At 39.6% G+C, this 50,376-nt stretch carries 44 protein-coding genes, 1 other RNA gene and 1 riboswitch (1 of these 46 only partly in view); of the genes, 26 read left to right on the top strand and 19 right to left on the bottom strand.

Annotated elements, in window-relative coordinates; genetic code table 11:
- The first annotated feature begins 258 nt into the window (after nt 1–258).
- Nucleotides 259–1,767 (top strand): glycerol kinase GlpK, encoded by a 1,509-nt coding sequence (gene glpK / locus FC85_RS11405; RefSeq protein WP_057865660.1) that lies wholly within the window; start codon nt 259–261, stop codon nt 1,765–1,767.
- 60 nt (nt 1,768–1,827) lie between these two features.
- Nucleotides 1,828–2,181, top strand: coding sequence for a VOC family protein (locus FC85_RS11400; RefSeq protein ID WP_057865659.1), 354 nt, complete (start codon nt 1,828–1,830; stop codon nt 2,179–2,181).
- A 171-nt stretch (nt 2,182–2,352) separates the two neighbouring features.
- Here the strand turns inward: FC85_RS11400 and FC85_RS11395 are convergent, their stop codons facing one another.
- The gene (locus tag FC85_RS11395) at nt 2,353–3,180 is read right to left on the bottom strand and encodes a Cof-type HAD-IIB family hydrolase (RefSeq protein ID WP_057865658.1); all 828 of its coding nucleotides are present in this window, start codon (nt 3,178–3,180) and stop codon (nt 2,353–2,355) included.
- 78 nt (nt 3,181–3,258) lie between these two features.
- On the opposite strand from FC85_RS11395, the gene FC85_RS11390 reads away from it, so the two are divergent.
- The gene (locus FC85_RS11390; protein WP_057865657.1) at nt 3,259–4,635 is read left to right on the top strand and encodes an RsmB/NOP family class I SAM-dependent RNA methyltransferase; all 1,377 of its coding nucleotides are present in this window, start codon (nt 3,259–3,261) and stop codon (nt 4,633–4,635) included.
- Between the two features lie 108 nt (nt 4,636–4,743).
- Here the strand turns inward: FC85_RS11390 and fni are convergent, their stop codons facing one another.
- Genes fni through mvk form a run of 4 tightly spaced genes read right to left on the bottom strand, consistent with a single transcriptional unit; the run spans nt 4,744 to nt 8,832 of the window.
- Nucleotides 4,744–5,775 carry a type 2 isopentenyl-diphosphate Delta-isomerase gene (gene fni / locus FC85_RS11385; RefSeq protein ID WP_057865656.1) on the bottom strand — a complete coding sequence of 344 codons (1,032 nt, stop codon included), beginning with the start codon at nt 5,773–5,775 and terminating at the stop codon, nt 4,744–4,746.
- Nucleotides 5,776–5,778: 3 nt separating this feature from the next.
- Entirely contained in the window at nt 5,779–6,864 is a 1,086-nt protein-coding gene (locus FC85_RS11380; protein WP_057865655.1) for a phosphomevalonate kinase, read from the bottom strand.
- A gap of 20 nt (nt 6,865–6,884) precedes the next feature.
- Nucleotides 6,885–7,874, bottom strand: a complete 990-nt coding sequence (mvaD, locus tag FC85_RS11375) for a diphosphomevalonate decarboxylase (RefSeq protein ID WP_057865654.1) — start codon at nt 7,872–7,874, stop codon at nt 6,885–6,887.
- Entirely contained in the window at nt 7,855–8,832 is a 978-nt protein-coding gene (mvk, locus tag FC85_RS11370) for a mevalonate kinase (RefSeq protein WP_057865669.1), read from the bottom strand. Before mvk ends, mvaD begins: the two co-directional genes overlap by 20 nt.
- Before the next feature lie 196 nt (nt 8,833–9,028).
- Between mvk and FC85_RS11365 the strand changes: the two genes are divergently transcribed.
- The 5 genes from FC85_RS11365 to FC85_RS11345 all read left to right on the top strand — a co-directional run bounded on the left by FC85_RS11365 (nt 9,029) and on the right by FC85_RS11345 (nt 15,739).
- Nucleotides 9,029–11,878 carry a helicase C-terminal domain-containing protein gene (locus FC85_RS11365; RefSeq protein ID WP_057865653.1) on the top strand — a complete coding sequence of 950 codons (2,850 nt, stop codon included), beginning with the start codon at nt 9,029–9,031 and terminating at the stop codon, nt 11,876–11,878.
- A gap of 93 nt (nt 11,879–11,971) precedes the next feature.
- Nucleotides 11,972–12,478 (top strand): cell wall elongation regulator TseB-like domain-containing protein, encoded by a 507-nt coding sequence (locus tag FC85_RS11360; RefSeq protein WP_057865652.1) that lies wholly within the window; start codon nt 11,972–11,974, stop codon nt 12,476–12,478.
- Between the two features lie 19 nt (nt 12,479–12,497).
- Nucleotides 12,498–13,718: a pyridoxal phosphate-dependent aminotransferase gene (locus FC85_RS11355; protein WP_057865651.1), complete on the top strand. Its 1,221-nt coding sequence runs from the start codon at nt 12,498–12,500 to the stop codon at nt 13,716–13,718.
- 1 nt (nt 13,719) lies between these two features.
- Complete coding sequence (gene asnS, locus FC85_RS11350) at nt 13,720–15,000, top strand: asparagine--tRNA ligase (protein WP_371862935.1); 1,281 nt, start codon at nt 13,720–13,722, stop codon at nt 14,998–15,000.
- 25 nt (nt 15,001–15,025) lie between these two features.
- Nucleotides 15,026–15,739 (top strand): DnaD domain-containing protein, encoded by a 714-nt coding sequence (locus FC85_RS11345; protein WP_057865649.1) that lies wholly within the window; start codon nt 15,026–15,028, stop codon nt 15,737–15,739.
- Between the two features lie 126 nt (nt 15,740–15,865).
- Here the strand turns inward: FC85_RS11345 and FC85_RS11340 are convergent, their stop codons facing one another.
- Complete coding sequence (locus FC85_RS11340; protein ID WP_057865648.1) at nt 15,866–18,211, bottom strand: PBP1A family penicillin-binding protein; 2,346 nt, start codon at nt 18,209–18,211, stop codon at nt 15,866–15,868.
- 18 nt (nt 18,212–18,229) lie between these two features.
- Entirely contained in the window at nt 18,230–18,829 is a 600-nt protein-coding gene (gene recU / locus FC85_RS11335) for a Holliday junction resolvase RecU (protein ID WP_057865647.1), read from the bottom strand.
- A gap of 130 nt (nt 18,830–18,959) precedes the next feature.
- Between recU and FC85_RS11330 the strand changes: the two genes are divergently transcribed.
- The 5 genes from FC85_RS11330 (at nt 18,960) to FC85_RS11310 (ending at nt 22,779) form a co-directional block, all read left to right on the top strand.
- Nucleotides 18,960–19,532, top strand: a complete 573-nt coding sequence (locus FC85_RS11330; protein WP_057865646.1) for an SLOG family protein — start codon at nt 18,960–18,962, stop codon at nt 19,530–19,532.
- A gap of 56 nt (nt 19,533–19,588) precedes the next feature.
- Nucleotides 19,589–19,960: a cell division regulator GpsB gene (gene gpsB / locus FC85_RS11325; RefSeq protein ID WP_057865645.1), complete on the top strand. Its 372-nt coding sequence runs from the start codon at nt 19,589–19,591 to the stop codon at nt 19,958–19,960.
- 33 nt (nt 19,961–19,993) lie between these two features.
- Nucleotides 19,994–20,370: RNase P RNA component class B (gene rnpB / locus FC85_RS15560), an RNA gene on the top strand.
- Between the two features lie 76 nt (nt 20,371–20,446).
- Nucleotides 20,447–21,607 (top strand): THUMP domain-containing class I SAM-dependent RNA methyltransferase, encoded by a 1,161-nt coding sequence (locus tag FC85_RS11315; protein ID WP_057865643.1) that lies wholly within the window; start codon nt 20,447–20,449, stop codon nt 21,605–21,607.
- A 59-nt stretch (nt 21,608–21,666) separates the two neighbouring features.
- The gene (locus FC85_RS11310) at nt 21,667–22,779 is read left to right on the top strand and encodes an NAD(P)/FAD-dependent oxidoreductase (protein ID WP_057865642.1); all 1,113 of its coding nucleotides are present in this window, start codon (nt 21,667–21,669) and stop codon (nt 22,777–22,779) included.
- 2 nt (nt 22,780–22,781) lie between these two features.
- Here the strand turns inward: FC85_RS11310 and FC85_RS11305 are convergent, their stop codons facing one another.
- Complete coding sequence (locus FC85_RS11305) at nt 22,782–23,171, bottom strand: ribonuclease HI family protein (RefSeq protein WP_057865641.1); 390 nt, start codon at nt 23,169–23,171, stop codon at nt 22,782–22,784.
- 34 nt (nt 23,172–23,205) lie between these two features.
- On the opposite strand from FC85_RS11305, the gene FC85_RS11300 reads away from it, so the two are divergent.
- From FC85_RS11300 to FC85_RS11270, 7 genes are all read left to right on the top strand, one after another.
- A complete protein-coding gene (locus tag FC85_RS11300; RefSeq protein WP_057865640.1) occupies nt 23,206–23,592 on the top strand; it encodes an EbsA family protein in 387 nt (128 codons plus the stop codon).
- 48 nt (nt 23,593–23,640) lie between these two features.
- Entirely contained in the window at nt 23,641–25,302 is a 1,662-nt protein-coding gene (locus tag FC85_RS11295; RefSeq protein WP_057865639.1) for a formate--tetrahydrofolate ligase, read from the top strand.
- 15 nt (nt 25,303–25,317) lie between these two features.
- A complete protein-coding gene (gene lspA, locus FC85_RS11290; RefSeq protein ID WP_057865638.1) occupies nt 25,318–25,758 on the top strand; it encodes a signal peptidase II in 441 nt (146 codons plus the stop codon).
- Between the two features lie 24 nt (nt 25,759–25,782).
- Nucleotides 25,783–26,691 (top strand): RluA family pseudouridine synthase, encoded by a 909-nt coding sequence (locus tag FC85_RS11285; RefSeq protein WP_057865637.1) that lies wholly within the window; start codon nt 25,783–25,785, stop codon nt 26,689–26,691.
- An 83-nt stretch (nt 26,692–26,774) separates the two neighbouring features.
- Nucleotides 26,775–27,308: a bifunctional pyr operon transcriptional regulator/uracil phosphoribosyltransferase PyrR gene (gene pyrR, locus FC85_RS11280; RefSeq protein WP_057865636.1), complete on the top strand. Its 534-nt coding sequence runs from the start codon at nt 26,775–26,777 to the stop codon at nt 27,306–27,308.
- A 24-nt stretch (nt 27,309–27,332) separates the two neighbouring features.
- A complete protein-coding gene (locus FC85_RS11275) occupies nt 27,333–28,424 on the top strand; it encodes a carbamoyl phosphate synthase small subunit (protein ID WP_057865635.1) in 1,092 nt (363 codons plus the stop codon).
- Complete coding sequence (locus FC85_RS11270) at nt 28,408–30,909, top strand: carbamoyl phosphate synthase preATP-grasp domain-containing protein (RefSeq protein WP_057865634.1); 2,502 nt, start codon at nt 28,408–28,410, stop codon at nt 30,907–30,909. The genes FC85_RS11275 and FC85_RS11270 overlap by 17 nt, the downstream gene beginning before the upstream one ends.
- Nucleotides 30,910–31,035: 126 nt before the next feature.
- On the opposite strand, the gene FC85_RS11265 is transcribed toward FC85_RS11270, so the two are convergent.
- Complete coding sequence (locus FC85_RS11265) at nt 31,036–32,745, bottom strand: NFACT RNA binding domain-containing protein (RefSeq protein ID WP_057865633.1); 1,710 nt, start codon at nt 32,743–32,745, stop codon at nt 31,036–31,038.
- A 132-nt stretch (nt 32,746–32,877) separates the two neighbouring features.
- Here FC85_RS11265 and FC85_RS11260 point away from each other — a divergent pair, with 132 nt between their 5' ends.
- The 4 genes from FC85_RS11260 (at nt 32,878) to FC85_RS11245 (ending at nt 36,319) form a co-directional block, all read left to right on the top strand.
- Nucleotides 32,878–33,291, top strand: a complete 414-nt coding sequence (locus FC85_RS11260) for a MarR family winged helix-turn-helix transcriptional regulator (RefSeq protein ID WP_057865632.1) — start codon at nt 32,878–32,880, stop codon at nt 33,289–33,291.
- A 20-nt stretch (nt 33,292–33,311) separates the two neighbouring features.
- Nucleotides 33,312–34,184, top strand: a complete 873-nt coding sequence (locus FC85_RS11255; RefSeq protein WP_057865631.1) for a DegV family protein — start codon at nt 33,312–33,314, stop codon at nt 34,182–34,184.
- Between the two features lie 107 nt (nt 34,185–34,291).
- Nucleotides 34,292–34,404, top strand: a riboswitch (THF riboswitch).
- Between the two features lie 53 nt (nt 34,405–34,457).
- The gene (locus FC85_RS11250) at nt 34,458–34,988 is read left to right on the top strand and encodes a folate family ECF transporter S component (RefSeq protein WP_057865630.1); all 531 of its coding nucleotides are present in this window, start codon (nt 34,458–34,460) and stop codon (nt 34,986–34,988) included.
- Between the two features lie 887 nt (nt 34,989–35,875).
- Nucleotides 35,876–36,319, top strand: a complete 444-nt coding sequence (locus FC85_RS11245; protein ID WP_057865629.1) for a GNAT family N-acetyltransferase — start codon at nt 35,876–35,878, stop codon at nt 36,317–36,319.
- Nucleotides 36,320–36,594: 275 nt separating this feature from the next.
- Here the strand turns inward: FC85_RS11245 and FC85_RS11240 are convergent, their stop codons facing one another.
- The gene (locus FC85_RS11240) at nt 36,595–37,461 is read right to left on the bottom strand and encodes a LicD family protein (RefSeq protein ID WP_057865628.1); all 867 of its coding nucleotides are present in this window, start codon (nt 37,459–37,461) and stop codon (nt 36,595–36,597) included.
- A gap of 264 nt (nt 37,462–37,725) precedes the next feature.
- Between FC85_RS11240 and xerS the strand changes: the two genes are divergently transcribed.
- On the top strand, nt 37,726–38,820 hold the full coding sequence (gene xerS / locus FC85_RS11235; protein ID WP_057865627.1) for a tyrosine recombinase XerS: 1,095 nt from the start codon (nt 37,726–37,728) through the stop codon (nt 38,818–38,820).
- A 10-nt stretch (nt 38,821–38,830) separates the two neighbouring features.
- Here xerS and mutY read toward each other — a convergent pair whose 3' ends face one another.
- The 7 genes from mutY to parE form a co-directional block, all read right to left on the bottom strand.
- The gene (gene mutY, locus FC85_RS11230; protein ID WP_057865626.1) at nt 38,831–39,964 is read right to left on the bottom strand and encodes an A/G-specific adenine glycosylase; all 1,134 of its coding nucleotides are present in this window, start codon (nt 39,962–39,964) and stop codon (nt 38,831–38,833) included.
- A gap of 67 nt (nt 39,965–40,031) precedes the next feature.
- Nucleotides 40,032–40,562 carry a peptide-methionine (S)-S-oxide reductase MsrA gene (msrA, locus tag FC85_RS11225; RefSeq protein WP_057865625.1) on the bottom strand — a complete coding sequence of 177 codons (531 nt, stop codon included), beginning with the start codon at nt 40,560–40,562 and terminating at the stop codon, nt 40,032–40,034.
- A 13-nt stretch (nt 40,563–40,575) separates the two neighbouring features.
- Nucleotides 40,576–41,004, bottom strand: coding sequence for a peptide-methionine (R)-S-oxide reductase MsrB (msrB, locus tag FC85_RS11220; RefSeq protein ID WP_057865624.1), 429 nt, complete (start codon nt 41,002–41,004; stop codon nt 40,576–40,578).
- A 304-nt stretch (nt 41,005–41,308) separates the two neighbouring features.
- Nucleotides 41,309–42,238 (bottom strand): manganese-dependent inorganic pyrophosphatase, encoded by a 930-nt coding sequence (locus tag FC85_RS11215; RefSeq protein WP_057865623.1) that lies wholly within the window; start codon nt 42,236–42,238, stop codon nt 41,309–41,311.
- A gap of 29 nt (nt 42,239–42,267) precedes the next feature.
- Nucleotides 42,268–43,227 carry a LysR family transcriptional regulator gene (locus FC85_RS11210; protein WP_057865622.1) on the bottom strand — a complete coding sequence of 320 codons (960 nt, stop codon included), beginning with the start codon at nt 43,225–43,227 and terminating at the stop codon, nt 42,268–42,270.
- Between the two features lie 135 nt (nt 43,228–43,362).
- Nucleotides 43,363–45,801: a DNA topoisomerase IV subunit A gene (gene parC / locus FC85_RS11205; RefSeq protein ID WP_057865621.1), complete on the bottom strand. Its 2,439-nt coding sequence runs from the start codon at nt 45,799–45,801 to the stop codon at nt 43,363–43,365.
- Nucleotides 45,802–45,822: 21 nt separating this feature from the next.
- On the bottom strand, nt 45,823–47,778 hold the full coding sequence (gene parE, locus FC85_RS11200) for a DNA topoisomerase IV subunit B (RefSeq protein WP_057865620.1): 1,956 nt from the start codon (nt 47,776–47,778) through the stop codon (nt 45,823–45,825).
- 150 nt (nt 47,779–47,928) lie between these two features.
- Between parE and plsY the strand changes: the two genes are divergently transcribed.
- A complete protein-coding gene (gene plsY, locus FC85_RS11195) occupies nt 47,929–48,570 on the top strand; it encodes a glycerol-3-phosphate 1-O-acyltransferase PlsY (RefSeq protein ID WP_057865619.1) in 642 nt (213 codons plus the stop codon).
- Between the two features lie 86 nt (nt 48,571–48,656).
- Here the strand turns inward: plsY and FC85_RS11190 are convergent, their stop codons facing one another.
- A complete protein-coding gene (locus tag FC85_RS11190) occupies nt 48,657–49,532 on the bottom strand; it encodes an aldose 1-epimerase family protein (RefSeq protein ID WP_057865618.1) in 876 nt (291 codons plus the stop codon).
- A 24-nt stretch (nt 49,533–49,556) separates the two neighbouring features.
- On the bottom strand, nt 49,557–50,376 hold the 3' portion of the coding sequence (gene hslU, locus FC85_RS11185) for an ATP-dependent protease ATPase subunit HslU (protein WP_057865617.1). 596 nt of this gene lie beyond the right edge of the window; only the last 820 of its 1,416 coding nucleotides appear in the window; its start codon lies off the right edge, out of view; its stop codon occupies nt 49,557–49,559.

Here is a 50,376-nt window from a genome sequence, read left to right as displayed (position 1 = left end):
AGTTAGAAGCTGATTTTTATCGGCTTCTAACTGGATCTAATCTTAGATTGTTTTTTAGCCTCGGTTAATCTAACAACCTATCCAAAAACAATCAAGTTGCGGTTGGAATGTAACCTGCATACTTTGTGAATCGCTTTTGATTTCTTGTTCTTTCTTTAAATTTCTTTTTTGATTGGTGTGGTCAATGAGAATATTGTATACTTAAAAAGGTATTAACTACGAAACAAATGCATGAATAACAGGAATGGAGACGTTTACATGAATGATCAGCAATACATAATGGCCATTGATGAAGGTACCACAAGCACCAGGGCAATCTTGTTTAATAATGATGGAGAAATTGTCGGTAAAGCCCAACGTGAATTCCATCAGTATTTTCCGAAATCCGGCTGGGTCGAACATGATGCCAATGAAATTTGGAATGCTGTTCAGTCGGTCATTTCCGAAGCTTTGATTAATGCAGATGTTCAACCATATAAAGTTCGGGGAATTGGCGTAACCAATCAACGGGAGACAACCGTGATTTGGGACAAAAATACAGGTCAACCGATTTATCACGCAGTTGTTTGGCAATCAAAACAAACTGCTGATTTGGCTGATGACCTCAAAAACAAAGGTTATTCTGAAATGATTCACGAAAAGACCGGATTGATTATCGATTCATATTTTTCGGCAACTAAAATTCGCTGGATTTTAGATCACGTAGCCGGTGCACAGCAAAAGGCGGAAAACGGCGATTTATTATTTGGCACTATCGATACATGGGTCCTATGGAAACTAACCGGCGGTAAAGTCCATGCAACCGATTATACTAACGCCAGCCGAACAATGCTGTTCAATATTCATGATCTCAAATGGGATCATGATATTTTGAAATTACTAAACATTCCCGAAAGTATGCTGCCTGAAGTTCATTCTTCTTCAGAAATTTACGGTTATACGGCAGGTTATTCTTTCTCCGGTGTCCAAGTACCAATCGCCGGAATTGCCGGTGACCAACAGGCCGCTTTGTTTGGTCAAATGGCATTACAACGTGGGATGATCAAAAATACGTATGGCACTGGTGCTTTTATCGTGATGAATACCGGTGAAAAACCAACGTTATCCAAACGTGGCTTATTAACAACAATTGCCTATGGCATTGACGGGAAGGTTAATTATGCGCTTGAGGGGAGCATCTTTGTGGCTGGTTCAGCGATTCAGTGGCTTCGTGATGGCATGGAAATGGTGAAAACCTCTCCCGAATCTGAAAAAATGGCGATTGCTGCTAAAAGTACTGATGGGGTTTACGTGGTGCCGGCTTTCACCGGCTTAGGGGCTCCTTACTGGGACCAAGAAGCGCGAGGTGCAGTCTTTGGCTTAACTCGTGGCACGACCAAGAATCAATTTGTTCGGGCAACCTTGGAATCACTAGCTTACCAAACTCGGGACGTCGTTGATACAATGGTTGCGGAAACTGGCATTGATCTTAAAGAGCTGGCAGTTGATGGTGGTGCAGCCAATAACAATTATTTGATGCAATTCCAAGCAGACATTTTAGGAACACCGATTGAAAGAGCTTCAATTTCAGAAACAACTGCGCTAGGTGCGGCCTATCTTGCGGGACTAGCCGTTGGTTACTGGTCGTCCATTGATGAAATTAAAAAAACGGTTAAAGCCCGTGATAATTTCAAGCCGGATATGCAGTTAGCCGAACGGGAGAAACTTTATTCAGGTTGGCAAAAAGCGGTTAAAGCAACTATCCAATATCACCCTGATGAGGATTAGTCACAACATCACTTTTACAAAGTACCACTTAGTTTCAGCCTTTTTAGAAAGTGATATCTAATGAAAATATTGAAGAGCTATACCCGTGTTTACGTTCATCATTTAAATGCAACACTTAATCGATACCAACAATTATTGTCAACAACCGTTGAATCAAGATTTAAATATCCACAGAAGGGGTTGGAATTAGCATCGATTGGTAATCTATTATTAATTAGTGGTAATGAAGACAGTCTGCGACCCTTTCGCACGACCCAAATCACTTTTCTGGTTGATGACCTCGATGAATTTGTTGTCTTTTTTAAACAACATCATTTTCAGATAATTCATCCTTACCAACATGTTCCGACCGGAAAAAACATCACTGTCAAAGATCCCGAGGGATTTATTGCAGAATATGTTCAACATGTCTAACGAGATGCTAATAATTTAAAGCAAAAAGCCCGCAGGAATTTTCATCCCCGCGGGCTTTTACATATCAATAACTCATCAAAATACGGCTCTGTTTTTTAACATACCAAACAACTTCGTAAAAATGATTTTCACTTGAAAATAGTGAAAATTGAATTATTAAACAATCTCATTTTATTGACCTACTGCCAAGTCCAAATGTTCTTGCAGATACCGGGCAACGCCATCCTGTTGGTTATCAAACGTTGTGACATCGTCAGCTGAGTTTTTAATCTGGTCGATGGCATTTTTCATAGCGACACCAGTACCAGCGTATTTCATCATGGTTAAATCATTAGCCTCATCGCCAAACGCAATGATATCTTTTTGCAGAATCCCATAGTAATCAGCTAAAAATTTTAATCCAGTTGACTTGTGAATGCCTTTGGTGGCAATCTCAACAATTGGATGAGGACCACCCCAGGGAGAAACTTCAACTTGATCGCCAAACTGATTTTGAACATAGTCAATCAATCCAGCCTTTAGCTCAGGTCTTACTTCCACTGTGATGCTAATTGGATTGTCCTTGAGGCTTTGCTGGTTTAAAATCTGATTTGTTTGTAAGGTACTTGGGAAAAAACCAAATCCAGATTTAAGTCCCCGATTAGCTAGAAACAGGTTACGGCCTTCAACAGCAATCAGAGAGAGCCCTAACAGCTTACTTTTTTCCAACAATTCCATCACAATTTCGCGATCAATCGTATACTGATATTCACGAGCCCATGCCTGATGTGGTAAAATGCCTAGGTTGCCATTAAAGTTAATCATTGGTGTTTTTAAGTTTAATTCATCATAAAAATTTTCGGAAAGTCGATTAGGGCGTCCGGTAACAATACTTACCAGGTAGCCTTCTTTAACAGCTTGGCTAATGGTCGCCTTGGTTTGGTTACTTAATTCGGCATCATTATTCAATGCAGTCCCATCCAAATCAAGTGCTATTAATTTTTTTGTAATTGTGATCACTCCTTAACCAGCGTATCTATTTATACTATCCGATAAATAAAATTTCGTCAATCATCGACTTCTAAAGAGGAGAAAGTTATGGCTTTACCAACAGATTTCATTAATAAATATCAACACCTACTTGGTCAAAAAGAGGCAAATGCCTTTATTCAAAGCTTTTCCAAGCCTGCTCGTCACGGGTTTCGGATCAACCCGTTAAAGGAAAATCGACCACGCGGGGTTAATTTAACCAATGCTACCGAACACTGTCAATTTGGCTATTACGGCGAAGTAACCGGTAAAACGGTTGATCATCAAAGTGGTGCCGTATACAGCCAGGAACCAAGTGCAATGTACGTGGGGGAGGTTGCTCATCCCAAGCAACACGAGCGCGTTCTCGATTTATGCGCAGCTCCAGGGGGTAAAACAACACACTTGGGAAGTTATTTACAGAATACTGGCTTATTAATCGCTAATGAAATTAATTCAAAACGTTCGAAAATATTGGTTGAAAACACTGAACGGTTCGGTTTAACCAACACAATTGTTACCAACACCACTCCTGAAGTACTTGCCGCCCGCCTTCCAAATTACTTTGATCGGGTATTGGTCGACGCACCGTGCTCAGGTGAAGGGATGTTTCGAAAAGATCCCGACGCGATGCAGTATTGGAATTTAGACTATCCCGCCGAATGTGCAAAACGCCAACGAACGATTCTAAAAGAAGCTGTTAAGACCCTTAAACCCGGGGGTATCTTAGTTTATTCAACTTGTACATTTTCACCGGAGGAAGACGAACAAATCATTGCTTGGCTCGTCAAAACATATGGATTTAATCTGTTACCAGTCAAGAAATTTCCAGGAATGGATAGTGGGGTGCCTGAATGGGCAGATGGTAACTCTGATTTACAAAACTGTGTTCGAATTTTCCCTCAACATTTTAGTGGTGAAGGTCATTTTATTGCCAAACTGCAAAAGCCGACTTCTGAACCGGTACATCAGCAATCCAGTAAACATCACCGTGATGTTGCAATCAATCAAAATACCCAACCAATGAATGCCGAAGAACAAAATCTTTGGGCTGATTTTGAAAGACAAATGCTAAAGAAGCCGATTTTCGGTCGATTAGTCACATTTAAACATGATTTATACTCAGTCCCAGAAATAACACCTAACTTGGCAGGCATCAAAATTGTTCGATTAGGGCTTCAAATTGGCACTTTCAAGAAAAGTCGGTTTGAACCGAGTTACGCATTGGGAATTGCCTTGCATCCTCAAGACGTGATTCATCCGCTTGCCATTAGTTATGCAAGCTGGCAAAAATATGTTCATGGTGATACTTTTTCAGTCGATAAGAGCCTGAAAAAGGGGTGGTATCAATTGATATGTGAAGGCCAACCAGTTGGATTCAGCAAAGTTGTCAATGGCATTGCAAAAAATTTCTTTCCTAAGGGGCTTCGATTTCAAGCTGATTAGGTGGCTAAATCGCTCATTAAATAAAAAAGTAGGCAATCAAGAGACTGAAATGAAATGTTTCTCTTGATTGCCTGCTTTTTATTTAATGATTCAACTCAAAAGGATAAACTAATATGTTAAACCGCGTTGATTTAAATAGGAGATTATCTCTGGGCTTAAAATAAGCTTCTGTGATTGCAATTCTGAAATGGTTGAAGCATGGACCATTAGCATAATGGCCTTCAAGCCGTAAATCCAGTCAAAAACTTTATCTATAAGGGTCTGAGGGCCTTCATGAATCACTTCGTGCAAAAACTGTCCGGCTATGCCAACGGCTGTACTTCCCAAAGCTAAACATTTAGCAACATCCAGCGGTGACTTAACACCACCTGAAGCAAGAATCGTTAAGCGGTCTTGAAATTGGCGACTCTCCAATAATGATTCTCCAGTTGTCAATCCCCAATTCTTTAAATAAGCCATATTCTTCTGTGGACGTCGAAAATTTTCAATTGTTGCAAAATTCGTTCCACCGTGACCACTAACATTAATATAATGGACGCCCAAATCAATGAGTTGAGCAATCGTTTCCCGACTCATCCCAAAGCCAACCTCTTTAACAATCACTGGAACAGAAAGATGGTGAACCATTTGCTCAATATTTGTGATAAAAGAGAATTCACGATCACCTTCGGGCATAATCAATTCTTGGGCCACATTAATATGAAGCTCAAGTGCATTTGCATCAATCATTTCAACGGCAGCCTGCGCATCTTGATAATTTCGGTTGGCACCAATATTTGCAAAAACAATTCCCGTTGGATTAACTTTTCTGACAACTTCAAAAGTTGCCCGTAAAGTTGGATCACTCAAAGCAACACTTTGTGAACCAACAGCCATTGCTAAACCAGTCGCTTTAGCAACCGTGGCAAGCTGCCGATTGATTTCCTGAGTTCTTAGACTACCACCGGAAATCGCTTCAATATAAAAAGGGACATTTAAACTAAGTGGTCCAATTCTGGTCGAAAGATCAATATCAGCTAAGGACGTTTCTGGCAGACTTTGGTGAATAAAGCGAAAGTCAGCAAATGCCGATTGATCTTGATAAAACTTTTCTGCTAGTGACATGTGTTCATCTTTACGGTGAGAATGCTTTGAAATCATGAGCTACTCCTTATCAAGGTCAATAACTGGATGAACCCGCAGCGACAATCTGGTAATGCCATTCTGCCTCCAACGATTAATCATAGAATCAATATCTTGATTTTTATCGATCAACACAATGCCGCAATCACCACCACCGGCACCAGAAGATTTAGCTGCTGCTGAATGTTCAACGGCAATGTCGCACATTTTCTTTAACGTGGGCGTTTCAATTTGGACTTTAGTAAAATCGGCGAGATGTTGAAGAATTTCACGATTTTTTTGAATCCCAGCTTGAATTGCAGCCAAACTACCTTGTTTAAAGCCATCAATCAAGTCCTCAAGGCATTTTTTACTCTCATGCAGAAATTGATTGTAAGTCACATGCTGCTGGCTCTTCTGAATAGCAACTTTGTCAACTAAATGAGAAGTAGATGCCGGAGATCCCGTCCATCCGATAATTAAGCGTAAGTTATCAGGTGGGGTCAACTGGGTAATCTTTAAATGTGGCCATGGTTGATCAACCAGATCCGTTAAAGATTGTTGCATTCTGGCAGCAGCCAACCAAGCGCGATCAAAAGACCGGTAGGCGATCCAACCACCGTAAACGCTCGCAGCAATATCACCTAACGAACCATTTCCTTGAACATCCAGGTGAGCAATCGCTGACAGCTTAAACAATTTACTCTTGGTTAGCGGAATCTTATAAAACAAGCATAGTGCTTTGACTGTCGCAACAGTGACTGCCGCTGAAGACCCCAGACCGTATTTTTTACCATTCGGGCTATCCAAATCGCTGTTAATCCGTAAATCATATAAAGCCATTGAACGGCCAAGCGATTGTGCATAGGCCTCTGTCAAATGGATAGCTGAAATAATATAGTTAAACGTATTATCTCGATTATCAAGGATCATTTCATCACCTTGACGACGCCAGTAAACAGAATCTTCGCGGTACTGCTTAGAAACAATGCTGCCATATGATTTGCTCTGAGAAATTTCGACGGTCACAAATTGATCCAATGCGACAATAATTGACGGGTAGCCAGTTTCAACAACTGCATATTCCCCTGCAATATATAGTTTTCCTGGCGCTTTGACCGTAATCAAGCAATCATTTCCTTTCCAAATTATAAATAGTGGACACCCGGACCTGATTTGGCGAGGGTGACTTTATCAGCACCAAGCATTTCAGTAAACGTCTCAACAACGTCATTAACATGACGCCGCTGACAAAGAACTTTGACGTTTGGTCCGGCATCGATCGTGTAATAACATTCGATACCATTATGCCGAAGTTGTTTCACCATATTCATTGACTCTAGCGTTTCGCTATTAAAATACATAAAGTCGGGATTAGCACTCAGTGTGAGGGCATGCATCCGCATGGCATTAAGCTCACTGATTTCACCAAATTTAGTGAAATCATCATTGCTAATTGCTGATTTAATGGCTGCCAGATCCGTTTGAGCAATTTTTACCCAAGTTGGATAATAAGGCGAAGTGGTTACCGATAAGCGCATGGCTTGGCGGCTCGAAATCGGCTTACGATGACGTTCAACGGTCAGTGCAATGACCTGAACATCGCTTAACCCGTTATCAGCAGTTACCGGCACAGCATAAGAAGAATGGTCATCAGTGCCACGCCGCCACTCAACAAAACCACCGTAAATTGAGCGACAAGCTGATCCCGAACCGCGTCGAGCTAATCTGGACAAATCCTGATGAGACAAATCCAGACCAGCCGCCTTACTACCAGCTGCCGCCAACGCCGCAAATGCTGAGGCTGATGATGCCAGGCCTGCTGCAGTTGGAACGTGATTGGTTGAAACGACTTGAGCATTGGTCGTTATTTCCGCACGTTTTCGAATGATTGACAAAAAGTCATGGACCCGTTGCCACCCTTGACCATTCACTTCCTGTTCATCAATCATAACGACATCGGCAGTCAATGATTCGTCAAAAGTAACATGAGTTTCGGTATAAAATTGATCAAGAGTTAATGACAAGCTACTGGTATACGGAATGATCAATGATTCGTCCTTTTTACCCCAGTACTTGATGAGGGCAATATTTGTATGTGCAATGGCACCAATCGATTTATTTGACCAGGTTGTCATTTTTTTCTCCTGTGGAAATGTCGTAGTTTCGAAAAGATTGAATCCAAGTTTGGGTAGCACCAGCCTGTCTTAATGCAGTTGAAATCTTTTGAGCATCGGCATGATTAGCCGCTAATGCAATCATGCAGCCACCCAAACCACTACCGGTTAATTTAGCACCAAGCGCATGATGTGCTCGGGCAATCCGACAAAAAAGATCCAAAGTTGACGTACTGACACCCAGTTCAGCTAAATGATCCTGCGACTGGTTCATCAATGTCCCCAATAATGACTCGTTTGATGTTGCAAGGGCATGGCGCGCCAAAGTGGCAATTTCTCCTAATTGATTAATCAAGGGAATGGCTAAATCAGGTTCATCAACCACGTTATCGTGAACCAGTGAAACGGCCTGACCAGTTTTGCCTTTAATACCACTGTCAGCAATCACCAAACAGGGCCTTGATAAATGAAATGAGATTTGTTCATTAATCTCGTTTTTAATCAGCCAAATCGGCATGTCGGAGCTGGCAGTTGCCGCATCTAAGCCACTTGGGTTGCCATGGGTGATCTTTTCTTCAACATTTGCCAATTCTAACAACCGACCACGACTAAGAGGTACTTCAAATAAATGGTAAAAAGCCCGAATAAGGGCAACGGATGTAGCGGCTGATGATCCCATACCTCTTTCAGAAGGAATTTTACTTGTAATTCGAAGCATAAATGGCAAATCCCGGTTTCCAAGAACATCCAACAACGTCCCGATAAGAACCCGGACCCCCTTCAAATTGTCGGTCATTTCATTAATTGGGCCATCAAAATACCGACACTTGATTTGTTGTCCAGCGGCAGTCCGCTCAATTTCAGCAGTAACATCAACTGAATATAAAGGCATGGCAATTGAAGGCTTTCCATAGACAACACTATGTTCGCCAAACCAAATGATTTTAGCATTACTTTTTCCTAAAGCATTTTCTTTCAATCTTATCCGCTCACTTTCAAACATTCCAATTTTATCATAATTCAACGATTTCAGAACTTTTTACTATTATTTTTAAAGTTTCATAAAAAATTGCCAACAGACGCCGGTAGATAATCACAACGCGCTTGTAGTATTATTAAATATAATGATTCATAAAAAGAAAAAATTGATTTAATAAATAGATTGGTGAACAAACATGAATTTAAAAACAACCTTTGCTGTTGTTGACATTGAAACTACCGGTACCGATACGACTTCTGAAGATAACCGGATCATTCAGTTCAGCTGTTGCTTGGTTACAAACAACAAAATAATAAAAACGTACGTAACCGATATTAATCCACAACGGGATGTTCCTAACCGGATTACCCAGCTAACTGGGATTTCTGATTCCCGGCTCAAAAAAGCTCCAACGTTTGACCAAGTTGCTGCCAAACTGTATCAGTTGCTAAACAACACTGTCTTCGTTGCCCATAACGTCAATTTTGACTTTCCGTTTCTTAATGGCGAATTTCAACGGGTAGGGTATCCTGAATTACAAATTCCGGCGATTGATACCGTGACATTAAGTCAGATTTTACTGCCAACATTATCAAGTTATCGGCTTCAAGATTTAAGTTCCTATTTTAATATCACCCACAAACATCCGCACACTGCTGATAGTGATGCCTTGGCAACCGCAAAATTACTGACAATTTTACTAAACCAAATCCAAGAATTACCACAAATGACATTGGAACAGATTATTGCCGTTAATCCACCGTTACCTCAAGATACCATGCAGATATTTTTGGATGCTGACGACGTCAATCGACATCGCGTACACACGATGCCGCTTCCAGAACATCTCAAAATTTCTTCGGGATTAATCATTCGCAAACGTAAGCCAATTACGATTGAAGATATATCCGGTCGTCAAAAGGCCAAGTTTCCAAAAACCAAAAAAGCGAAAGCTGCAGTTTTACCCGACCACCTCGAATCACGAACCGAACAAAATAAGATGATGAATCTTATTTACAACAATTATGCCGACCAACAGGATCATCAAGCCAAACCGCTCTTAATTGAAGCCCCAACCGGCATTGGTAAAAGTTTAGGCTATTGCTTGCCATTTAGTTATTTAGCAACTCCACAAAAACCGGTTGTCATTAGTACCTCAACAACTTACTTACAGTTTCAGCTACAAAACCAAACCATCCCCATGATCAATGACGAATTACCTTTTAAAATTAATAGCGTCATTTTAAAAGGGGCAAGACATTACATTGACCTCAACAAGTTTCGCAACCTGCTGTTTGTTCCTGACAGTTCCAGTCAAACAGCTTTCGTGAAAGCTCAGATTTTGGTTTGGCTGACAATGACTACCACTGGAGACTTGGACGAGCTTCACCTAAACGTTGAGCAGACACCCTTTGTTTGGAAAATTCAACATACAGGTGTTAAATGGCTTGACCCAAGCGAACCATTTTATGAGGACGATTTTTTACGGTATAACCTTCGCAAAGCCAAATCCGCCGAGTTTATTATTGTTAATCACAGTTACTTAATCAAAAACTGGCAGTTCTTTAAGTCAATGCCGGTTAAACCTTACTTGTTAATTGACGAAACCCAGCAGTTTGCTGAAACAGCCATCAAAAATAATCAGGCAACCATTAAACCATTAACAATCATGACCTCAGTTAACCGAATTTTGGCTAGTATGAACCAAGAACACGACGGCTCGATTCATGAAGTCTTGGTTGGCAATATCACTTTGGATAGTCTGGCAGATCAATTAAGCGGTCAATTGGGTCAGGTTAAGCAGATTATTACCGGCTTGATCCAAACCATGTTTGAAAAAGCCGTGCGAAACAAACAGCTCCATAAAAACATCAGTTTTTTTGAGCGTCTCATTCCCATTAACGAGATGAAGTCGATCATTAAGGGTAACCATCCCACAATTGATCGCTTGCGCCGCACACAAGAAGCCATTGACGGACTAATCACGCAATTAAACACCGAAATCAACAGAAATGTAGATGCCTTTACTGATCAAGATTTTTCTGGCATCTATACATTTTTCGAGAATTACAATCAACTGTCTGAGCAGCTAAACCAAATGCTGGAGATTCTTGATATGGATGATCAATCCATTGACCAACATGTCACCTGGATCACCATTAATCACGTTAAAGATGTCAATAGCTTGTCACTCAACCAGGGAATCTTAAAAACCGAAACGTATTTAAACGAAAACATTTATGATGCTTTTGAACCAGTTACGTTCACTGGTGCTACTATTTTTCCGTCACGACGATCAAGATTCATTTATGACCTTCTCGGGATTGATCGTAAGCATGCCGTGGTCAAACGACTAAAAAGTGATTTTGATCCTCAAAATCAAGCTCGAATTTACTTGGTAAGTGATGACGATCACATTTTTACAACCAATGCAGATCGTTATCTAAAGAAGGTTGCCGAAAACATTGCGACAATTTTTGAAAACGAACCACGCCAGACACTCGTCTTGTTCAATTCACTGCAAGCAATTGAAAAAACATATCGCTGGTTGCAAGAAACCGGCTTTACTGCAACCCACTTCGTATTAGCTCAAGGGGTTCACGGAACAGCAGCTAAAATAAGCAAGCAGTTCATTCATCATGAGCCCGCAATTTTGCTTGGTGCTAATACCTTTTGGCAGGGCGTTGACTTTCCGAAAAATCTGTTGGAAAATTTGATTGTTGCCCAGTTACCGTTTGATACGCCAGCCGATCCCTATAATCATGCGCTTTATTCAATCGAGCGCGGCAGGGGGAAAAATCCATTTTATAGCATTACTTTGCCTAAAGCAACGCTCCGCTTGCGCCAGGGGATTGGCCGCTTGCTTCGAACCAAGGACGATTACGGCACCATCTTTATTTTAGATCCACGGTTGTTAACCAAACGCTATGGTGAAACAATTTTAGCAAACCTTCGGAATGAAATTCCACTCGTGACGGGATCAATTGATGATTGCATTTTTGATATGGTAAATTTTTTCCACACTCACGTTGACTTTAAAAAATGAAATAACCCAGACACTTAAATGAGACTTAACTTTTTGTGAATGACTTATTTGCTATAATTGAAAGTAACTTTGAAATGAAAGGACAGCAACACTATGCAAAGGCAACGTCGAATAAAAAAGCAATCGAAAGTAAAAGTTTCCTGGATAATCACCCTAGTGATTCTAATCTTATTATTTGCAGGATTTGTCGTCCTTCATGAGGCTCAAAAACCAATGGTGACCGCTAGAAATCAGACAGTAACATTGGCCAAAAAATATGCTGATCTTAAAACCGTCCAGGCATTTTATGCTTCCAACCTTGGCAAGACTTACTATTCTGTGGCCGGTACCACAAACAAGCGAAAGCCCATCTATGTCATCGTTGCCAAAAGGGGAGGTAACGTAACAGTTGTCGACCAGAGTAGTGGACTGAGCGAACAACGAATTCGAAGCTTGATTGTGCAAACCAAGCAACCAAAGAAGATCAATAGTATCAGTTTGACTTTGATTAAGAACAAACCGTATTGGGTTGTCAGCTATTTAAATTCAAAGAGCAACCTGTGCTATGCCACTTTATCTTTTAAGACTGGAACCGTAAAAAAATTAATTGAAAATATTTAGTAAATGAAAGGATTGAACCATGAAATTTTCCAAAAGAGCCATGCAGGTGACACCTTCAGCAACTATCCAAGTTTCAAGTCAAGCCAAAAAAATGATTCGAAATGGGATTGACGTGATTAATTTGGGGATTGGTGAACCAGATTTCACAACACCAACGACAATTGATAATGAGGCCATTACTGCGATTAAAAATGGTAAAACCAGTTTCTATACCCCAGCTAGCGGTTTGCCGGAATTGAAGCAGGCCATTGCCGATCGAATTCAAACTGATTATGATATTCACTATGATACGGCCCAAATTAGTGTGACAACTGGTGCAAAAATGGCGCTCTATGTTTTAATGCAGGTTTTAGTCGAACAAGGTGATGAAGTGTTGCTACCGAAGCCTAGCTGGGTTAGCTATCATGAACAAGTCAAACTGGCCGGAGCAACTCCGGTCATGGTTGATACAGACCGAAACTTTAAAATAACCACAGTTTCCCTTGATCAAGCCGTCACAGCCACAACGAAATTATTAATCATCAATACACCACAAAACCCAACCGGAACTGTTTACTCCGAAGCCGATTTAAAAACAATCGGCGATTGGGCCGTTAATCATCAAATCATCATGATCACTGATGATATTTACGGTAAACTGGTTTATAATCAAAATCGGTTCTATTCACCAGTTCAGTTAGGCGGTGACATTGCGGCTAACACAATTTTAGTGAGCGGCGTTTCGAAAACTTATTCAATGACCGGCTGGCGAATTGGTTATATTGCAGGTAACTCCGAATTAATTCAGCGAGTTAATTCAGTGCTATCACATTCAACCGGCAACCCGGCAACGGTAAGTCAGTATGCGGCAATCGCTGCATTAAGATCTGATCAATCAGATGCCGAAAGAATGCGTCAAGCATTTGAAAATCGGCTAAACACAATCTATCCACTCGTTCAAAAGATCCCGGGGTTTGATGTTGCTGTCAAACCAGAGGGTGCCTTTTATTTATTTCCAAGAATTACTGAAGCAATGAAATTAGCTGGGGTTAGTTCTTCTGCTGAATTTGTTAAGTTACTGTTAAACGAAGCTCATGTTGCCGTTGTTGATGGTGATGCATTTGGTCTGCCTGGCTATTTACGTTTAAGCTACGCAGCAAGTTTAGCAGATTTGAAAACTGCTGTTGCCAGAATTGATAAGTTTATGAATCAATTTTTAGAAAAACAAGTTTCTGGAGGGATTGGGATTGAAACAAATTAATATGGTTGACGCACCAAAATACGTTAACGAAAAAGTTAAAATTGGCGTTTGGTTAACCAATAAACGTTCAAGTGGTAAAATTGCATTTTTACAGCTACGTGACGGAACCGCCTTTTTCCAAGGTGTTGTAGTTAAAAATAACGTGGCTGCCGAAACATTTGAAATTGCTAAAGAGGTCAAGCAAGAAACAAGTATGTGGGTTACTGGCATTATTCATGAAGATAGCCGTTCAAAATTCGGCTATGAAATTGAGGTTGAAACCATTGATGTGATTTCTGAATCACATGATTATCCCATTACACCCAAAGAACATGGTATTGATTTTTTGATGGATCATCGCCATCTTTGGCTGCGTTCAAGTCGTCCCCATGCAGTTATGCGGATTCGAAACGAAGTCATTAAAGCAACCTTTGATTTCTTTTACAGTGAAGGATTCGTTAAATTTGATGCTCCTATTTTAACTGGTAGTGCGCCTGAAGGAACAACGGATTTATTCCATACAGAATACTTTGATCGGGATGCTTACTTATCTCAAAGTGGGCAACTATATGAAGAAGCAGGGGCCGAAGCTTTTGGAAAAGTCTTCTCATTCGGGCCAACTTTTCGGGCTGAAAAGTCTAAAACGCGACGCCACTTAATTGAATTTTGGATGATTGAACCCGAAATGGCCTTTATGCACCAAGAAGAAAGTTTGGACATTCAGGAACGCTATATCGCTTATTTAGTTTCAAGAGTCATCCAAAATTGTAAAATGGAATTAAAGACACTGGATCGAGACATTGATGTTCTCAAGAAATATACCATTCTACCTTATCCGCGAATCAGTTACGACGAAGCAATTGATCTACTTAAGAAGAACGATTTTGATATTTCTTGGGGCGCCGACTTTGGTTCACCCGAAGAAACTTTTCTCGCCGATCACTTTAATCAGCCAGTCTTCGTTTTGAATTACCCTAAAGCGATCAAACCATTTTACATGAAACCACATCCAACTCGCGATGATGTTGTCATTTGTGCAGATTTACTAGCACCGGAAGGGTACGGTGAAATTATTGGTGGTTCTGAACGGGCAGTGGACTATGACTATCTATATGATCAAGTTGTTAAAGCTGGTTTAGACCCCAAGGAATATTCTTGGTATCTTGATTTACGCAAATTTGGTAGTGTCCCTCATGCTGGCTTTGGTTTGGGTCTTGAACGGGCTTTAACTTGGATTACGCATGAAGATCACGTCCGTGAAACAATTCCATTTCCACGTTTGCTAAATCGAATTTATCCTTAATGATCCATTAGGAAGGGGGATTTCTTTGGACGATTATACACACGAAATTCTCAGTGATGGTCAGACAACAATCACGAACTACCTGCTCGCCAATTACCATCGAATTGGTGTCAGCAGTGAAGAATTATTTATTTACATTCTGATTAAGGGCCAACACACGATGACAGTCCCAATGCCTGAAATTGATCATCTCCAAGTTCAAACAGGTTATCCCAAACAACGGTTGTTTGACATATTTCATAAGATGATTGAAAAGAAGTTAACCAAAATTACGCAAGTTTCAAATGATGGGCACCAAGTTGATGCTTACGATTTCACGCCAATGTATGAGAAATTGTCACTTTTAAAACCAGCTATGACGCGTAAAAAAGCAACCACTGCGGAATCCGCTAATCCAGTTAGTGAAAGTGATCGCCAGACAGTTTTTGAAACTATTGAAAAGGAATTTGGCAGGACGTTATCACCTTTTGAGATGGAAATGATTAGCCAGTGGTTAGATATTGATCACTTTGAACCAACTGTTATCAGACTAGCTTTGAAAGAAGCCGTGCTCAGTCAAGTTTATAATTTGAAATATATGGATCGAATTCTTGGCAATTGGCAACATAACAAGCTAAGGTCTCCTCAACAAATCCAAACTTATCTTCAAAAACGAAGCCAATCAAATCGAAAAACCGACAGTCCTGACGACCATTATGATGGGCCAGAGATTCCATTCATTGATTTGACAAAACAGTAAACTGCCTTATGATTTTGTTGGCAATTACTAATTATCTAAAAGATAGTTATAAAAAGGGTTCGAAACAATTGTGAGTATATCCCACAATTGTTTCGAACCCTTTTTACAACTAACCAGCGCAATTAGTTAAGGCTGGTTATTACCGCCATTATTGTCTGTTTGATTGGAGTTGCCACTATCGTTACTTGATGACGAACTAGCCGTATTACTAGATGAACTGGAAGAACTAGTATCACTTTGGCTACTTGAACTCGACGTCGTTGAGCTGGAATCTCGATCATTGTTGGAGCCACCGTCACCACCTGGCTGTTGTGTGGTTGGTGTTGACTCGGATGACTCTGTTGAACTTTCACTCCTACGAGTGTTGTCACTTCTAGGTTGCGTCACAACGGTATTATCGGAACTTGAGCTGCCTTCAACTGAGTAGCTGCCAGCTGCCTGAGCCGTATTATCAGTACCAACACCAGGATAACCGGCAACATAATATTCCGTTGTGCCACCACGATTGGTAGCAACAACGTCACTTGGCTTCGTCCAATCAGTGTTGGGCTTGTTTTGAGAAATATATCCCATAACCGATTTATATATTTGTTGAGCAATATCTGTTTGAGCAGGGGTGATGTACGAATCTGCTTTAAACTGATGATCATATCCTGTCCAAATGGCTAGTGAATAGTTTCGCGTGTATCCAGAGAACCACGAGTCCATTGATGAGTCAGCCGGTACCTTATTAATATAGTCATCTGGATACTGCGTCGTTCCGGTTTTACCAGCCTCATACAAGCCGGAAACTTTGGCAGCTGTTCCTGATCCATTAGCATCTGTCATAACGCCCTTTAACATATTGGTAATCATAAACGCAGTGGCAGGAGACATTGCTCGCTTACCTTGTTTATGATACGTTCGTGAAACACCATTTGCTTGGACAATCTTATTAATCAAATAGGGTTTGTAATACGTTCCGCCATTTGAAAATGCTGCGTAAGCAGCGGCTAATTGTTGAGACGAAACATATAAACCAATGCCATTTTGTAGTTCCAACGGTTTTTTGAAGGTCATTCCCAGATTTTTCAGGAAGCCAGTTGCCTTTGAAACCCCAACGTTTTCCAAAGTGCGAATTGCCGGGATATTCCGCGACTCAACCAACGCTTTACGCATTGTCATTGTCCCTTGATATTTGTTATCAAAATCCATGACAGATTTGTCAGTTCCGGGGTAAACATACGGGGTATCTTTAACCGGCTGATAGGTCGGGTACTTCAGATATTGAACGGCTGGTCCATAATCCATTACCGGTTTGGCCGTTGAACCAGTTGACCGGCCGGTTTGAACTGCCCGATTTAACCCAAAAGCAACCTTGGCTTTACGACCACCCTGCATAGCAACCACCTTACCGTTATTAACGTTTACAATCGTTGCGCCCACTTGGAACCTCTTACTTGGATAAAGAATACTTGGATCATTATTGGAAACTTGGTAAAGCTTCTTTTGTGCGCTTAAATCAAGGTTTGTATAAACTTTCAACCCACTATTGGGCTTATATCCTTTTCCACGTAATTCTTCAATTGTCTGTTTTAAATAAGCGTCAATATATTTTGAAGTTTTGGCCGAAGTTTGCGTCCGTGAATGTGTTTTGGTTAAACCAGATTTGACACTGGTATTCTTAGCTTGTTGCGCTTGAGCCTGCGTAATAGCCTTGGTTTTGACCATGGCATCCAATACTTCATCACGTCGTTTTGTGGCATACGTCGGGTACTTATATGGGTTATAAGCAACTGGTGATTGAGGCATTCCTGCAAGTTGTGCCAATTCCGGTAACGTGAGTTTTTCAAGTGTTTTATTATAATAATACTCGGCGGCAGTTTGCATCCCGTAAACACCATTACCCATGTAAACCTTGTTAATATAAAATTCCAAAATCTGCGCTTTCGAATAATGATTTTCAACTTGAATTGCCAACCAGGCTTCCTGAGCTTTCCGCTTCAATGTCCGGTCACTAGCTGCAGTAGAAAAAACAGACAACTTCACTAATTGCTGGGTTAAGGTGCTACCACCCTGCATCCCAAGGGAAGAACCGGAAACGTTTGAAATCGCCGCTCCAATAATTCGAATGGGGTCAACACCATGATGTTTATAAAAACGACGATCTTCAATCGAAACCACCGCTTGTTTTAGTGTTTTAGGAATTTTATTTGATTTAACGTAATCACGATTCTGACTACCAAGCCTGGAGATAACTTTTCCGCTGGCATCGTAAAACTTAGTAGAGTTATCACTAGAAAGTGCTGAGCGAGTAATACGTGGGGAACTCGAAGCGTAGTAGGTAAATAAACCAGCGCCAAAAAGAAATGCGAGAACGAATAAACTTAAAATAATCTTGATGATTCTTCGAAACGGTCCCTTTTTCTTTTTGGTGAACTGACGCCCACGTCTCATATCAGCACGGGTTTGTTGAGGACTATTCTTTGACATTGATTTCTCCTTCGTAATTTAGTCAATCATTAAATCAACCGCACTTAAATAAGGGAGTAGCGGATTGATTCGGTAGTGGATGGGAAATCCTCGTTTTTCAATCACTGATCTGGGAATTGATTTACGGCCGCCAGTCGCTTGTCTGTCCCAGTATGTGATTAACGTTGAGGCTCTCAAGACAAATACCGATTGATCATTGACAAATTTGATAATAGCAAAACAAATTCCTTGTTGCTTTAGACATTGTCTCATATGTTCGACCTGATGTTTATGAAAGTTTTTTAAAGGAAAAGATGTTTTGTTCTTGGTTTCTTTTGCGTCAAAGTCGATATAATAACCATGATACACACCATTATAGTCAGTCGTGGACGCTTTTCGAAAATAAGCTTCCTTAATTCGGGCAGCACTCCGTTTGGGGTAGTCAACTGACACAATCTGAATTGGGGTTGGCTTTTTGTGAATGACAGCAATCTCATTTCTAAGATAATATGAATTGCTTTTATTGATCTCATCTTCCAAAGTCATCCCTCGATTGGAAAAGTTGATGGTGTCATTATGATCATTCGAAGAGGCTGGTTGTTCGTAAAATTGATTGCCGTTTGGGTATCTAATAGTCATTGAACTGATAGCTTCCTTTTTTAATAAGAATACTTACATTGTACTGCAATTTCGTATAGAATATTCATTAATAATGTCATTATATCAACTAGCATCGTGAATGAAAATAATTGATTGTCAAGGTGATTGCGTGAGTCGTTTATGGATAAGTGGATACCGAAGTTACGAATTGAATATTTTTAAAGATGATGACCCTAAACGTAAAGTGATTGATTCTGTATTGAAAAGCGAACTTTCTCAAGCAATCATTGATGGAACTGACTGGATCATTTCCGGTGGTCAGCTTGGCATTGAACAATGGTCACTCGTTGCGGCAAATCATTTAAAAAAAGATTATCCTGGTGAATTTAAAACTGCCATGATGTTACCATTTGCTGAATTTGGTAGCAACTGGAATGAAAATAACCGGGGTAAGCTTCAAAAATTAACTAATCAAGTTGATTTTTCTGCCAGCGTCAGTCAAAAGCCTTACCATTCCCCAGAACAATTAAGAAATTACCAAGAATTTATGCTAACACACACAGATCAGGCAATCTTGATATATGATTTAGATAATCCAGGCAAATCACAATATGATTTTGATAAAATAAAACAATTTGCACAGACACATCCGTATCCATATCGGCTGATTACATTCGACGATTTGCAGGTAGCGGCTGATGAATATCAAGAAAACTTAAATAATAGTTCCCAATCGAGCTAATGTATGATATTATTTTAATGGTTTGTTGCAAATTAACGACGAGGTGTAACCAATAAATGGAAAACATTAACTATACTCCAAAAGATATCCTCCAAAAAGAATTTCGACAAAAAATGCGAGGATATGATCCAAATGACGTGGATAGTTTTTTGGATAATATTATTAAAGACTATGAAACCTATGGTAAGCAATTGCAGGATCTCAGTGACGAAAATGAACGATTAAAAGTTCAAGTCGATGAGTTAAATAAGCAATTAGCCGTCTCTGGGACTCAACCAATGCCAAGTGCTGGTTCTAGTCGACCAACCGCCAGCCAACCTATGTCCAGCGCAACAAACATGGACATCTTAAAACGTTTGTCTAATTTAGAGAGAAGAGTGTTTGGTTCACAACTCGATGGTAATTCAAACGATTCCCATCGGCTCTAATTTCTGTTAACTAGTGTATAATGAATTGGTGTAAATTCTGAGTAATTGCGGTCGTCTTTTATGGCGGCTGAGGAAAGTCCATTCTCGCACAGGCTGAGACGCCTGTAGTGTTCGTGCTCGGTGAAAAAATAAGCCGGGGGACTCTTCGGAGTTACGGCGGATAATCCGGCTAAGGCTTTGCTATGCTGGAAAATCCTTAAGGTGCCACAGTGACGAGCAGTGTTGGAAACAATGCTGGTGGAACGCGGTAAACCCCTCGAGCGGGAAACCCAAACTTTATGGTAGGGGAGCTTCACACACGGTAAATGAACCAAGTGTGGGGGAGAAAGAGATTTCTCTTTCTCAGATAGATGATTACTACTTGCTTTATCGTCCTGGGATGACGCAAGCACAAAACATGGCTTACAGGAATTTACACCAAACAGGTTGGTGGGAGCTTGCTCCCACTTTTTTAATACCCAAAAATCGGATTCAAAAAGAAATGAGATGGATTTAATGAAATTTAACTTAGTTGCAACTTGTGCTGCTGGAATTGAGGCTCTTGTAGGTAAAGAACTCCGAGATTTAGGCTACGAAGTTCAAGTTGAAAACGGTCGGGTTAGGTTTACCGGTACCGAAGCAGATATTATTAAAGCGAGTCTGTGGTTAAGAACTGCAGACCGAATTAAAATTGTAGTTGATGAATTTGATGCCACAACTTTCGACGAGCTATTCGAAAAAACGACTGCAATCCCGTGGGATCATTTTTTACCAATGGATGCAGCCTTCCCAGTTGAAGGACGATCACGAAACTCAAAGTTGCACAGTGTTCCAGATTCCCAAGCAATCGTTAAAAAGGCAATTGTAAATGAGTTAAGCGCTGCTTACCATCGTCATACACGTTTACCAGAGACTGGGGCTAAGTTTCCACTCGAGGTTGCCATTAACAAGGATCACGTGATGCTGACATTGGATACGACTGGCTCAAGTTTATTTAAACGGGGTTATCGGGTTGAAAAAGGTGCGGCACCACTGAAGGAAAATATGGCAGCTGCCTTAGTAATGTTAACCAGTTGGTATCCTGATATGCCTTTTATTGACCCGTTCTGTGGTTCTGGAACAATTCCAATTGAAGCAGCAATGATTGGTCGGAATATCGCACCAGGCTTTAATCGTGATTTTATTTGTGAAAAATGGCCATGGGTTGACGAAGAAATGGTTCAACAAGTTCGTGATGAGGCGGACTCAAAAGCCGACTATGATCGTGAATTGGATATCTTCGCCAGTGATATTGATGGCAATATGATTGAAATATCGAAGCGAAACGCTGAAGAGGTTGGCCTTCTAGACGACATTCATTTTAAACAACTGGCTGTTGCCGACTTTAAAACTGATAAAGTTAACGGCGTCATCATTGGAAACCCCCCTTATGGTGAACGAATGAGCGATAAAGAACAAGTCCATGAGTTATACCGCCAAATGGGAAAAGTTTTTAAACCACTTACAAGCTGGTCCAAGTATTTTCTGACTTCTGATTTAGAGTTTGAAAAGTATTATGGTCAACAGGCAACAAAACGGCGAAAGCTTTATAACGGCGCAATAAGAACGGACTATTTTCAATTTTGGGGAAAAAAAGTTCGTAATATGAGCTCTTTATCTAATTATTAAGCATTAATCATCCTGATCTTATGTTAAAATATGAACTATTGGTAGAAAGAAGTGAGTTGATGGTTAAGCAAATTGCCATTATTGGTGGTGGCATTGTTGGTGCAACGGCTGCCTTTTATCTCAGCCATTTACCTGGTTCAGAGCAAACCCAAGTAACACTGTTTGATGATGGTACGGGTCAAGCGACCAAAGCGGCCTCTGGAATCATTTCTCCATGGTTGTCAAAGCGACGTAATAAGCGGTGGTACGCATTGGCTAAAGCCGGTGCCGAATTGTATCCTAAATTGGTCACGGAAGCCCAGCTGGGACCTGATGCCTATCAGCAAACCGGCACCATTGTAACGCGCAAATCAGCCAAGGACTTAGAAAAACTATATCAAGAAGCATTAACCAAAGCTGACCATACGCCGGCAATGGGGCATGTGACACTTTTGTCATCAGAAGCCGTCCAACAACGGTTACCATTATTGTCAAATCCACCTGCCGGCGTTTTCGTTAGTGGTGGTGCTAAAATCGATGGCGCGAATTTTGTTTGGAACTTGCTTGAACGCGCACAGCAAACAAACTTGAAAATTATTAGCCAAACCGTTTCTTTAACCGCGGATGGTGATATCATTACAGAAGACGGTTTGCAACAATTCGATCAAACCATCATCGCAACGGGTGCCTGGATGAAAAAGACATTGACCCCCATGGGAATTACGATGAAAATCCGACCGCAAAAAGGGCAACTCATTGATTTGAAACTCAGTCAACAACTTGCCCCACAGTCAATGCCGGTTTTAATGCCCGAAGGTTCAAGTGACATCATTCCATTTAATAACGGAAAGTTGGTCATTGGCGCCACTCATGAAAATGAAGGTGGATTTGATCTTAAGGCAACCCAAGTAGCAGCACAACAGCTATTGAATAACGCGAAGGCTTTCATGGCTCATCTCAACAGTCACCAAATTACTGGTGTCCGCGTTGGAACAAGAGCCTATACGGATGACTTCGCCCCATTTTTCGGCAGATTACCAAACAGGTCGAACATTTTAGTTGGTGGCGGTTTAGGATCATCTGGGTTAACAACTGGACCAATCATCGGCTACTTATTGGCACATTCTATTTTTGGCCAATCAACGACTGATTGGCAACAGTATACCAAGCCGGTCAGTCAATATATCGAATAATGTTATTGCGCATGTAATGCTTGAATAGCTAAATGGTGGGCTCCGAGATTTTGAGTGTCGGGGATCCAAGTATTAACGACCGTCGCATAATGAGACTGAAGTTGAAGTAATTCATCCACTTCATTTTGAAAATGCTTTGCGTACCGCTTGTTTAAACTATCAATTACGATTTTGCTATCGGTGTAGAAAAAAACAATCTCGTTGACCTTGGGAATGGCCTTAGTCAGATATCTAAAGCCTTGAATAGCGGCGATAAATTCCGCCTCATGATTGTTGGTTGGTCCAATTGGTTCTTTCAACTGAGTTTGTTGACCGTTATGAACGATCAGGACCCCAATTGCTGAATGTTGATCATCCGGATTGACAGCTGCATCGGTATAAATTTTAATCATTTAATCAACCACGCTTCCTTAAGGAGTTTTTTTAATGATAACGCAAAAACGACACTTCTTTTACCAACCTAGTCCACTTAACAGCATTATTTGTTGGAGTTGGACGTTGCTAATCTTTTTTATTGGTGTCATCATTTGGCTGGAAATTACTCATTTCCAGTGGATTACCTTATTTTTCTTTGTTCTATTTGCTCTAATTACCTGGGCTGAGATTCACTTCCGAAACATCAAGGTTTTCCAAAACCAGCTTATCGTGAGCCGAATTACGAACCCACGTTGGCTTGTGATTAATCTCGATCAAATATCTCATGTTCAGGTTTCCAAATATCAACTTGGATTTGTTGCCAACACTAGAATTTATAGTTTTATTTTACCAGCCAATTCAGTTATTGAAATCAAAGAATTAATTGATCATCAATAACAACTAGTCAAAATTTATTGAGACAAAATTAGGAGGGTCATTATTATTATGAAGAGCGATGTTGAAATTTCACAAGCAGCAAGAATGGAACCGATTGTTAAAATTGCTGACAAGTTAGGGATTAATGAAGACCAAATCGAACAATACGGTCATTATAAAGCCAAAATTAATTTTAAGCCGACTGATCAGGGAAAAGATGGTAAGTTAATTTTAGTTACTTCGATTAACCCAACCGCAGCCGGTGAGGGAAAGACAACGGTTACGATCGGATTGGGAGACGCATTTACCGAACTTGGCAAAAAGGTTGCCCTAGCACTAAGAGAACCATCATTGGGGCCGGTTATGGGGATGAAAGGCGGTGCCACAGGTGGTGGTTATGCGCAGGTTATTCCCATGGATGATATTAATTTACATTTTACCGGTGACTTTGACGCTTTAACAGAAGCCCACAATACCTTAGCTGCTTTAATCGATAATCATATTCAACATGGTAATCAACTTAATATTGATCCTCGCCAAATCACGTGGAAACGAGTGCTTGACGTTAATGACCGTGAACTTCGTCAGGTTGTCATTGGCCTGGGAGGTCGAACATCAGGTGTACCACGTCAGGACGGCTTTGACATTACGGTTGCCAGTGAGTTAATGGCTATTTTGTGTCTTTCGACTAGTTTATCTGATTTGAAAGAACGCATCGGCAAAATGTTGATCGGTTATACATATGACCGGCAGCCTGTTTTAGTTTCCAACCTTAAAGTTCAGGGTGCTTTAACGCTGTTGCTTAAAGATGCCATTAAGCCGAATTTGGTTCAAACAATTGAACACACACCAGCATTTATTCATGGTGGCCCGTTTGCCAACATTGCCCATGGCTGTAACAGTATTCTGGCAACTAAAGCTGCCTTGCATTTTGGTGATTATGCCATCACAGAAGCTGGATTTGGCTCTGATTTGGGGGCTGAAAAATTTATGGATATTGTCAGTCCCAGATTAAAAAAGACGCCTGATTGTGTCGTTGTCGTTGCAACGGTTCGCGCATTAAAACTAAACGGTGGTGCTGATAAGAAGCATCTAAATGAAGAGAACCTTGACGCTTTAAAAAGGGGTATCGTGAACCTTAAACGACATGTTGAAGGAATGCAGCAATATGGCAAACCGGTTGTTGTTGCAATCAACAAATTTGTCAGTGACTCTGATAATGAAATTAAGTATCTGGCTGATTACGTCGCCAACAATTTAGAGGTCCCTGGTGAAGTAATCACTAGTTGGGCCGATGGTGGAAAAGGTGCTGTTAATTTAGCAAAGCAAGTCATTACCGCTTGTGATAAACCAGCCCAATTTCAAGAATTGTTCGCGCCTGATGCCCCTTTAACTGATAAAATGCAGGCAATCGTTTCCAAGATTTATGGCGGGAACGATATCGAATTATCCAGAAAAGCCCAAAATGCATTGAAACGAATCGAAAAAATGGGTTATGATAAATTACCGATATGTATGGCAAAAACCCAATATTCATTTACTGATGATGCAAAATCACTCGGGGCACCAGAAAACTTTTCGATCCACGTGTCAGATCTTCAATTAAAGCTGGGGGCCGGTTTCATTGTTGCCCTCACTGGTAAAATATTAACGATGCCTGGTTTGCCAAGTCATCCTGCTGCCCTAGATATGGACATCGATGAAAATGGTCGAATCACCGGGCTATTCTAAAGGAGCTTAATCAAGGTGCCTGTACTTTATTTTTTAGCCGTTATCCTACTTATCGGAATAGATCAGTTTGTCAAATATTGGGTAGTCGCCCATTTGGCTCTAGGTCAATCCTTGTCGGTTGTGGGTGGCCTATTGTCTATTACACGAATTAATAATACTGGAGCAGCGTGGAGCATTTTTTCCGGCCATCAGTTTATTTTTGTTATCATTGCTTTAGTGGCAACGGTCTTAATTATTTACTTTTTAAATCAATACTGGCAAAATATTCCTTACCGAATCGGATTAGGTCTACTACTGGCCGGAACACTTGGTAACGTGATTGATCGCATTTTTTACAGTCATGTGGTCGACATGTTTCAACTTGATTTTATTAATTTTCCGATTTTCAATTGTGCCGATATGTATTTAACTTTTGGCATCATCATTTTGGCAATTGCGATTATTCGTGAAAAATAGTAACTGGGGGATTAACAATTAGTTGTGAAGAAATTTATCATTAAAGATCAGCAAGGTCGTTTGGACAAAGTTGTCTCAGAATTAGATTCGTCAATTAGTCGGTCAAGAGCTAAAAACTTAATTGACGATGGTAAAATTACCGTCAACGGCCAAGTTAAGAAGCCAAAATATCAGACACAGGAAAGCGATGAAATTATTGTTACTGATGTTGCACCTGCAGTCATTAGTCTGGAACCTGAAAACATCCCTTTAGACATTGTTTATGAAGATGATGACGTTTTAGTGGTTAATAAACCTCAGGGAATGGTTGTTCATCCTTCGGCGGGTCATCCCAACCATACATTGGTCAATGCACTACTTTATCATAGTCCATTGTCAACCATTAACGGCGAATATCGGCCTGGAATTGTTCATCGAATTGACAAAGATACTTCCGGTCTACTAATGGTCGCCAAAAACGATGCAGCACACCAAGCTTTATCTGAACAGCTGAAAGCTAAGAAAAATCTTCGCAAGTACGTTGCCTTGGTCCATGGGCGAATTAATGAGGATTCTGGAATTGTAAATGCACCACTTGGCAGATCCCCCAAAGATCGAAAGAAGCAAGCAGTTATCTCAGATGGTCGACCAGCAGTGACTCACTTCGAAGTGCTTGAACGATTTCAAGACTACACATTCATTGCTTGTCGTCTTGAAACCGGCCGAACACACCAGATTAGAGTTCACATGAAGTATATTGGTCATCCACTGGTTGGTGACCCACTATATGGCCCTCGAAAGACAATCGCCGGTAATGGTCAATTCTTACATGCCCAAGAGTTGGGCTTTGAACATCCCAAGACCCATGAACTTATGATATTTTCGGCACCTTTGCCAAAAATATTCGAACAAACACTTAATCATCTTAGAATTAATAATCATCCGAGGCCTTGACAAGTTCGCCAAGCTTTTCTATTCTGAAATGGACATTAATTACCGTTCAATTAATTTAAAACAACAATTAAGGAGTATTAATGATGGGCAAGATAATTCTAGACAAAATGGCAATGCAGCGTGCCTTGACGAGAATCACTTATGAAATCGTCGAAAAAAATAAGGGGGTCGAAGATTTAGTTCTCATTGGAATTAAAACCCGCGGTATTTTTCTTGCAAATCGGATTGCTGATCGGCTTCAGCAATTGGAAAACGTTTCAATCCCTGTTGGGGAGCTTGATATTACTAATTATCGTGACGATATCGAGCATGATTCAATGAGCGCCGATGTCAAAATGTCTAACAATAAAATCGACTTCTCAATTGAAGGCAAACGAGTTGTTTTGGTAGACGACGTTCTCTACACCGGGAGAACAGTTAGAGCGGCTTTATCTGCTGTGATGGATTTAGGCCGTCCCAAATCTATTAATTTAGCAGTTCTCGTTGATCGGGGTCATCGTGAATTACCAATTCGCGCGGACTTTGTTGGCAAAAACATTCCAAGTTCACAAAAAGAAAAGATTAAAGTTTATGTATCAGAAATTGATGATAAGGACGCTGTTGAGCTCATCAAATGATACGGAGCGTAGTGAGGAGTCAACATGACGCAAAGATATTTGATATTAGAAGATGGGTCTGCCTATGCTGGCAAAGCATTTGGATCACTTGCAACCACAACTGGTGAAATTGTCGCTAATTCAACTATGAATGGGTATCAAGAGATCATTTCAAATCAGATCTATCACAACCAAATAATTGTCTTCACCCAGCCATCAATTGGCAATACCGGACTCGACCAAAATGCGTACGAGTCCATTTTGCCGTCTGCAAAAGGTGTGATTGTCCGCGAATACGAGAACTTGGCAACGGATCACTTTAAACGGATTTCGTTAGACCGTTACCTTAAACAACATAAAATTCCGGGAATCTATGACGTTGATACCCGCCAAATTCGGCATCATTTGCAGCAGTTTGGCAACATGAAGGCTAGCATCGTCGACGTTGCTGATGATCACGCTTTTGATCAATTACACGCAACCGTTCTTACCAATCAGCAAGTGGCTCAAGTTGCCACACCGAAACCATATCCTAACCCTGACGATGGCGATAATGTTGTCGTTGTTGATTTTGGACTTAAGAGTGGCATTTTGCGAGAACTGTCCAAACGAAATTGTAATATAACGGTTGTCCCATGGGACTCAAGCAGTGAAACGATCCTTGATTTAGATCCAGATGGGATTGTTTTATCAACCGGGCCCGGAGCACCGTTTAACCTCCCAGATTCCATTCTACAAATGATTCGAGATGTTCAGTCACAGGTCCCGTTGTTCGGTATGGGGCTAGGGCATGAACTGTTTGCGTTGGCTAATGGGGCAAAAGTTGTAAAAATGAGAGTCGAGCATCACGGCAGCAATCATCCCATTCGCGAAATCATTACAAATGAAATCTTTTTCTCTGCTCAAGAACAAGGATATGCTGTTGATCCAAAATCAATTGACCATGCCAAATTATTCATCACTCATGTTGATCTAGTTAACGGAACTGTCCAAGGGCTCAGACACCGCGACTATCCGGCAATTTCCGTCCAATTTTCTCCAGATGGTGCGCCAGGTCCAAAAGATAGTGTTGGTTTATTCGATGACTTCATAGAATTTATGGCAAGAAGAAGGGACAGCAATGGCGATAGATATTAAAAAAGTCCTATTACTTGGTGGCGGTCCCACAAGTATCGGTCATGAAAACGAATTAGACGCAGCGGCATTTGAACGCGTGATGGCGTTAAAAAAAACCGGCGCCCAAATTATATACGTAGATAATAATCCATTCTCCTTTGCCAGTGAAGAAATTCAACCGGCGAATGTGTACGTTCAGGAAGTTAATTTTCAAAACGTCATTAACATTATTGACAAAGAAAAGCCCGATGCTATCATGGCAACTACCGGTGGCCTAAACGCGATGCAAATTGCGTGGCAACTCGCTGAAAGCGATGTTTTAACCACAAATAATATCACGTTGTTAGGTATGCGACCAACTGATTTAAAGAAGGTTATCGATAATCAAAAACTACGAAATTTACTTACCGAAATTAATGAACAGGTGATTGCTTCTAAAATTGTTGCCAATGATGAGGAAGCCATGGACTTTGTTCGAGATGTTGGTTTTCCAGTGATTGTCAAACCAATCTCTCCAAGTCATGACACCAGTCGGTTTATTTGTAACAATACCGACGAATTAGAAGACGCGCTTGAAGTAAGTTTTAAACGAACCTATATTAAACGTTGTTCAATTGAACAAAGCATCGTTGGCTATAAAGAAATTGAAATGGTCGGTCTCAGAGATTCCAATGGTAATAAGATATTAATCTCAGGCTTGGAAGATATGGATCCAATTGGAATTCATTCTGGCGACTCAATTATTTTTGCGCCTACGCAAACGTTAATCAATGAGGAGTATCAAGCACTTAGAACAGCTACATTCAGAATTATGGACGCTCTTAACATCGCAGGAACTTGTCATGTTCAGTTTGCACAAAGCCGGACTGACTCGAATTATTTCGTGACTAAAGTGAGTCCCTTCTTCACGCGAAACACACTTCTGGCGGCTAAGGCTACAGGATATCCGTTAACTTACGTGTCTAGCTTTTTAGAATTAGGTTACACACTTACTGAAATCAAATTGCCAACCAAATATAGTAAATATTTGGCATTTATGGAACCAACAATGGATCACGTGGTTGTTAAGATCCCACTATGGCCATTTCGAGATATTACCGACGTAGATCAACATCTGAACACATTGATGAAATCTGTCGGTTCAACAATTGGAATTGGTAGAACCGTCGAAGAAGCGATTATCAAAGCAATGCATAGTTCACAGTTTTCACCACGAGATATTTTACCGAGCGTTTCAACTGTTGATGATGATGCCGTTATTAATCAACTTATTCACCCACTGGCTAGTCGAATTCTCATCTTGATGGAAGCACTTCGAAGAGGTTTTTCAATTGATGAACTTTCGGAATTAACTAGAATTGATCGATTCTATTTCTACAAATTGAATCAACTATTACGAGCACAAGACTTTGTTATCAATAATCCATTGTCGGCTCAAGCTGTTGAAATTGGTCATAACTACGGGTTTGGTGATGGTATGCTTGCAGAATTGTGGCAGGTTAATATCTCAACAATTAGAAGGATTAACCGAAATTGTAATCCTGTAACTTACAAAGAGGTTGAACCAAGTGCCGGAGAATTTCGAGAAACCACAAATATCTTTTATAGCAGTTACGAGCTTGAAAACGAAAGCAAAAGTGATTCCGGAAAAACAGCCTTAGTTATTGGTCGTGGTGGGAATCAACTTGGCCCTAATTCGGCAGCTGATTATTACACTTCGCAAATATTATGGACATTAAAAAAATCTGGTTACAAAACCATCATCATGAACACAAATCCAAACGCTGTGTCATTAACCCCACAATTAAGTGACAAACAATATATCGAGCCAATTCAACTAGGAAACATCTTGAATATTGTCTCGCTGGAAAAACCGGATGTCATGTTCTTACCAGGAAATCGACATTATTTATCAAATGAGTTAGAAAAATTTGCTGACTTAAATATGATTGTTTTACCGCCAGATCAGAAAGTTGCTAAATACAAGAATCACCAAGCGACAACAGCAATCGATGTTTTTATTGATCAGGATAAAATCATTCCAATTACAAGTATTTCATTCTTTACCAGAAGCGATCGAACTGAAGTGCGTTACATTAACGACTATCAGCAACCAATGGAACAATGGCAGACCGATGAGACAGAATTAATCAGCAAGGCTCTAAAATTGCTTGATACAAGTAAGTGGCAGGGGTTGGTTCAGGTATTATTTAATAAGGTGGACTCGCATTATCATTTTTCTGGCATTCGGCCAATCAGAATCACTGAGACCGCTTTTTTAACCAAGACCACCGGGGTTAATTGGGTCAATGCTTTAGTCAAAAAACATCTGGGAATTTTGGATTTCAATCAACTCGAAAAGCAATTAATCCCTGAAACGCATCAACGATATTCAATTATGAAAGCCCATTTTCCTTTCCGGGAATTGCAATCAAGTCGAACCGATGGGACAACTAGGCAGGAAGTTGGCGCTTCATTATCGTTCAAGAACATGTCAAACACGTAACTATAGTTTATACAGGTGGCATTTTTTCAATTGCAAAACTAAATTCATTCAGCATTTTATAAGAAAAGAAACGGCGATCAAGACAATTACATTTGTCTTGGTTGCCGTTTCTTTATGAGAGCAATGTTATTTTTTTAATTGAGACACAATATCTTCGGATGGATCAACTAAAACAGTTTGTTGATTGTCATAAATAACGTAACCGGGTTTGGTGCCATTGGGCTTTCTAACATGTTTTACTTTTGTAAAATCAACTGGAACTTTCGTTGAGTCTCTCGCTTTTGAAAAATAGGCGGCTAAAGTCGCAGCTTCAGTAATCGTTTGGTCGGAAGGATCAAAGCTTCGAATAATCACATGAGAGCCCGGAATGTTCTTTGTATGCAGCCATGTTTCACGTTTATCGGCGGTATGCATGGTTAATCGCTCATTTTGTAAATTGTTCTTACCAACCAAAATTTCGGTACCGTCAGAAGCTTCAAACACTTCAGGTTTATTAATTTTACGTCGTTTGGCTTTTTTCTTTTTATTATTGTGCTCGTGATCCTTCAGATAATGACCTTGTTCCAATTCATATCGAATATCAACTAAGTCCTCAGGTTTAGCGAGTTCAATTTGTGATTGGATATTTTCAAAGTAATCAATCTCGGCTCTAGTTAGCTTAATCTGCTCAGTCAAATATTTAACTGCATTTTTTAACTTTTGATACTTCTTAAAATAACGTTGCGCATTCTCAGATGGTGACTGTTGGTTAGAAAGGAAAATCGTCAACAGATTATTTTGATCATAATAATTTGGCAGTTCGATACTAGTCATACCACGCTCGACTTTATTCAAATACGCCGTTAAAATTTCTCCTTTAACACGGTATTCATTAGCATTGTCAGTCTCCTTCATATCGCGATTAAGTCGTTTGAGCTTTGTGCGATTCTTCTTCAATTGCTTTTTTACAACTTGAATGAGGACAGCACCTTGTTCACGGACTCGATCACGCTGGGCACGACTAGCATAATAGGCATCCAGTAATTCACTTAAGGTCGAATAATGCTTATCTTTTTGTGTACCTGGGTAAGGAAATGCGGTAAAATTAATCTTGTTATTAGCAATATGGCTAAAGGTAGGCTTGGGCGAATTGAACTGCTCAAAAAAGTTATGGAAGTTAGCTGCCGTATTGGAATCACGATGTAAGCAATTTGCAAGTGCCAAAGATGTGTCATTGCCCAATCCTTGAATTATCTTTTTTAAACCATTAGCTAAAACATCAACGTTTGGATATTCTCGAATTAAATGATCAATATCTTCAAATTCAGTTTTAACAAATGGATCTTGTAAATCCTGTTTAGGAGGATTAATATAAGTCGCTCCAGGAAGCAGGATTCGATATCGGTTAACATCGGAACCAACGTGTTTAATGGCATCAATAATTTTATCATTAGCTTCATCAATAAGAATAATATTACTATGTCGTGCCATAATCTCAACATTAAGACATAGACTTGTCTGATCTCCCAATTCATTTCTGGAGGTAAACATAAATCTTAAGACCCGGTCATTATCAAGTTGCTTGATATCAGTCAGAATTGCACCACTTAAGTGTTTCCTCAGAATCATCGTAAAATTACTGGGAACACTGGGATTAACATAAGGAATTTTTGTGATCTGGACTCTTGCATACGTCGGGTTAGCGGATAATAATAGTTGTTGATTCGTACTTTGAGCACGAATCGTTAAGATTAGTTCGTTAGGATATGGTTGATTAATTCGACTTACTCGTCCAGTCTTTAATAAACCAAGTAATTCATTTTTCATGGAATGGGTAAAAGAACCGTCAAATGACATCGTATCACTCACTTTCATCATAGAATAGCACTTACTAGTATAACGCACTTTACATATGGATGCGAAGGTTCGAACGCTGTTTGTAACTGATAATCAAATAGCGTATACTATTTTTTCGGAGGTCTTTTCACAATGAAGGATATTCTTGTAGCGCTCAATTCCGCAGCTAAAAATCATACGACGCAATTATTTAAAATAACTAAAGCAACTGGGTTGACAATCTCAGAATGGAAACTCTTAAATCAAGTGATCGCGGGTAATAAGACTCAAGAAGTTTTGTCTGAGATTACCAATTTGGATATTTCAACGCTTTCACGTCAATTAAAGCGATTAGTTGAAAAAGAAATGCTCAAGAAAACTGCAATTGGAAAAGACAAGCGACAATTAATCTATACGGTAACTCAAAAAGGGCTGGATTCTAGTGAGTATGTTAGCAACCAGGTAAAAAGTCTAACTGAATTAGTTTTTAATCATTGGACAAATGAAGAAAAGAATTTGCTTAAGATTTTAATTAACCGACTCGAAAAAAGCCTTGATAGAATATAAATACAAGTAGGTGGAATTTGATGAAAATTGCAATTGTGACCGATAGTACAGCTTATCTAACCAAAGAGGAGGAACAAAAATATCACATCACCGTTGTCCCCATGCCAGTTATTATTGATGGCCATGAATATAAAGAGGGTGTTGATATTACAACCGAGGAATTTTACGAGAAATTAAGAAATTCCAACTCCTTTCCAAGTACGTCACAAGCACCAATGGGGGAAATGATTGAATTATACAATTCACTTGCCGATAAGGGATACGATGCTGTAATAAGTATTCATTTGGCTAGTACAATTTCCGGCTTTTATAATTCAATTAAACAAATTGCACCAACCATTGATCGCATCAAAGTTATCCCGTACGATTCGCAGATTACTGTTAAATTAATGGGATACTTAGCTATTCAGGCTAGTAAAATGGCAAGTCTTGGAAGAAGCATCGATCAAATTATTAATTACTTAAATGGATTACGAGCAACGATTGATGAATTGTTCGTTGTTGACGATTTACAAAACTTGGTTCGAGGTGGTCGTCTATCAAATGCATCAGCTTTTATCGGTGGTATTTTAAAAATCAAACCGTTATTAACATTTGATGATACAAACCACGAAATTGTCGCGATCGAAAAAATTCGATCTCGAAAAAAGGCTTTAAAACGAGTTGAAACTTTATTCGCGCAAGCCTATCAGAAAGCCAATTACCCGTTGCGCGCTTTGGTCTTGAATGGTGATGATCCGAAGGCAGGAGAAGAGTGGGCTTCTAAAATACACGAACTATATCCCAATATGAAAATTGAACAAAGTTATTTTGGGCCAGAGATCGGAACCCACTTGGGAGACAAGGCCTTGGCACTTGCATGGCTTCGTGATTTTGACCAGGATCAAATCTAATTTCATAACATTGATCACCAGCAACCACCATATTGTTCGGAAACAAGCAATATGGTGGTTGCTTTTTATTATTAATGTGCTAAACTTTAAGAGTTGTTAAAATAAAATATGGAGTAGGATTCAACGCGTTAAGTGTCGAAGGAACGGAATGTGAACTTCGAACGAAAAGTAATGATGCGACTTATTAATTACTTGCGGTGTTGTTTCCGCATTCGCCAATTTATTTAGGATGCTAAATATATGGTGAGCTCCTTTTGAGGAGATGTCATTATCATGAAGTCATTGTCATTAGGGTTTAGAAAGCTTCGGGTTTTGGATATTGTCGTTTTAGGGGTCTTAATGGCCTTGGCACTGGTTGTTGGCCGCTTTACAGTTGGCACAAGTGTTATCCGCCTAAGCTTCGGGTTTGTTATTACCGCCATTGCAAGTTATCTTTACGGCCCATTATGGTCTTCAACAATTGCTGCACTGGGAGATATCATCGGAACGGTCATTTCTGGCAATATTTATTTCCCTGGATTTACAATATCCGCCATCTTAGGAGCCACTATTTACGGCCTATTTTTTTATAATCAGCAAATTACTTGGAAGCGAGTTATTATTTCACAATTAATCATTGCTGTTTTTGTAAATGCAATTTTAAACACATTGTGGTTAACAATTCTTGTTAAAACACCGTTTTGGGGATTACTTCCAATTAGAATATTTAAAGAAATTATCGTTACACCAATTCAAATGGCAATTTTGTATTTTGTTTTAAATTCAAAACAATTTGAAATCATTAAAAATCGCCTTTTAGGATAGAAAAATCCAATTAATTGACTTATAACGTCAGTTAATTGGATTTTTTTACAATAGATTGGAAATATCCGAAGGGACACTGTCATGCCATGGAACCAAACTTTGTTGTTTATAGTCAACACAATCAATTGTATGTACAGTGGGGATCAGCTTGTTCAGAGGCTTCAGACGAGTTTTTGCATCATACAATTGTAACAAATGCGGACTGATTTTCTTGAGAATGATATGACTTTTTACCCAGTTGTTATTTTGCGATTTTTGAAAATAATTTAAATTACTTCTTAATTGATCCGAATCGGGCACTAGATATGGACTCAATAAAAAGCCAATACTGATTGGTAGATACAAGTAATATATTTAACCATCCGCTGGTTCAGATACCATTAAGCCTTGCTAATATTAATCGTCCATATCACAGAAAAATTGCGATACTTAGTTTATGCATAAATGGGCAATTTTTGGGGGAAATTTTAATTAACTTGATTGTCATAGTTTTACCAATACCAAAAACCAATAGTCAGGTTAACTAACGGTGTTGTCTTTGGTAGCAATTTTAATCAAATATCGTCTGAGTAACTATTGAAGTACTTTCAACGTTAATTTTCAGATTTGAACCAAAGTATCTCAAATAATTTTCCGGTTCGGGCATATCACTCATCATTATGGTAATATGAGGTCAGTGTCATCCATTTAAATTGAATTGTGTTATAACCCCAGTATCGAAAAATATTATTTTGGCGAGGAAATTATTGATCACTGGAATCCAAAATTGCTTTTCAAAATAAAATCCAAGTCTCAATAAATTTTCCAATTACTGGTTACTGGCAAGCGATTTAAACGAAGGTCGGGTTCACTTTAACGATATGACAATGGCGCATGAAGGGAGCATCATGGCAATAATTAATAAAGATTCTCAAATTTTAATTCGAAAAATGGTTGCTGAAGACTATCCAGATGCCTATGCGCTTTGGCAAAAAACACCGGGTATGCATCTGAGAGAATCTGAGGACAGTTTTGAAGAAATTGCCCGATTAATTAAATTCAATCCAGGATTTTGTTTTGTGGCAGAAATTGATCAACAAATTGTCGGAACAATTCTTGGCGCAACAGATGGGCGTCGTGGGAAAATTTACCATTTAGCAGTGTCTACTAATTACCAACACGATGGTATTGGAAGTCAATTAGTTAATAAGGTCATTAAAGAACTTCAAGAAGTTGGCATCCATAAAATTTCAGTTGTGGTAATGATTAATAATCAGGCCGGTAAATTATTTTGGCAAAAATTAAAATTTGCAAAACGAACTGATATTGAACATTTTGATAAAATCATTTGAACCAAATCGTGTTTAATTAAAAAAGATTATCCAATACATCAGATAATCTTTTTTAATTAAACACGATTTAAATTGGAACAGATCTAAGAGAGGGTAATTATTTAAATACAGGTAATTGATAGTCTAAATGTCTATTTCAATTCTACTTTACATAATATATATTATACGAAGTAAGTGCTTAATCAAAAAGAAACGTTCAGACGGTCAAAAATACGACCAACTGACGTTCCTATTAAATATGACTAAAAGTTATTTTAATGTCTAAAATTATACGCTTAACTTGCTTCGGCTTCAAATCCATTTCGATGCTTTTCTATTTGACTATCTGGTTCATTCTCCGACAGTTCTTGTGGATTATCAACGGAAGCTTTTAAAATGTGACGCTGAATGCGTTTCTCAACCGGTGGTAATTTCATATAGTTACCATAAAGCCGTGTTAAGTACGAATCGTATGCTGATAAAACAGGAACTCGTAAATTTTCAAATTTCATTTCAGTAAAACGATGCATCTCAGCAGGCAGAATTCGTTCTTTACCGTATTTATATGGTGATGATAAATTGACGTATGCGAGTGACGGATCACGATCATATTTAACCATGATCTGCAAACGTAATTTATACAGCTGATCTATTGTCATGTCAACGTATTTAGGGTCTAAAGACATATTTGGGTATAGGTCCGGGTAAAATCGACGGCGAATTTCCTGTAAGATAGCTTGAAGCGCCTGGCTTTGAGCCACTTGCTGATGTTTGGCTGCGGGCATTTTATCAAACGGAAAAACATCAATAAAAATACCATTAAATGATTTTGCTTCTTCACGGCCACGCTCCAATATTTCAGTTCCTTTAAACATCACCTTGGCAAAATCATATTCATAAGCAGGATTCAAACGATTTTCTTCAACAAAATAGTTAGTTGATCTGAATTCTCCTGGTGCAACTCTTAAAAACTTTTCAAAATCATGTCGAGTAAATCCGATATCAATATCGTCGTCCCACGGAATAAATCCTTGATGCCGGACGGCGCCGATTGCGGAGCCTCCGGTCATAAAATATTTGATATGGTGCTTGGAACTCAAACGTGCGACTTGCTTCAATATTTCCAGCTGAATTCCGTGAATTTGCTTCATATCAACCATCATATGAAAGCCCCCTTAATTTATTAATCCTTATTTCATTTAAAAACCTCTTTCGACTATTTTTTGTTCGTCTATGCTATCTTATGGAGTTTTAACTTGATGGTCAAATATTTTGATCTTTAATTATCCAAAATAACGGTAATAATATGATATAATATAACTTAATAAAATTGTCCTTTTATCAAGTTATATTATAAAAATAAAAACGCCCCACCCAAAAACATGATTTTAGCCGTTTCTATTTAAATCCAATTAAGGAGTTTTACAATGAAAAAATCCAGCTACATTGCTAATAATGAGACACTTATTCAGGAAATGCCCAACTATGTTCAAGATTACTATCTAGAAAAATCAACGATTCCCTTATCTCCAGCAACCTTATATCAATACCTCAATGAATTTCACCGCTTCTTCGCCTGGATGATTGAAACCGGTGTAACAAATGCCTCCACTATGGCTATGATTTCATTAACTGACCTTGAAAAGTTCCGTAAACAGGACATGGAGTTATACAAAGCGTTTCTACTCAATCGTGGTAAGCAAACAGCTAAAAACCCACAAGGAACGCTATCCCATCGAACCGTGAATCGATCGTTAAATGCACTTTCAGCACTTTTTAGGTATCTGACTGAAGAATCGGAAAACGCTGACGGCGAGCCATACTTTTATCGAAATGTAATGAAAAAAATTGCTTTAGTTCCTGATAGTGAAACCTATCAGACGCGTGCTCGTAATATTAAAGATAAATTAATGCTCGGCAACGCGGATGTTCATTACCTGGATTTTATTTTGAATGATTATCCGAAACAAATTAAAGGAAAACGTGTTCACAAGATGTATGAACGTGACCGTCAACGGGACGTGGCAATCAACGCTTTAATGCTTGGAACCGGGATTCGAGTCTCTGAACTTGTTAACGCTAACGTAAAGGATATCAACCTCACTAAGGCAACCGTTTCGGTTCAGCGTAAAGGTGGCAAACGGGATTCTGTTCCAATTGCGAACTGGGTAATGCCATATATTGAACCATATCTCGCTATTCGCAAGCAACATTATCACGCAACTAAGGTTACCCCTGCCCTCTTTTTAACAAAAGGGGCGGACCAACCTAGGCGAATATCAACAGCAACTGTCGAACTACTAGTCGCAAAATACTCGCAAGCGTTCAATCACGTGCGAATTACCCCTCACAAACTTAGACATACACTAGCCTCAAAGCTGTATTTGGAAACCAATAACGAACATCTTGTTGCCACTCAACTTGGTCAATCCTCAACCAAAGCAACTGGATTATACACACATATTGTCGACACAACTCAGAAAAAAGCCTTGGATGATTTGCACAAAGAAGACCATAAGTAACCAGATTTATTTAATTTGTCTTTGGTATTTTTTGTTGGTATGCAGCCCACATCTTTGATTGAACCTTTGAAAATGCAATCGTCGAAAACTGGTCTTGGGGAACCCATTTACCTGGAAAATAACTCAAATCACTATTTGATGGTAAAGTTGCTTCCAATAAAGTGATTTGCCATTTTTGATGAGTAAACGTATGCGATACTTTTTGACTGTCCACAAATGCTAGATCAATTAACTGGAGTTGATAAGTCGATACCCAACTTTGAAAAATAGTATCAATTATTTCATCACTTGATATTTTTTGGACTGATCGCTTTTGATTATCCAATTCGTCGGCCTTAATTAATGGAAACATCAAAAAATGGCTTAAAATGCCATCACTGGGACGCTGCTCAAATAAAAATCCTTTGCTGGAATGAATGATTAGTCCAAAGTAGTTCACTTGAACCGGTCGTTTTTTCTTTGACTTAACCGGATACTTATCCTCTTCACCATCTAAATATGCTTGATCAAACTGTTTAACGGGAGAATGGACAGTATCCGGATTCTTAGCACTCATATAGCTAGCACCCAAATCCATAATTGCTTGATTAAAGTCGCCCGGGCGATCCCTGGAAATAACATTTTGGATGACTTTTTCAAATAGGTGACGGGTTTGGGGTTTAGCAATATCAGCATCAATTTTAAATAATCGGGAAAAAACTCGAAATGCATTACCATCAACAGCCGGAACGGGTTGATTAAAAGCAATACTTGCAATTGCCCCAGCGGTATAAGGTCCAACACCGGAAAGCGATTTAAGACCATCAATTGTCTGTGGCCACTGGCCACCATAGTCGGTCACTATTTGACGGGCTGCTGTTTGTAAATGACGGGCACGCGAATAATACCCTAGTCCTTCCCATGCTTTCAAGAGCACCGATTCGTCTGCTTTTGCCAACTGGCCAACAGTGGGAAATAGTTTCATGAACCGCTGATAATATGGAATGACAGTTTGAACTTGGGTTTGTTGCAGCATAATTTCTGAAATCCAAACATGATACGGGTCGTGATCCACACGCCATGGTAAATCGCGTTTATTTTGATCATACCAATTCAGCAACGCTTTTTGAAAGCCCTTGATCTTTTCGGGTGACCATTCAATCATCTTGATTCTCCTTTTAAATAAGCCGAAGCCAATTTTCTTCTAGAGAAAGTGGTTTCGGCTTATTTCATTAATTAGTTTTATTAACCTTCCAATGAGTCTTGACAAATTTTGCTCGTCCGCCTGCTTCTTCCATTTGAAACCTCAATGGATTTTTCTTATAAAACTGTTGATGTTCCGGTTCCGCGGGATAAAAAGGCTTGGCGTCCTCAATTTTAGTCACGATGGGGTCATCAAACATGCCACTTTCGGCTAAGGCATTCCTTGAAGCTTCGGCAATTTTTCTCTGGACATCATCCTTAACAAAGATAACCGGTCGATAATTATCACCGCGATCTTGGAACTGACCCATCGCGTCTGTCGGATCAGTCTGTTGCCAATAAATCTGGACAAGCCGTTTATAACTAATGGCTTCTGGATCAAAGATCACCTTAACTGCCTCAGTATGGCCGGTTGTATGACTAGAAACTTGTTCATACGTTGGATTGGCAACGTGACCGCCGGTATATCCGGAAATTACCTTTTTGATACCAGGCATTGTATCGAATGGCTTAACCATACACCAAAAACAACCACCTGCAAATATTGCTGTCTCTTCCATTAATCAAACACCCCTACTTAAAGATTTCTTTATATTGACCATAGCCGTTCTGATCCAATTGATCAACCGGAATAAATTTTAATGCAGCAGAATTGATACAATACCGCTGACCACCGGCATCCTTGGGCCCATCAGGAAAAACATGTCCTAAATGCGACTTGGCGTCTTTACTTTGAACCTCTTGGCGAATCATGCCGTGAGACAAATCAGTGTGTTGGTCAATGTGGTCGAGATCAATTGGATGAGTAAATGACGGCCATCCGCAACCGGCATCATATTTGTCTTTCGATGAAAACAATGGTTCTCCACTCACAACATCAACGTAGATACCATCTTCATAGAAGTTGTCATACTTACCGCTGAAAGGTGCTTCAGTTCCCTTTTGCTGAGTAACTTCATATTGTTTTGGTGTTAATTTATTTTTCAACTCATTATCTTTCATCTCATACCTCCAGATTGTCATACGAATACATTGTGTACAATGTATCTACCTCATATTATATGGGGGATGTTATTTAATGTAAACAAAAAAATGGGGCTGGGACAAAAGTAATTTTGTCCCAGCCCCTATTTGTGTAATCACGATTATTACCGAGTCGAAACGTGAGATAAAAGGCAACTTCCTGCCGTACAACCGAATTATCCCAATATTCAAGCCCGGAATATTCGGATAATCCAGTTGTACTCTGGAAGTTAACCGCCTTTTGTCTCACTCTGATTCCTACTTGTAAAGATGAACTGTTAAATTAGCTCAATGCATTGGTTAATGGTGGCACAACTTGTTTTTTACGTGAGACAACACCAGGTAACGGCATTGTAGCATCGGCACCAAGCTTATTGTTAAATGCTTTTTCAACCGCCTCGGTAGGCTCGCCAACAACAATTAATCGAGAATCGCTGTTTAAAACATTAGTCACTAAGACTAAAAACAAATCATAACTCTTGGCTTTAGCCTCAGCAGCCATTACTTTTTTGATATCATCTTGACGTTTATCAATATCATCGAAATCAACAACGTTAATTTGATCAATTCGAACACTCTTGCCACCCATTGTAAAGGACTTGGCATCTGAATCAATTAGCTCTTGATCACTTTTAGCGGAAACATTAGTTCCAGCTTTAAGCATTTCAATCCCATACTTTTCATAGTCAATGTCGGCGATTTCAGCTAATGTCTTGACAGCAATTCGATCTTCATCGGTGGTAGTTGGTGACTTTAACAATAATGTATCTGAGATAATTGCTGAAAGCATCAATCCAGCCAATTGAACTGGAATTTCAACCCTATTTTCATCAAACATTTTTACAATAATCGTACTGCAGCAACCAACCGGCTCTGCACGATAATATAATGGTTGCTGGGTTTGGAAATTTGAAATTCGATGATGATCAACAACGTGAGTAATTGTCAGATCTTTAATATCTGAGACACTCTGTTGAAATTCATTATGGTCAACCAACATGACTGAGTCCACTTCATTCTTAGCAGTTTTAATGATTCGTGGTGTTGGTTCATCAAAATAATTTAGCACAAAAGCAGTTTCCGAATTAGGTTCACCCAAAGCAACAGCCTCAGTATCATAGCCTAATTTATTTTGTAGATATGAAAACGCCTTAGCTGCCACAATGGCATCAGTATCGGGGCTTTGGTGACCAAAAACTAATTCTTTACTCATTAACATTATCTCCCTTAATTTTTTTAAAACTATTTTGCTAATCGGTCTAAATAGTCTTTTTTGGAAAGAAATTCATCAAACTTACTTAAGAAACGGCCAATTCGAGGGATTTCATTCTTATTTTTCCGATAAACAAATTTTAAATCAAACTTGATCCTCGGGTCAAATTCACTTACCCAAATATCCTCATCTGTTAAAGATTTAAGATCAATGTTGAGCATATATGACTTAGGTAATGCTGTGTTAGTTCGCGTATTAATCGCAAACTTAAGAATTTGCTCGGGCATGGTATATCTGGCAGCCGTTGTTGGAAAATCAACCATCTGATTCTTAAAAGTTTCACGTAAGGTCTGGTTAAGATAATAATCCTGTGGATACATGACCCACGGTCGATCGTTAACATCTTTCAAACGAACCTTTTTGCGCTTGGACAGGTCTTGATTATGGTGAATAAATAGTAAATCGTCCGAAATGATTTTCTTTGAGCTATATGGTTTCCAGTTTTTGATTGATTCATCCGGCAAGTACATAATTGCCAGATCAATCTTATTATTTTCCAAACTCTCCCAGATTTCCTTACGAGTCAACATATGAAAATTAATCACCAAATCCGGATTTTCTTTGTATAACGCCAAAGCAAAATCTTCAAAAACTTTAGTTTCAATTGAAGCTAAAATTCCAAGGTTAATTTCACCGGTCGTTGAACTAGTCGCCTGTTGAATTTCATCCGTTGCATCATTTAGTAAATCATAAATCTGATGAGTCGTCTTTAACATAATGTATCCCGCGTCCGTAAGCCGTAGTTTCTTACCTACCGAATAAAACAATGATGTTCCGACCGTTCGCTCAAGTTTCTTAATCTGTTGCGTTAAAGCAGGTTGCGTGATTCCCAATATCTGAGCGGCCTGAGTATAATTCATTGTATCGGCTAACTGAAGAAAATATGACAAGGTCTTGGAAGAAAAAATATTTTCCTGAGTGGTTTTCATTCAGTCTCTCCTTAGTGGTCTCATTTCGACCATTAGATACCCTTTTTATTATCATTTAACATTAATAATAATTCGAAACCAGCTGACAATCAATTAATATAGCGCTTTATTTAAAAAGTGTTTAATATTTTCAAATCAATTAACAGTTAGTTCTGAAGGCTTTATCCGTATTTGTTTCGGAATACCTTCTGAATCGACATCGATCACAAAAGAACCATTCGAATAGCGACCACCCACTGAATATTCCTTGGGTAATATATCATGGCTGCGCGCTCGATTTGTCAATACTTCCAATGGTTGATCTTCATGGTCAATCACAACAAAATCAACAACTCGATGTGGCTGGGCTTTCAACTCACGTAAAATCATCACCCCTTTGCGAGCTCGTGAAGTAGCTGGAATTTCTTTAACAGCTAACTTTTTGAATGCGCCTCGCTGCGTCACAATAGCCACAACACTATTCGGCTGAATAAGCTGCAGGTTGGTTACCAAGTCATCGCCGCGCAGCCCCATTGACTTAACACCAGTAGTTCGGGCGCCGTTGACCGGAACCTCATCCAAACCATATCTTAAAGCCAATCCGTGATGTGAAATCAGCAATAATTCGCTTGATTGCTCTGGATTTGCCAAATACTGAACGGCAACAACTTTCGCGTTTTCAGCTTTTAATTTTTCGTAGGTATACGCATGATTTTTATACGTTCGGCCCGGCTTCAAATCCTGAAAACTTGTTTGTTTAATGTGACCGTCATCGGTGGCAATCAGAAAGTTCCCCGATTCCTTTAATGAATTAAAGGCGAACGTGCCAATAATTTCTTCATCGGCATCCAAGCCAATTGTCTGTGAAATATGTTCACCAGTATCTTTCCACTTAACATCAGCAATTTCGTGAACCGGCCGATAAATTAAGTTACCTTTGTTTGTAAACATAAACAGATGATCACGCGCGTTTAATTGTTCCATAAAGATCGGATAATCTTCATCTTTAAGCCCGCTTTCACTAGATGACGCCTTATAAGATCGGAGACTGCTTCGCTTAATATAGCCATCGTGACTGACCATCACCACAACATCTTCGTCAGGAACCATAACATCGGTACTAATTTTAATATTGGAAACTTTGTTTTGAATTTCCGTGCGACGCGGATTGCGATAAGTTTTGGCTAACTGTCGTAGTTCTTTAGCCAAGACTTTGTTTAATTCACTAGGGTTATTTAGAATCTTTTGAAAACCGGCGATTTGATCAGAAAGTTCTTTGGACTCCGCTTTAAGTTCAGTAACATCTGTGTTGGTTAATCGATAAAGTTGTAAGGCTACAATTGCATCGGCCTGCTTTTCTGAAAAATCGTATTCGTTAACTAAGTTATCACGAGCGTCTTTTCGATTCTTGCTGGCACGGATTGTTTTAATCACCTTATCTAAAATTGATAAGGCTTTAATCAAACCATCAACAATATGCTGTCGATCCATTGCCTTTTGTAAATCGAATTGGGTTCGCTTCTTGACAACGTTCTGTTGAAAGTCAAGATATGCAGTTAAAATCCGTTTTAAGGATAATCGAACCGGCCGCATATGATCAATTGCAACCATGTTGAAATTATAGGAAATTTGGAGATCGGTGTTCTTAAATAAATAATTCAAAATACCTTGAGAATCCACTTCCCGTTTTAATTCAACCACGATACTCAGCCCTTCACGGTCACTTTGATCACGAACTTCAGCAATTCCCTCAATCTTTTTATTAAGTCGAATTTCATCAATTCGTTTAACAAGTTGGGCCTTGTTGACTTCGTAAGGAATTTCGGTGATTACAATCTGAGATTTATTTCCCTTTAGTGGTTCAATTGACGTCCTTGAACGAACCATAATCTTTCCATGACCGGTTTCATAAGCCTTCCTAATGCCGTCAATCCCCTGAACAATAGCCCCAGTTGGGAAATCGGGGCCTTTTACGAACCCCATTAAATCGTCTAATGTTGCCTTGGGATGCTTCTGTAAATACAAAACGGCATCGATAACCTCACCTAAGTTATGAGGCGGAATATCTGTTGCATACCCTGCTGATATTCCCGTAGAACCATTAACCAGCAAGTTTGGGAATCTAGATGGCAATACCGTTGGCTCATATTCGGTATCATCAAAATTCAGTACCCAATCTACCGTGTTTTTATCAATGTCCCGCAACATTTCACTAGAAATTTTGCTCAGACGAGCTTCCGTATATCGCATGGCGGCCGGCGGATCTCCATCCATCGAACCATTATTCCCATGCATTTCAATCAGAGGTTCTCGAACTTTCCAGTCCTGACTCATTCTAACCAGTGCTTCATAAATCGAACTATCACCATGTGGGTGAAAGTTACCCATCACATTACCCACAGACTTGGCAGATTTACGAAACGCTTTATCATATGTGTTGCCATCCTTATTCATTGCATACAAAATTCGGCGTTGAACTGGTTTTAATCCATCACGAATGTCTGGTAGGGCTCGTTCTTGAATAATTGAACGAGAATATCTACTGAAGCGTTCCCCCATGACATCTTCGAGGGTTAGATTTTCTATTTTACTCACTACAGTCGTTTCCCCCTAAAATTATTTAGTAGTATTGTCTAGAATACTGCCTTCTTCTTCTAAATTAAATTTAACATTACTTTCAATCCATTTACGTCGAGGTTCAACTTTATCACCCATTAGTGTTGTAACCCGGCGCTCCGCCAATGCAGCATCATCAATTCGAACCCGGATTAACGTTCGTGATTCAGGATTCATTGTGGTTTCCCACAGCTGATCAGCATTCATTTCACCCAAACCTTTAAACCTTTGCAAACTATATCCTTTGCCGAACGCTTTTGAAACTTTGTTAAGTTCCTCATTAGTCCAAGCATACTGAATTTTTGCTCGCTTCCCAGTGCCACGTTGCAATTTATATAGGGGTGGTAATGCAATAAAAATTCGACCTTGATCAATCATCGGTCGCATATATTTGTAAAAGAAAGTTAATAACAGAATTTGAATATGAGCACCATCATCATCGGCATCAGTCATAATAATGACTTTGTCGTAGTTCGCATCCTCAATCTTAAAATCACTGCCAACACCAGCACCAATCGTATAGATCATCGTGTTAATTTCTTCGTTTTTCATAATTTCAGGCAATTTAGCCCGCTCGGTATTTAAAACCTTTCCACGTAACGGCAGAATGGCTTGATAACGCCGATCACGACCCTGTTTAGCAGAACCGCCGGCAGAATCCCCTTCGACCAAGAATAGTTCATTTCGACTATAATCTTTCGATTGGGCAGGCGTTAGCTTACCAGATAATAGTCGTTCTTGTTTTTTGTGACGCTTACCACTACGCGTTTCATCACGCGCACGCCTGGCCGCCTGACGTGCCTGACGTGCCCTTAATGCCTTGTGTACCAGGGTCTGGGCAAACTCACCGTTTTCCATCAAATAATAGCCAAGTTTTTCACTAACCACGCCGTCAACAATTGAACGGGCTTCAGGGGTCCCCAACTTTTCCTTAGTCTGTCCTTCAAATTGAAGAATTTCCTCGGGTACTCTCAGGGAAAGGACAACCGATAAACCTTCACGAACGTCACTACCCTCGAGATTTTTATCTTTATCCTTCAGTAGGCCAACTTTTCGGGCATAATCATTAAACGCCTTTGTCCAAGCATTTCGAAAGCCGGCTTCATGGGTACCACCATCTTTAGTTCGCACATTGTTAACAAACGAGAGCATAGTTTCGGAATAACCGTCATTATATTGAGCAGCTACCTCAACTTCGACACCATCTTTTACGCCGTCAAAGTCCATCACATCACCTAAAGTATGTTTGCCTTCATTGAGATACCGAACAAACTCTTTGATTCCCTCTTCATAATGATAAACGGCTTCTTGTTCCTGACCAGGTCGTTGGTCAGTGAGTGTAATCTTAGTCCCCTTTAGTAAAAAGGCTGACTCTCGTAACCGTTCTGATAATGTTGAAAAATTGTAAACAACGCTCGTAAATATTTTTGAATCTGCTTTAAAAGTAAGCATAGTGCCACTATGATCACGAGTTTTGCCAACTTTTTTAAGCGTACCAACAGGATGGCCCCCATCTTTAAAGTCTTCCTCGTACTTATAGCCATCTCTGACAATCACAACTTTTAACCAAGTTGAAAGTGCATTAACAACACTGGCACCAACACCATGTAAACCCCCAGCGGTTTTATAACCACCCTGGCCAAATTTTCCGCCAGCATGCAGCATGGTTAAAATAACCTCTGGCGTTGGTTTTCCAGAAGCATGCATCCCAACCGGCATTCCACGCCCATGATCCTTAACAGTAATACTATTATCTTTATGAATGACGACATTAATTTCATCACCATATCCTGCCAAGACTTCATCGACAGCATTGTCAACAATCTCATAAACCAAGTGATGCAAGCCACGTGAATCAGTGGATCCAATGTACATTCCCGGGCGCTTTCTAACTGCGTCGAGTCCCTCAAGAATCTGAATCGAGGAATCATCGTACTTTTGCTTTTGTTTTACCATTTCGTTGTATGACTCCTTTTTAAAACAATCTACTTCATAATAACCTAAAATAACCGCTTTGAAAACGAATTTTGTTGGCGGAAAGCAATTATCATGCTAAAATAATAGGCGCTGTTGTATCAATAAAACACGATAATAGTGGGGCCTGAGATGAATTCTAATAATATCGAACAAGTTATATTAATGTTAGTTATCGCTTATTTACTAGGGGCAATTCCCAGCGGCGTTTGGATCGGTAAGGGATTCTTTCATATCGATATTCGTCGCCACGGATCTGGAAACATCGGTACAACCAATACATATCGAGTTTTAGGTCCAATTGCCGGAACCATTGTCATGGCTATGGACATTTCAAAAGGGGCTATTGCAACCCTGCTACCATTTTTCTTTCACAATTTTACGATTAATCCACTTGTATTTGGCCTCGCAGCCATATTGGGACATACCTTTTCTGTCTTTGATCGATTCAAGGGTGGCAAAGCAGTCGCAACAAGCGCAGGGATGTTACTTGCGTACAAACCATCTTTCTTTTTCCTGGCCGCCGGAATTTGGTTACTATTAGTCCTGCTGACAAGCATGGTTAGTTTAGCTAGTATGGTTGCCTTCACATGTACAACCCTAGCGACATTTTTTATTAATGATTTATTTCTTAGTATTTTAGCAATTGTCCTGACGATCTTTATATTTTACCGTCACCGATCAAACATTGGTCGAATCATGAATGGAACTGAAAGCATGGTGCCGTTTGGACTCGGAAATTTAATTAGAAAACATCAACAATCAAAGGAATAGGATCTACCAATAAAAACGAGCGATTCATTTTTGGAATCACTCGTTTTTATTATCTTCATTAGCTGTAATCATGCTGGATGTAGTTCCTAAAAGAAACTAATCTCATACTGAGCTTTGAATGTTTGATTAACATTGAGCCGATTAATGGCAAATTTGTTTTCAAACTGGCCATCAGCATTAACCGTATCGGCCAGCCCCCACCAAGGCTCGATACAAGCGAATGGCGCTTGTTTGGGATAAGGGGACCAGATACCAACATATGGTGCATTAAAGAGCGTGACGGCCACACCATGATCGTTAAGCGTGTTTGCCAGCATGACTGTCGTCTCATTGCCTCCTAAATCAAGAACCAAAGCATCACTGTTAAATAAACGGTGATTTAATCTCAACGGTTTCGTAAGGTCTAGAGTTCTTGGATCACTTGGATCACTATATGGGGGTTTTAATGGAATCCGTCGATATTCCTTTTTCGGTGCCACCCGAATAAACGAATCTTCAAAATGACCACCTTCAGACGTTAATGGCACGTTAAACCCTGGATGAGCACCTAATGAAAACAGCATTTCTTCAGTATTTGGATTTACAACCAAGAAACTCACTCTTAACGTATGATCAACCAATTCGTAAGTAACTCGCAGTTGAAACGAAAATGGATAAATCGCCAACGTTTCGTCGCTATCCGTTAGCAGTAAGGTCACGGAATCTTCATTTTGCTTTTCAACCTTAAATCGCTGATCACGTGCAAATCCATGCTGGCTCATCTGATATTGCTGTCCATGATAGGAATATTGGTTATCTTTCAAGCGACCAACAATTGGAAACAAAATTGGTGCGTGACGCTTCCAGAAGCTGGGATCCGCCTGCCAAATATACTCAATTGACTTACTGTCCTTGACACTTGTTAATTCTGCACCAAATTCATTAATAAGAACGGTTAAATACTGATTTTTCAAAGTAATCATGTTTAAACTTGCCTCCAACAATCATTATAGAATATAACGTGAAAGATCTTTATTCTGGGCAAGTTTGCCGACCTTATTATCGACGTATTTTTCAGTAATGGTAATCTCACCCATTTGCATATCTGGCCCCTCAAAAAGGATGTCTTCCAGAAGCTTTTCAAGAATTGTGTGCAATCTTCGAGCCCCGATGTTGTCAGTATTATGATTAACATCAGTTGCAATTTCAGCAATTTTGTTAATTGCTTCAATGGTGAATGTTACTTTGATATTATCAGTTCCAATCATTGCAATATATTGCTTGGTTAATGAATTAGTTGGCTCAGTTAGGATTCGAACAAAGTCATCTTTAGTTAAATCATTTAACTCAACCCTGATTGGAAAACGCCCTTGTAATTCCGGAATCAGATCAGATGGCTTACTATCCGCAAAAGCCCCTGAACCGATGAACAAAACGTGATCTGTGTTAACCGGACCATATTTTGTATTAACTTGGGATCCTTCAACGATTGGCAAAATATCACGTTGAACCCCTTCACGAGAAACTTCACCACTATTTTGTGATTTTCCAGGAGCAATTTTATCAATCTCATCAATGAAAATGATCCCGGTATTTTCAGCGCGAACAATGGCATTGTGATAAAGATCTGCCTTATTAATCAATTCCTCGGATGCTTGGCGAAGCAAAATCTGACGGGCCTCACTGACGGGAACCGTTCGTTTAATTTTCTTTTTAGGCATTAATCCAGATAACGTATCATTCAAATCAATGCCCATTTGATTAAGCATGCTGTTTTGACCTGATAGTTGTTGCGAAGGGTCGTCCATTTCAATTTCAACTTCATCG

Origin of the sequence: Lentilactobacillus diolivorans DSM 14421, from assembly GCF_001434255.1 — a bacterium.
Lineage (GTDB): Bacteria > Bacillota > Bacilli > Lactobacillales > Lactobacillaceae > Lentilactobacillus > Lentilactobacillus diolivorans.
Note: the sequence above shows the minus strand (reverse complement) of the source record. Positions and strands in the feature narration are given on the sequence as shown.

Excerpts from the sequence above, each read along its gene's own strand:
- glpK (WP_057865660.1), top strand. The coding sequence starts at position 259 with ATGAATGATCAGCAATACATAATGGCCATTGATGAAGGTACCACAAGC.
- FC85_RS11400 (WP_057865659.1), top strand. The coding sequence starts at position 1,828 with ATGAAAATATTGAAGAGCTATACCCGTGTTTACGTTCATCATTTAAAT.
- FC85_RS11390 (WP_057865657.1), top strand. The coding sequence starts at position 3,259 with ATGGCTTTACCAACAGATTTCATTAATAAATATCAACACCTACTTGGT.
- fni (WP_057865656.1), bottom strand. The coding sequence starts at position 5,775 with ATGATTTCAAAGCATTCTCACCGTAAAGATGAACACATGTCACTAGCA.
- mvaD (WP_057865654.1), bottom strand. The coding sequence starts at position 7,874 with ATGACAACCTGGTCAAATAAATCGATTGGTGCCATTGCACATACAAAT.
- FC85_RS11365 (WP_057865653.1), top strand. The coding sequence starts at position 9,029 with ATGAATTTAAAAACAACCTTTGCTGTTGTTGACATTGAAACTACCGGT.
- FC85_RS11360 (WP_057865652.1), top strand. The coding sequence starts at position 11,972 with ATGCAAAGGCAACGTCGAATAAAAAAGCAATCGAAAGTAAAAGTTTCC.
- FC85_RS11355 (WP_057865651.1), top strand. The coding sequence starts at position 12,498 with ATGAAATTTTCCAAAAGAGCCATGCAGGTGACACCTTCAGCAACTATC.
- asnS (WP_371862935.1), top strand. The coding sequence starts at position 13,720 with ATGGTTGACGCACCAAAATACGTTAACGAAAAAGTTAAAATTGGCGTT.
- FC85_RS11340 (WP_057865648.1), bottom strand. The coding sequence starts at position 18,211 with ATGTCAAAGAATAGTCCTCAACAAACCCGTGCTGATATGAGACGTGGG.
- recU (WP_057865647.1), bottom strand. The coding sequence starts at position 18,829 with ATGACTATTAGATACCCAAACGGCAATCAATTTTACGAACAACCAGCC.
- gpsB (WP_057865645.1), top strand. The coding sequence starts at position 19,589 with ATGGAAAACATTAACTATACTCCAAAAGATATCCTCCAAAAAGAATTT.
- FC85_RS11315 (WP_057865643.1), top strand. The coding sequence starts at position 20,447 with ATGGATTTAATGAAATTTAACTTAGTTGCAACTTGTGCTGCTGGAATT.
- FC85_RS11310 (WP_057865642.1), top strand. The coding sequence starts at position 21,667 with ATGGTTAAGCAAATTGCCATTATTGGTGGTGGCATTGTTGGTGCAACG.
- FC85_RS11305 (WP_057865641.1), bottom strand. The coding sequence starts at position 23,171 with ATGATTAAAATTTATACCGATGCAGCTGTCAATCCGGATGATCAACAT.
- FC85_RS11300 (WP_057865640.1), top strand. The coding sequence starts at position 23,206 with ATGATAACGCAAAAACGACACTTCTTTTACCAACCTAGTCCACTTAAC.
- FC85_RS11295 (WP_057865639.1), top strand. The coding sequence starts at position 23,641 with ATGAAGAGCGATGTTGAAATTTCACAAGCAGCAAGAATGGAACCGATT.
- pyrR (WP_057865636.1), top strand. The coding sequence starts at position 26,775 with ATGGGCAAGATAATTCTAGACAAAATGGCAATGCAGCGTGCCTTGACG.
- FC85_RS11275 (WP_057865635.1), top strand. The coding sequence starts at position 27,333 with ATGACGCAAAGATATTTGATATTAGAAGATGGGTCTGCCTATGCTGGC.
- FC85_RS11270 (WP_057865634.1), top strand. The coding sequence starts at position 28,408 with ATGGCGATAGATATTAAAAAAGTCCTATTACTTGGTGGCGGTCCCACA.
- FC85_RS11265 (WP_057865633.1), bottom strand. The coding sequence starts at position 32,745 with ATGTCATTTGACGGTTCTTTTACCCATTCCATGAAAAATGAATTACTT.
- FC85_RS11260 (WP_057865632.1), top strand. The coding sequence starts at position 32,878 with ATGAAGGATATTCTTGTAGCGCTCAATTCCGCAGCTAAAAATCATACG.
- FC85_RS11255 (WP_057865631.1), top strand. The coding sequence starts at position 33,312 with ATGAAAATTGCAATTGTGACCGATAGTACAGCTTATCTAACCAAAGAG.
- FC85_RS11250 (WP_057865630.1), top strand. The coding sequence starts at position 34,458 with ATGAAGTCATTGTCATTAGGGTTTAGAAAGCTTCGGGTTTTGGATATT.
- FC85_RS11245 (WP_057865629.1), top strand. The coding sequence starts at position 35,876 with ATGGCAATAATTAATAAAGATTCTCAAATTTTAATTCGAAAAATGGTT.
- FC85_RS11240 (WP_057865628.1), bottom strand. The coding sequence starts at position 37,461 with ATGATGGTTGATATGAAGCAAATTCACGGAATTCAGCTGGAAATATTG.
- xerS (WP_057865627.1), top strand. The coding sequence starts at position 37,726 with ATGAAAAAATCCAGCTACATTGCTAATAATGAGACACTTATTCAGGAA.
- mutY (WP_057865626.1), bottom strand. The coding sequence starts at position 39,964 with ATGATTGAATGGTCACCCGAAAAGATCAAGGGCTTTCAAAAAGCGTTG.
- msrA (WP_057865625.1), bottom strand. The coding sequence starts at position 40,562 with ATGGAAGAGACAGCAATATTTGCAGGTGGTTGTTTTTGGTGTATGGTT.
- msrB (WP_057865624.1), bottom strand. The coding sequence starts at position 41,004 with ATGAAAGATAATGAGTTGAAAAATAAATTAACACCAAAACAATATGAA.
- FC85_RS11215 (WP_057865623.1), bottom strand. The coding sequence starts at position 42,238 with ATGAGTAAAGAATTAGTTTTTGGTCACCAAAGCCCCGATACTGATGCC.
- FC85_RS11210 (WP_057865622.1), bottom strand. The coding sequence starts at position 43,227 with ATGAAAACCACTCAGGAAAATATTTTTTCTTCCAAGACCTTGTCATAT.
- parE (WP_057865620.1), bottom strand. The coding sequence starts at position 47,778 with ATGGTAAAACAAAAGCAAAAGTACGATGATTCCTCGATTCAGATTCTT.
- plsY (WP_057865619.1), top strand. The coding sequence starts at position 47,929 with ATGAATTCTAATAATATCGAACAAGTTATATTAATGTTAGTTATCGCT.
- FC85_RS11190 (WP_057865618.1), bottom strand. The coding sequence starts at position 49,532 with ATGATTACTTTGAAAAATCAGTATTTAACCGTTCTTATTAATGAATTT.